The organism is Arthrobacter sp. TJ-217 (assembly GCF_058269255.1).
This window is the reverse complement of the sequence record NZ_JBZCNJ010000003.1, coordinates 339,899-396,787: the sequence shown is the minus strand read 5'-3', so window position 1 is coordinate 396,787 and position 56,889 is coordinate 339,899. Positions and strand designations below refer to the sequence as shown.

Below are 56,889 nucleotides of genomic sequence, written 5' to 3'. Positions count from 1 at the left end.
CCCAGACGGGCACGCCCCGAACGAAGTTCTTGGTCCCGTCGATGGGATCGATGATCCAGCGCCGCGAGCTGGCTCCCGTGTTGCCGAATTCCTCGCCCAGCACCGCGTCGCGGGGGCGGACCCTGGACAGCTGGCTCCGGATCGACTCCTCGGCGGCCTTGTCGGCGTCGGTGACGGGAGTGAGGTCGGGCTTGGTCTCGACGCGCAGATCAAGGGCCTTGAAACGCGACATCGTCTGGTCGTCGACGGAATCGGCCATGACGTGGGCAAGGCGCAGATCATCGTTGTAGCTCTGGACGAGATTCATACTCTTCAACCTATCGCCTCTGGGAGGGAACCAAAGGAAAGCGGAACGTTAACCGCCGAAGGCCACCGGCGGCGGAAGCCGCAGCGGTGACCTTCGGTTCAGCCGCGGAACGCAGCTGGAGGTTCACACCAGAAGTGGGAAACCTTAGAGAACGGTGATGTTCTCGGCCTGGGGACCCTTGGGGCCCTGAGTGGTCTCGAAGTTGACCTTCTGGTTCTCTTCGAGTGAACGGAAGCCGTTCGAGTTGATTGCCGAGAAGTGAGCGAACACGTCGGCGCCGCCGTCTTCGGGAGCGATGAATCCAAAGCCCTTTTCAGCGTTGAACCATTTCACAGTACCTGTAGCCATTTTGTAATCCTTACCTTGGGAGAGTCGCTCCGTAATCCGAAGCGCTCGTCGCGGTGTTCGTTTTCGCTCGTCAAAAAAGCTTTCGAACTCCAAAAGGAGGATTCAAGGCTTGAAATTAATGCGCAACACAACAACTGGATTCAGTCTAACAGGTCTATTGGCTGCCAAGTTCCTTCGCGTCCTGACGGGCCTCGGCGGCACCGGCGCCCAGGAGGCGCCGGAGGGAGGCAAGGCGTGCCGGGCCGGATTCGCCCGCGGCGCCGCTGGCCACCCAGGCGTCGAGCCCACAGTCCACCGCATTGGCGTCGTGCCGGCAGCCGCGGTCGCAGTCGGCGGTGCCCGGCTCAAGGTCGGGAAACGCCTGGAGGATCCGGTCGGCGTTGACGTGCGCGAGCCCGAAGGAACGGATGCCGGGGGTGTCGATGATCCAGGTGCCGGGGGCGGAATCGGCGGCCTTCAGGGCAATGGCGGAGGAGGAGGTGTGCCGGCCGCGCCCGGTGACGGCGTTCACCCCGCCGGTGGCGCGCGTCGAGCCGGTGAGGGCGTTGACCATTGTCGATTTCCCGACGCCGGAGTGGCCAAGGAGCACGCTGACCTGCCCGTCGAGTTCGTCGCGGAGTTTGTTTACGGCGGACTGGGAGAGCCGGGCCGAGGCGCCGTCGTCGGAGGTGGCGTCGATTCCCTCGACGTCGTCGGCCGTCCGGCTGATGATGACTCGCAGGTCGAGATGGTCGTAGTTGGCCAGGAGCGCAGCCGGATCGCGGAGGTCAGCCTTGGTGACGCAGAGCAGGGGGCGGATGCCGGCGTCGTACGCGGCAACCAGCGCCCTGTCGATGAAGCCGGTGCGCGGCTCCGGGTTTGCCGCTGCCACAACAATGACGAGCTGGTCGGCGTTGGCAACGACGACGCGCTCCACCGGGTCGGTGTCGTCGGCGCTGCGCCGCAGCACGGTGCGCCGCTCCTCAACGCGGATGAGGCGGGCGAGCGAGTCGGGGCCGCCGCTGACGTCCCCAACGAGGCCCACGAGGTCACCGGCTACGACGGCACTGTTGCGCAGCTCCCGGGCGCGTGCCGCGACGACGAGGCGCTCATCCCTGGTGTCTTCGTCCACGACCGCCGTGTAGCGCCCCCGGTCGACCGTGACGATGCGTCCGGTCACGGCGTCTTCATAGGCCGGACGGTTTTTCGTGCGCGGGCGCGAGCCCTTCTTGTTGGGGCGGATCCGGACGTCGGACTCATCCCAGGCGCGGCCTCCGCGCCGGTTGACGGCCTCAGACACCCGAGGGTTCCCCGCTGCCGGCGGTAGCCACCATCCGCGCCCAGAGCTCGGGGAACTCCGGCAGGGTCTTCGCGGTCGTGCCGATGTTCTCGACCAGGACGCCGTCGACGGCGAGCCCGAGGATTGCCCCCGCCGTCGCCATGCGGTGGTCGTCGTAGGTCGAGAAAACCCCGCCGTGCAGGGGCGCCGGGGTGATCCGCAGCCCGTCGGAGGTTTCGACTGCGTCTCCGCCCAGGGCGTTGATTTCGCGCACCAGCGCCGCGAGGCGGTCGGTTTCGTGCCCGCGAAGGTGGGCGATCCCGGTGAGGGTCGACGGCGAATCAGCAAGCGCGCAGAGGGCGGCGACGGTTGGCGCAAGTTCGCTCGTGTCGGCGAAGTGCCCCCCGGTGATCCCCGCCCCGCCGGTCACCGTCAGGACGCCGCCGGCGAGGCTGACCGACGCGCCCATGCGTTGCAGGATTGAACGCCACGCATCCCCGACCTGCGTTGTGTCGGCCGGCCAGTGGGGGATGCGAACGGTCCCGCCGGTCACCAGGGCCGCCGCGAGGAACGGGCCGGCGTTCGAGAGGTCGGGTTCGACAGTGATATCGAAGGCACCGACCCGACCGGGCCGCACCCGCCAGTGGTTGGCCACGGAGTCGTCGACCTCAACGCCGACGCTGCGCAGCACGCGCACGGTCATCGAGATGTGGTCGAGGCTTGGCACCGGACCGCCGACGTGTTCGAGGTGAAGCCCGGAGGTGAAGCTTGAACCGGCAAGCAGCAGGGACGATACGAATTGTGACGAGGCCCCTGCGTCGACCCTGAGATGTCCGCCCTGCACCTCGCCCGTCCCGCGCACGGTGAAGGGCAGCGAACCGGTGCCGCCGTCTTCGACGGCGACGCCGAGCTGGCGCAGCGCGTCGATCATCACCGCCATGGGGCGGCGGCGCGCGTGCGGGTCGCCGTCGAAGGCCGCGGTCCCTGACTGCAAAGCCGCAAGGGGAGGAACGAAACGCATCACGGTGCCGGCCAGGCCGCAGTCGATGCTGCGGTCCGCGGAGGCCCGCACCAGCGGCTCCACATGCAGGTCGGGCCCGAAGCCGCCGTCCCCCGGCACCTCGGTGATCCGGGCGCCGAGCGCCCGGAGGGCCTCGATCATCAGGGCCGAGTCCCGGGAGTGAAGCGGAGCCCTCAGCGTGGAGGGACCGTCGGCGAGCGCCGCGAGGACCAGATACCGGTTTGTCAGCGACTTCGATCCCGGAACATCAACGACGGCGTTCACGGGTGCGGCGGGCCGGGGAGCCGGCCAGGAGGAGTTTGCAGCGGCCGGGGCGGATTCCCCGAGGCGGATTCCGGTCATTGAGGCTAGGAACCCACAACTTCCGCCGCGGTCTTGCGTACCACCTTGTCGGCCTTCTTCAGCTGCTTCCGGGCGTCCTTGCTCAGGCCTGCCGCGTTCCGCCGTGCGTCGGCCGCGAAGTGTTCGGCGCGCCAGGCGAGGCCGGGGCGGCCGTTCGTGTCGACCGAAGCGAGCAGTGCGGCGCCGATAAGGGTCAGGTTCCGGAGCAGCTGGCTCCTGCGCTCCTTGCGCGCCGTCGGCGTTGTGGAATCCGCGGAACGGAAGTCGACAACCGTGTTCACTGTTGCCGATAGCGCGAGGAGGGTGGCCGCGGTGCGCGAGAACCGCCCAATGCTCAGCATCAGGCCCGCGCCGATCTGCGTTGCCCCGAGAACCTGGGCCACGAGCTTCGGGTTGCTGGTCAGCGGCGCGGCCGAAGGCACTGCCTTGCTTACCTTGCGGAGGAGGGGCTCGAGCTGCACAGCGGCTGCACCCGCGCTTCGAACCCGGTCCACACCCGAGAATGCGAAGCTGCTGGCGATCAGTGGGCGGGCGAAAACACGGACAAGGGTCACAATTGCCTCCTGGTTGCCGGCGCTGGAACGCCGGTGTTCGTGGATATTCGGAACTTACGAAGCACGCTGGGTCTAGTTTTGCACTTTTGGTCCTGCTGTGCGATCCGCATAAGAATCAGGGCGCCGAATTGGCAGGCTCCGGAATAAGATACCGGCGCGTCAGGTTGGAGTTGTTGTAGGAATACAGGAGAGGTTGACATTGAGCACATCAGCACCCGTCGTTGCGCCGCTTGCCGACGACTTCCAGTTGGAGGTCACGCCGGCCGTCCGTGCGCGCAAAGACACGCGCGGTGGCGGACGCGTAGACTTCTCTTCGATGAATACAACAGCCCCGACGGGCAGCAGCCAGACCGACGATGACCAGTTTGACGTCTCCGAGGAATCAGAAGCCGACCGCAAGGCGCGCTTCGAGCGCGACGCGCTGCAGTACGTCGATCAGCTCTATTCAGCAGCGATGCGCATGGCCCGCAATCCCAGCGATGCTGAGGACCTCGTCCAGGAGGCCTACACGAAGGCGTTCTCGGCGTTCCACCAGTACAAGCCGGGAACAAACCTCAAGGCGTGGCTCTACCGCATCCTCACCAACACGTACATCAATCTTTACCGGAAGCGTCAGCGCGAGCCGCTGCAGTCCCATTCCGACACGATCGAGGACTGGCAGCTGGCGAAGGCCGCGGAGCACACGTCGTCGGGACTTCGCTCGGCCGAGGCCGAGGCGCTGGACCACCTGCCCGATTCCGATGTCAAGAACGCGCTGCAGTCCATTCCCGAGGAATTCCGCCTCGCAGTGTACTTCTCCGATGTCGAAGGCTTTGCCTACAAGGAAATTTCAGAAATTATGAACACGCCCATCGGGACAGTCATGTCCCGACTGCACCGCGGACGCAAGATGCTGCGCGATCTCCTCTCGGAGTACGCGCTCGAACGGGGCCTAGGCACCCCCGCGGCCGTCTCCGGCGCAGGCGCGGGCACTAAGCAGGAGAGTGGAAAATGAGCGACTGCGAAAGCCTGGGCGATTGCCCCGACTCCCGGATTGAACGGCTCTACGAATACCTCGACGGCGCGCTGTCGCACCAGGACCTCGTGGAGATCAAGGAGCACCTCGACGGGTGCCCGGAATGCGCGAAGGAACACGACCTTGAGTGCGTCATCCGATCCGTCGTGAAGCGCTCATGCAAGGAGGTTGCGCCAACGTCCCTCAAGGACAGCATCCTCAACCGCATCAGCCAGCTGAAGACGGTGGATCACTGACGCGTCGCGGTGCCGCCGGGTGACGCCCATGGGCAGTGCCCGTCGAATGGCGGACTAATGAGCAAGAAAAATACCCCCGGGCGAATGCCCGGGGGTATTTTCATGCTCTACGGCGCACCTCAGGTGTTGGGACGCTTGCCGTGGTTTGCGCCTCCGCGCTTGCGGTCGCGGCGCTTGCGTGCTCGCTTGCTCATGAGTGCCTCCTTCGTTATGCCTTCAGAACTGCAGTCCAGTCTCCCACATCCGGCGGGCGCGGCCTAAACGGGCGGGCGGCAGCGGGCGGGGTCCTAGGATGGTCGCACAGCCGTAGCCAAAGGAGCCAGAATGCGTGCCGCCTATGCCCGCGAGATATCCCCGGAGAACCCGCTCGACGGGCTGGTCGTCGGAAACCTCGAACCTTCCGCCCCTCCCGAGGGTTTCCGCCGCGTCACGGTGCGGGCTTCCTCGCTGAACCGCCACGACCTGTGGTCGCTGCAGGGGGTCGGGCTACCCGCCGACCGGCTTCCCATGGTGCTGGGCTGCGACGCCGCGGGGATCGACGACGAAGGACGCGGCGTGATCGTGCACGGGGTCCTTTCCTCCCCGGACTGGCGCGGCGACGAGACGCTTGACCCACGGCGGTCCCTGCTCTCGGAGCGCTATCCGGGAACAATGGCCGATTACGTGTGGGTCCCGGAGCGCAACCTGGTGCCCAAGCCCGACGAGCTGACCTTCGAGGAGGCTGCGTGCCTTCCCACGGCGTGGCTCACCGCGTACCGCATGCTGTTCACCGTCTCTCCGGCCGCGCCGGGGTCGACGATCCTCATTCAGGGCGCCGGGGGTGGTGTTTCGACGGCACTGATCCTCCTTGCCGCAGCCGCGGGATTCCGGGTCTGGGTGACGAGCAGGAGCGCGGACAAGCGCGAACGCGCCCGCGGGCTCGGCGCCGCCGAAGCCTTTGACGCCGGGGAGCGCCTGCCCGAGCGGGTCGACGTCGTTTTCGATTCGGTGGGGGAGGCGACCTGGGCCCACTCGCTCAAGGCTCTGCGGCCCGGCGGCACGCTGGTGACCTGCGGTGCGACGAGCGGGCCGGCGCCGTCCGCTGACCTGAACCGGGTGTTCTTCCTGCAGCTGCGGGTCCTCGGATCAACGATGGGAACCCGCGATGAACTGGTGCGCCTCACCCGGTTCCTCGTGGCAACGGGGGTGCGCCCGCTGATCGACGCGGTGTACGACTTCGACGACGCACGGGAGGGATTTGCCCGGATGGCAGGCGGTGACGTGTTCGGCAAGATCGTCTTCCGCCACTAGCCCGGCCTGCGGGTTCCGGAAGCCGCCGCCGGAACGGATCGGGCGCTGTTCCGCCCCGGACCGACATCATCTTGACCGGGCAGCTCCGGAACCGACGCCGCCGGCGCCGCAGGGGGCGGCGCCGGCGGGAACAGGGGGACCCTTCGGTCAGCCCAGGGTCGCCTCGGCGGGGTTCCAGTCCTCGGGAAGGGCCGGGACCTGAGCCGCGGAGCTTTCGACGCCGACGAAGGCTCCGGTATCGATCGACTCGCTGATGGAGGCCATCGTGTCCAGCACATGGTAGGCCAGTTCGCCCTGCGCCCGATGCGGGATGCCGGAACGCAGCGCCCGTGCCATCTCAAGCACCCCGACGCCCCGGCCGGCCGTGGATCCGGTCACCGGAAGCGTCTTCCAGTCGTCGGAGCCCCGGGCCAGGATGCGCAGTTCGCCGTCGAAGAAGTTCGGGTCGGGGAGCGCCAGCGTCGCCTCGGAGCCGGTGATCTCGAAGAAGCCCATCCGGGTCAGGGGAGAGTCGAAGCTGAAGACACTGTGCGACGAGGTGCCGTTGCGGAACTGGGCGAGGGCGCTGACATGGGTGGGAACCGTGACGGGGAACTGCTCTCCTGCCCTGGTCCCCGACCCAACGGTGCGGACCTCGCGGGCCCGGGATCCCACCGCGGCGACCTTGGCCACAGGTCCGAAGGTCTGGATCAGGGCGGTGAGGTAGTACGGTCCCATATCGAACAGGGGTCCGGCGCCCTCTCCGAAGAGGAAGTCCGGGTTCGGGTGCCAGACGTCGGGCCCGGCGTACTGCATCACGGTCTGGCCCGTCAGCGGAACCCCGATGTCTCCGTTTTCGATCGCCCGCCGGGCCGACTGCAGCCCGGCGCCGAGGAATGTGTCGGGGGCACAGCCAAGCCGCACTCCCGCCGCTTCGGCGGTGCGCAGCAGGGCCAGCCCGCTCTCCCTGTCGAGGGAGAACGGCTTCTCGCTCCACACGTGCTTGCCGGCTCGGACCGCCGCCGTGGCCACCTCGACGTGGGCGGCCGGCGTCGTGAGGTTGACGATGATCTCGACGTCCGGGTGATTAAGGGCCGCATCCACTCCTCCCCACGCGTCGATGCGGTATTCGGCCGCCCGCGCCGATGCCGCCGCTTCCGAGAGGTCGGCAATGACGTGGACCGCGAGGTCCGGGAACGCCGTCAGGTTGTCTAGGTACTGGGTGCTGATGTTGCCGGCGCCGATGATTCCCACGCCGACCGGGCCGGTGCGGTTCATGCGCGCACCGTGTCCTGGCGGAGGAAGGCAAGGCTCTGGGTAATGCCGTCGAAGATGTCGCCGGCGTAGTCGTCGAACTCCACGACGCCCACCTCGAGGGACCCGGCCGCGGCGAGGACCTCGCGCACCGGAATGCTGCCCTGGCCGGCGGGGACCTGCGCCATGGTGTCGGTGGTGGCGGGTCCGTCCTTGATGTGAAGGAAGCGGACCCTGTCGCCGAGGCGGCGCAGCAGTTGGGCGGGGTCCTGCCCGCCGACCGCGGCCCAGTAGGCGTCGACTTCGAGGACGACCCCGGTGTTAAGGCGCGCCGCGAGGTATTCGAGGGCCGTGGTCCCTTCGATCATCGATTCCAGCTCCCAGGCGTGGTTGTGGTAACCCACCCGGATCCCGAGGTCCGCCCCCCTGGCCGCTGCAGCGTTGAGCTGCGCGGCGGTGTCCTCGATCGCCGCGGCGTCCTGCCAGCGCTCCGGCGGGACGAGGGGCTCGATGACCGTGCCGATGCCGAGGCCCGCGGCGGCGGCGAAGATCTCGTCCTGGTCGGCGCTCAGCAGGGGTGCATGCCCGGAGGGCGCGGTGAGGGAGTGCTCCTGCAGCGCCCGCCCTAGCTCCTCGGCCCGCGCGGCGAAGTTGTACGGTTCGACGTGGCCGAAGCCGGCCCGCGCCACTTTGGCGATGGTGCCCGGCAGGTCCGCCTCTAGGGCGGCCCGGACGGTGTAGAGCTGTACTGAATGAAGCATTGCTTGTCCTTTTCACGAAGGGATTGGATAAGTGCCGTCCGGCCGGTGCGCGGGCGGGTGGCCCGTGCGGTTACTTGATGCCGGTGCCGGCGACGCCCTGGATGAAGTAGCGCTGCAGGGCGACGAACAGCAGGATGATGGGCGTGATGATCAGCACCGCCCCGGCAAGCAGCAGCCCGTAGTCGGTGGCGTGCTGGCCCGTCGAGAACAGCGCCAGGGCCACCGGCAGGGTGTATTTCTCCTCGCTCTGGGCAGCGACGAGCGGCCAGAGGAAGTTGTTCCAGGAGCTGAGGAAGGTCAGGATCCCCAGGGTTGCAAGGGGCGGCCCGCACAGCGGCATCACGATCCGGGTGAAGGTGCGGAACTCCCCGGCGCCGTCGATGCGGGCCGCCTCGAGCAGCGACTGGGGAATCCCGAGCATGAACTGGCGCATGAGGAACACCCCCAGCGGTGAGACAAGGAACGGCAGGATCAGCCCGGGATAGGTGTTGACCAGGTCGAGCTTGCTGACCATCACGAACAGGGGGACGAAGGTCACGACGCCGGGCACCATCAGGGTCACCATCACCACTAGGAACAGCAGGCGCTTGCCCGGAAACTCCATCTTCGCCAGTGCGTAGCCGACCATCGAGCAGAAGAGCAGATTGCCCAGGACGGTCACCACGGCAACGATGAGGCTGTTCACGAAGAACTGCCCGATGCCGTGGTCGGTGAACCAGGTGGTGTAGTTGGTGAGGATCGGCTCCTTTGGCCACCAGGTGAGGGGACGGCGGAGCAGCTCCCCCTGGGTCTTGAAGGACCCAAGCAGCATCCAGATGAACGGGAGGAGGGTTGCGGCGGCGGCCGCGACGAGGGCGGCGTAGGTCAGGGCCCTGACGCCGCGACCGCGGGCCGGGCGGCGGGAGGGCGTCTTCTCCCGTGGCGCCGCCGCCTCGGGGGGTGCGTACTTCAGCTCTGTCATGGGGAACCTGTCAGTCCTTGGATCGCAGGGCGCGGAATTGGACCATGCTCAGGAGCACTATCGCCACGAAGAGCACGTAACTCGCCGCCGAGGCAAGCCCGTACTGCCCGAACCCGAATTGGTTGTAGGTGTAGTAGCTGACGGAGTAGGTCGAATCGAGGGGGCCTCCGCTGGTCATGACGAAGGGCTCTTCGAAGAACTGGAGGTAGCCGACGGAAAGCAGTACGGCGCCAAGCAGCAGGGTGGGCCGAAGCATCGGAACCGTGATCGAGAAGAACCGCTGGACGGCGTTGGCGCCGTCGACCTCCGCAGCCTCGAGCATCTCCCGCGGGATGGTCTGCAGGCCCGCGAGGAAGATGATCATCAGCGTGCCCATGTTGCGCCACACCGCCATGAGGATCATCGAGGGCATCGCCCAGGTGGTGCTGTTCAGCCAGTCGGGAGCGGTGCCCCCGAAGGTTTCGAGCATCGTGTTGAGCAGCCCGTCCGGCTGGAGGATGAACCGCCAGAGGACGGCAACTGCCACAATGCTTGTCACGACCGGGGTGAAGAACGCCGTGCGGAACAGTGTCCGCAGCCGCCCGATTCCGCTGTTGAGCGCCACGGCCAGGGCAAGGGCCACCGCCATGGTCAGCGGGATTCCCACGACCACGAAGTAGCCGGTGTTGATCATGGAGCGCCGGAACCGGGGGTCCTCGAACAGGCTCGTGTACTGCTCAAGGCCCACGAACTCCACGGTCAGCGGGTCCTGGACATCGCGGCTGGTGAAGTCGGTGAAGGACATCACGAACGAGGAAACAAGCGGCATCAGCATGAACGCGGTGAAGATCAGCACGAAAGGCAGGGCGAAGAGCCAGGCGACAACACCGTTCCTGCGCTCGCGGGCCCGCCGGCCGGAACCCCGGGGGGTGCCGGCCAGCGGGAGTGCAGCGACGGCCACTGTCAGTCGCCTGTTCCGAGCGAGTCGGCGGTGGACTGGAGGGTCTTCATGGCCTCCGCCGGGTCCTTTCCGGCCTTGACGATCTGCTCGAGCTCGGTATCGGCGGCTGCCGATACCTTGGTCCACGTCGCCACGGCGGGCGGGGAGTTCGTGTCCTTGAGCTGCTCACCGAATTCGGCGAGCTTCGGGTCGTCGGCGAGCTCGGGGGCGTCCCAGGCCTCCGCCACGGCGGGCAGGTCGCCCGTCGCCCGGTTCCACTTCACCTGGGTCTCCGGCAGGCTGAGCCACTGGACGAGCTTCCACGCCGCGTCGCGGTTCTCGGTGTCCTTGAACACCACAAGGTTCCCGCCGCCGGTGAACGATGTTGAGCTTTCCTTCGCCGGCACCGTGGCCACCGCGTACTTCTCGGCGAACCCCTCGCCGCCCACTGCCGCGAGCTGGCCGATCATCGACGGGCCCGCGAAGAGCATCGGGGTGCTGCCGTTCACGAAGGCGGCTTCAGCGGCGCCGGCCTCGGTGGCGGCGTTCTCATCGGCGATGCCTTCGGTGAAGAAGCTCTGGTAGTACTCAAGCGCCTCGACCATCTCCGGGGTGTCGAAGGTCCATTTGGTGTTTTCCTCGTTGAGCAGTTCAGCGCCGTTGGACCAGGGGAACAGCAGCATCGACTGGAATGCGTCGGCTCCGCCGGCGGGCAGGCCCACTCCGTAATCTGCGCCGGCCTTGTCCTGCATTGCCTTGGCCAGGGCCTTGAAGTCGTCCCAGTTGTCGGGGAACTCCTCGTAGCCGGCCTTTTCGGCGAGGTCGGTGCGGTAGTAGACCATCCGGGTGTCCACGTACCAGGGCACACCGAACTTCTCGCCGTCGATCTCCGTTGACTGGACGGAGCCCGGGAAGAAGGCTTCGGTGTCGATCTCCTTCGGAGCGGCGTCGAAGGCATAGGCGAAATCGCCCATCCAGGTTGTGCCCATGTGGGCGATGTCGGGTGCGCTGCCGCCCGCAATGGCCGTCTGGTATTTGTTGTGGGCCGCATCCCAGGGCAGGGCAGTGACCTCGACCTTGACGTCCGGGTTGGCGGCTTCGAACTCCTTGAGCAGTTCCGGAAGCGCTTCTGCCTCGGCCGCCTGTGCCCACATGGTGAGGGTTCCCGTGGCGGGGCCGTCGGTGATGGCGGCGGCCTCACCTGCCTCGGACTTGCCCTCGTCGCGGCCGCAGCCGGTCATCACCATCGCAGCGGCAAGCCCGAGGGCCGCCGCTTTTCGAACATTCACTCGGATCATCATTGTTCCTTTCATGAATTATTTCGTCCGCCCAACGTCCACCGGCGGCAGGAAAAGAACATGCCCCCATAGCTTGAACTCGCGAAGTGCCTGGGCCGTCTATGCGCTTAGAAATGCCCGCAGCCCTCAGTTAAGCGCATAGGCACTGGCTTGGCAAGAGGTTGGGCAGGAGGCAGGGTGGTGCCGGACGGGAGGGATGCCGTCTTTTCCGGGGCACCGGGGAGCAGGGCGGATCAGCTGCGGGCGGATGCCCTCTCCGGCGTCCGGGAAGGGTGGGCCTGGCTCATGCCGGGGGGCAGCCGCAGCTTTCACGCAGGACCACCTGGACGGGCAGCTGCCTGCTCTGCGGGGGAAGGGTGGGGTCCTCGAAACCGTCGATGAGGATGGCGGCGGCCGTGCGTCCTATCTGTTCCATCGGCTGGCGCACAGTGGTCAGCTGCGGGCGTTGAAGGCGGCCTGCAACAATGCCGTCGAACCCGGTGACTGCCACCTGGCCGGGCACGTCAATGCCTGCCCGGATCAGGGCATCGATGAGCGGCAGTGCGTATTCGTCGTGCGCGCAGACGATTCCGTCGGGCAGCGGCCCGTCCGCCACGAGGGCCGCGGCGAGGTCGTCCGCCGATGCCGGCGCGCCGTCGCCCTCGGTCACCGGCCGGGCCGGAACGGGCAGGCCCGCCTCCGCCAGGGCGGCCTGGAAGCCCCGGAACCGGGGCTGGAAATCGGACCACGGGTCCTTGGGGCCGGCGAACTGCAGGTTGCGGAGGCCGTGCGCGGAGATCAGGTGGGTGGTGAGGGCGTGCATCCCTGCGGCGTTGTCGACGGTCACATGGTGGAGGCTGTCGTTGTGGGAAGGCTCGGAGAGCTCGACCACCGGGATGCGCTGGGAGATCAGCGACAGCACCTCCTCGGGGACGGTCCGTGGAAAGACGGCAAGGCCGTCCACCTGCCCCGCGATGTCGGCGATCGCGGTCTCACCTGTTGTCCGGTTGCCGCCGCTGACCATCAGCGTGTAGCCGCGCCGCCAGCATTCCAGGGCGACTCCGCGCTGCACCTCGTCGACGTAGAGGGGGAAGAGGCGGTAATCGGCGTTCGGGTCGGTGCCGAGGTCCCCGCCGGAGCGTGTTTCTCCGCCACCGGCCCTCGACGGATCGTCCAGGAAGTAGAAGTCGAACGAATAGATGCCCAGGGCCCCGGTCCGGCCCCGGGCCAGTCCGCGTGCGCTGCCGCTGGGCAGGTAGTTCAGGGCCTGCGCCGCTGCCAGCACTGCCTCCCGCGTCGACTGCCGCACCCGGTGCGGCTGGCGGAACGTGAAGGACACGGTGGCGATCGAAACGCCGGCTCGCTCCGCTACGTCATAGACGGTAGGCCCCTTAACCACGTGTACTCCGCTCGCGAATTGTGCTGTGCGCTCAGCATACGTGGCGGCGCGCGGGGGCGCCTCCCGGCCCTGGGAGGCAGTCTTCTGGCGTCACTTCAGTCCCCGGTGGCGGTTTCCCGGCGGCGCGAGCTCGTGCCCGGCCGCCGGGGGCTGGGCTACCCGGCGGCGCCCGCTGCGAGGATCGCGTTCCGCTGCTCCCTGCGCGATGCCTGCTCGGTCGGGTCGGGCACCGGAGCGGCAGCAAGGAGGCGGCGGGTATAGGGATCGCGTGGATACTTCAGCACCTGCTCGGTTGTGCCTTGCTCCACCAGCCGCCCCTTGTTGAGCACAGCGATGTGGCTCGCCAGCAGTTCCACGACGGCGAGGTCATGGCTGACGAAAAGGCAGGCGAAGCCATGCTCCCGCTGCAGGTTCTGGAGCAGCTCAAGGACCTTGGCCTGCACCGAAACGTCAAGCGCCGAGGTCGGCTCGTCGGCCACCAGCAGGGAGGGTCGGAGGGAGAGTGCCCGCGCAATACCGACCCGCTGGCGCTGGCCGCCCGAAAGCTCATGTGGGTAGCGGTTCCTGAACGCGACGGGCAGCTGCACATCTTCAAGCAACGCTGTCACCCGCCGGTCGAGGTCCGCGCGGGAGAGCTTCTCGTGGAGGAACAGCGGTTCGCCGATGCTGTCCCCGATGGAGAGGCGCGGGTTGAGCGAGGCCGCCGGATCCTGGAACACGATGGCGAACTTCTTGCGCAGGGGCAGGATCTGGCGGGCTGTCAGCGTGGTGATGTCAGTTCCAGCAATCTTCACGCTGCCCCCGCTGGTCTTGATCAGTCCGGTGACCGCACGGGCGATCGTCGACTTTCCCGAGCCCGATTCACCCACCAGTCCCATGACCTCGCCCGGGAGAATGGTGAAGGTTACGTCGTGGACGGCTTTGAAGGGGGCCTGCCGGAAACGTCCCGGGTATTCAATGTCGACACCGTTGAGTTCGAGTGCCGGCACGGTTCCGGCCTGAACGTGCTGTTGCCGGTGTGCCAGGGCGCGTTCGGCGTAGCCCTCGTGGATCCGGATGCTGCCGTCAACAACCTCGACGTCGGAGAGGACCCCTCCGACCTGTGAGCCGAGGTAGGGGACGGCGTCGAGCAGTTGCCGCGTGTAGGCCTCCTTCGGCGCGATGAACAGCTGCTGGGACGGAGCGGCCTCGACGATTCGGCCACGCTCCATCACGACGATGTGGTCGGCGAGGTCCGCCACCACCCCCATGTCGTGGGTGATGAGCAGGATGGCGCTGTTGAGCCGTTTATTGAGCCGGCGCAGGAGCTCGAGGACCTCCGCCTGCACCGTGACGTCAAGCGCCGTCGTCGGTTCGTCAGCGATCAGGAGGATCGGATCATTGGCCAGGGCGATGGCGATCATGGCGCGCTGGCGCTGCCCGCCCGAGAACTGGTGCGGATACGAGTCGTATCGCCGTTCAGGCTCGGGAATCTCCACCATGCGCAGCAGCTCGATTGCCCGTTCCTTCGCCACGGCCGGTGAGGCTTCGGTGTGCTGCTCGACCGCCTCACGGATCTGCTCTCCGACCGTCAGCACGGGGTTCAGGGCCGTCATCGGCTCCTGGAAGATCATGGCGACGTCATTGCCCCGGATCCTGCGCAACGCCGACTGCGGAGCGCCGATGAGTTCCTTGCCGAGCAGCTTGGCGCTGCCCTTCGACCGGCCGTTGCGGGGAAGCAGCCCCAGCAGCGCCATGGAGGACATGCTCTTGCCCGAGCCGGACTCGCCGACGATGGCGAGGATCTCACCGGGATGGATGTCGTAGGAGACCTCCTCGGCGGCCATGACCCATTCATTGTCGACGTTGAAGTCGACGCCGAGTCCGCGGACCGAAAGGATGGGCCCGGTTGTAGGGAAGCCCGAATCATCCGAGAGAATTCCTGTGTGCTGGGCTGTCATTGCTTGATCCTTGTCTGCTTGGGATCGAAGGCGTCACGCAGGCCGTCTCCGATGAAGTTCACAGCGAGGGCGATGCCGACGATGAAGGCACCGGGCCACAGGAACAGCCATGGCCGCACCGTCAGCGCCGAGCGGTTGTCATTGATGGCCTTGCCGAGGGAAGTGTCGGGGGCAACGACGCCCAGTCCCAGGTAGCTCAGGGCGGTCTCGAGCAGGATTGCCCCGGAGATTGCGAGTGTCGCGAAGACGATGATCACCCCGACGGTGTTCGGCAGGATGTGCCGGAAGATGATGCGCGCGGAGCTCGCACCGACGGATTTCGCCGATTCGACGAACTCCTTTTCGCGCAGCGAGAGGAATTCACCGCGCACGATCCGTGCCAGCCCCGTCCACGAGACGAGGCCGAGGAAAACGCCGAACGGTATGATGCCGAACCGGGCGACGATGCCCGCCATGACCGCGGCGATAACGACGATGGGGATGGTGATGACGACGTCGGTGATACGCATCAGGACCGCCTCGGTCCAGCCGCGGAAGTAACCTGCGATGGCTCCGACGACCGTGCCGACAATCGTGGCAACCAGGCCCACGGTCAGGGCAATGATGAGGGAGGTCTGGATACCGCGCATCGTCAGCGCGAAGTAGTCCCGGCCCAGCACGTCCTGCCCGAAGGGGTGCTCACCGAGGCTGAACGGCCATAGCGTGAGCGTCGGCTTTCCCTCGTTGAAGCGGGCGCCAAGGAAGTCGTAGTCCTTGTTCCACCAGCCGGGGATGCCGGCCACACCGATGGAGCTGAAGGACAGCAGGACGATCAGGGTCAGCAGTGCGATGCCGGCCAGGGCGCCCTTGTGGCGGAAGAATCGCTCGCGAACCAGGCGCCCCTGGCTCTTCGCTTCGGTTGTACGGATCCGATCGGTCTGCTCCCGCGTTGGCCTTCCGCGGGCGATGTCGGTGTCCTGGCTTTGGAGCGTCATTTCGGAAAGTTCAACCTGCGACCGGGAATCCCCCGGCTCGATGTCATGTCTGCTCATGATTCGGTTCCTAGCTGAGGGTGATGCGCGGGTCGAGGAAGGCGTAGGCGATGTCGGCGAGCATGTTGAACAGCACCGCAGCGGTTCCCACGACGAGGAAGAAGGCCATCACTGGACCCGGATCGACGGCGTGGACGCCGTCGACGAACATCTTGCCCATTCCGTTCCAGCCGAAGACCTGTTCGGTGATGACCGCCCCTCCCAGCACCCCGGCGAAGTCGAACGCCATGAGGGTGGTGATGGGGATCATTGCATTGCGGAAGGCGTGCTTGACCAGCACCGTCCTCTCGCTCAGCCCCTTGGCCCGTGCCGTGCGGATGTAGTCCTGGTTCATGACATCGAGCTGGCTCGCCCGCGTGTAACGGGTGTAGGTGGCGAAGGAGATCAACGTGATCGCGATGGTGGGCAGGATCAGGTGCAGCGCGTAATCGAGGTTGGTCTCCCAGAATGTGCCGTTGAGGTTCGGGGACTGTGAACCGGTCGTAGGAATGGGCCGGCCGCCGGCCTTCGAGGAGAGGGTGGGGTAGGCCTGGAGGAGACGGTCAAGGAAGATCAGCAGCCCGATACTGAGGGCAATGACGGCGGAGATCCGTGCCGCACGTGCCTTGTAAGGACCGCCCACGAGTCCGCCTGCGACGTAGGCGACGACCGCGATAAGCCCAAGGAGCGCGATCACCAGCAGCCAGCCGGGCTCTTCCAGCAGGGGTATGGAGATGAGGTAGCCGGCGTAGCCGATTGCAGCGGCCGTTAGTGCCGCGTTGAGGATGCGCCGGTGCCGGAACCCGGCAAGCAGGGCGGTCCACAGAAGAGCGATGGCCCCGGCGGAGATCAGCATCCCGATGGGTCCCAGGCCCGGGGTGAGGAACCAGCCGGTGACGAGCAGCAGCCACAGGGCAACGGCGGTGGCTCCGGCGGCGATGCCGAAGACCGCGAACCGGCGTTTCCTGTCGCCGCCGACGACGACCGCCCAGATGACGCCCGCCACCACACCGATCAGGAGGATCGTCAGGTAGGAGAACTGCGGATTCGCAAGCCAGGTGTTGAGGTCGATTGCCAGGTACTGCTTGAGCAGTGTGGACAGCCAAAACAGCGGCAGGGAGAACAGGACGAAGGAAATGAAGGTGATCGAGTAGTCGAACGTACTGTACTGGCGGATCGCTGTGACGATTCCAACGATGACCCCGAGCACGAGGGCAAGGACCGTGGCCACGAGGACGAGGCGGAAAGTTGAACCAATGGCGCTCTCGAGCTGGGGGAGCACCGCGTTCCCGGCGCGGTCGGTGCCGAGGGTGCATTCAACCCCGCCCGGCACCAGGCAGTGCCCGAGGTCCTGGAGCCAGAGGTAGTAGCGCATCAGTGGGGGCTGGTCGAGGTTCATGGCCTCGGTGCGGGCTGCGATGGTGGCCTTCTTGGCGGAGCCCGAGGCTTCACCCAGATCCCCGAGCGGATCCCCTGAGGAGATCGTGAGGAAAAACATCAGCGTTGTCGCCGCAGCCATGATGAAGAACGAGATGACCAAACGTTTTGCTATGAAAAAGAACACTGGGGGGCTCCTAGGAACGGTATACAAACGAGCCGGGTTCGGTCAGAAGGGCGGGCAGATCCGAAAGATCTGCCCGCCCCATCTGCACCTCCCCGCGTCAGCGGGTTAGTTCTTCTTCGTCCACTCGTACGCGTTCCAGGTCAGACCTGTCTGCGTCGGGTTGATCTTAACGCCCTCGACCTTCGAGTTCCAGGCACCGATTCCCGGGTTGGCGTAGAGCACTACGTTGTACTGGGTCTCAGCGAGCCGCTGCTCGAGCTCGGTCTTCATCTCGACGACCTTTTCGGGGTCCGTGTTGGTGACGATTTCCTTCCAGATGCTGTCGACCTTCTTGTCGGTGTAGCCGCCGAAGTTCTGCTCGCCGCCGGAGACGTAGATTGATTCGGCGGAGGCGACGAGGCCCGATCCGGCCCAGCCGAACAGCACAGCATCCCAGGAGCCGGGCTCGGAAAGCTTTGCGGACCATTCTTCCTCGGGCTGGGGAATGATTTCGAAGCCGGCCTTATCGCAGGAGGCCTTGATCAGGGAGACCATATCGGCGCGCAGCTGGCTGGTTGAGGAGTACATGAGGCTGACCTTGATGGGTTCGGTCTTGCCTGCCTTGGCCAGCAGCGCCTTGGCGCCCTCGATGTCGAGCTCGGCGTTTTCGGTTGCCGCAGGGGCTCCCTTGAGCACGGTGTCGTAGTCGGGCTGGGCCGGCTGGTATTCGCGCAGGTCCATCACCTGGCCCTCGGGCTCGATGGGCTTCACGAACTTCTCCACCATGTCCTCGCGCGGGACGCACTTCGCAAGAGCCTGGCGCACCTCAAGGTCCTCGAAGACGGCGCCGGGGCGCTGATCGAGGTCGATGTGCGAGAAGGTCAAGGTTTCGCCGGTTTCGACGGTGACCGTCTCGCCGATCTGCTCGAGAGCGGTCTTCGTGTCGACCGTGGGGCTCGAGGGGTCGATGACGTCGACGTCGCCGTTCTGGAGGGCCTGGACGGCTTCTTCATCGACGACCGTCTTGTAGACAATCGTTTCCGTCTTGCCTGCGCGCTTCTCGCCCCAGTACTTGTCGTTCTTCACGAGGGTCAGCGTGCCGTTGACCGCGTTGTCGAGTTTGTAGGGGCCGGAGGCCGGGATCAATGCGGCGTCGGGCAGCTTGGGAAGGTCGGCTTCATAGTTCCAGCCGGTGTTCCAGAACTCCGCGACAGGCTTCAGCGCCTCGATGTCGGTGGCACGGATGGCCTCGATGAGCTCAGCGCCGTCGCCTTCGGGGGACATGCCGCCCTGCTCGGCGGCGACGTGGGCGGGCAGGAAGTTGTCGACGAGGGACTCCCAGTCGGCATACGGCTCCGTGTAGACGAGCTCGAACTCCTTGTCTCCGGCTTCCCCCTCGGGCATTTCGATCTGGGCCCAACCGTTAGTCGAGGCAGCCTGGAAAAGGTCGGTCTCGGCCCCGGTGTCCGGGTCCTTTTCTCCGCTCGGGTGCTTGCCCGAGAAGGCAGCCCAGGTGAGCATGACGTCGTCGAAGTCGATGGGCGTTCCGTCCGAGAACACTGCATCCTCGTTGATGGTGTACTTGACGGTCAGCGGGTCATCGCTGGTCTTTTCGTAGGTGCCGAACTCCTCGTTGCGTTCAAGCTCGCCATCAGCGTTGAAAGCCGCGAACCCGCTGTGAACGAGGTTGTCCACGTAGGTGTTGTAGACACTGTTGGCGTTGGCGGTATCGCTGTTATAGGCATCGGGTGTCTGGCTGATCGCCACGTTGATGGTGGTCGCGAGGTTTTCCTCCTCCCCGCCCTCGGAAGGGGTGGCGGTGCCGCCGGCCGATCCACAGGCGCTGAGCATGAGCGCTCCAATGGAAAGAGCCGCAAGCGTGGCTGTGCGCTTATTACGCATTCGTTTTCCTTACTGTGCTAGGGGAGCACGGGGTGGAGTAGCCCCGTTTCAGTGGATTGCTCCAGTGACAGCGATCACACTTCGGCCAGCATAGCTAAGGTTTGTTGCCTCGGACACCCAGTAAGTAAGTAATAACTGATTCGTTACACTCCGGAAATATTGCGGGGGTCCGGTTGATACAGAAAGTAACAATTGAGTTCGCAGAAAATCACCCCTGTCACAGCTCAAAAGGGGATTTTCTGCGAACTCGACGGGTGAGGGGGAGCGGGCGGTGCCCGGCGGGTGCTAGGCCGCAGGGATCTCCAGCCACTGGAACCAGCCGCGGTGAAGCACCAGCCAGGCCATGAGTCCGTAGCCCGCCTGGCCCGGAGTGCCGCCGTTGGCCGCGAGGTCGTTGCGCCACTGGTCGTGGGAGAGCAGCGGGGTGAAGGTGTCGACGTAGACGTGCTTGCGCCGGGTGGTGACGTCGGCGAAGGCAGCCGAAAGGTCGGCCAGGCGGCGGTTGCGCTCGGGGTCAAGACCCGGGGGAGGGCCGACGACGAGTACCTTGACGCTCATCTGGGCAGCGCCGTCAAGGATGTTCGCCAGATTCAGCCGGCTGCGCGCCGTCGACAGTTCGAGGTCGAGGTCCCTGTCGGAAAGTCCGATGACGAGGCGGTTCTCGAACCCGTCGTCGAAACGGCGTCCCGTCTCCTGGAGCCACCGGTTGGCGAGGGACTCGGTGCCCTCGCGCGGCGCCGCGAGGCTGTAGGCCTCGACCGAAACATTATCGGGGGCGGTGCGGGCCATGACGCGTCCAAGCCAGCCGAGGGCGCGCGGATCTCCCAGTCCTGCGAGAAGTTCGTCGCCCACTGCGGCTAGCCGGATTCTGCGTTGTTCCACTGGTTCCCTCGGATTGCTGATCGATCGGTGCGCGGCTTCCGGGCGGCTGCTCGGAGGCGCTTTCTACTTAAATGCGTTGGGTGGGACCGCTCGGCCCCACCCAACATCATACGGACAGCCCGATTACTTTCTTCCGAAAGCCTTCCGGATCAGGATTTCCTGCTCCACCGCGTGGTGCTTCGCCGAGCCGGTGGCCGTCGAGGCGGAGGCCGGGCGTGATGCGAGCTCAATCCGGCGGTCGAGGTGCTGCGGCAGGTTGAGGCCGATGAAGGGCCAGGGGCCCTGGTTGGCCGGCTCGTCCTGGGCCCAGACAACCTCGGCGTTCGGGTAGGCGCCGAGGGTATCGCGGATCGCGTCGAGGGGCAGCGGGTAGAGCTGCTCGACCCGCACGATTGCCGTCTTCGTGTCCTCGGCCTTCTGCCGTGCGGCAACCAGGTCGTAGTAGAGGCGTCCCGAAACCAGGATGACGCGCTCCACGTCGTTCCCCGGCGTTGCGAGCGTGTCGGGGATGACCGGCTGGAAGCTGCCCTGCGTGAAGTCCTCCACCGAGCTCGCGGCGGCCTTGAGGCGCAGCAGCTGCTTGGGCGTGAAGATGATCAGCGGCTTGCGCGGCCTGCGGTAGGCGTGCTGGCGCAGCAGGTGGAAGTGCGAGGCGGCGCTGCTGGGGTTCGCAACGACCATGTTCTCCTCGGCGCACATCTGCAGGAAGCGCTCGATACGTGCCGAGGAGTGGTCCGGACCCTGGCCTTCGTAGCCGTGCGGCAGCATCAACACGAGCGAGGACCGCTGGCCCCACTTCTGCTCCGCCGAGCTGATGAACTCGTCGATGACTGTCTGGGCGCCGTTGACGAAGTCGCCGAACTGGGCCTCCCAGATCACGAGGGCGTCGGGGCGTTCGACGGAGTAGCCGTATTCGAAGCCCATTGCCGCGTATTCGGACAGCAGCGAGTCGTAGATCCAGAACTTGGCCTGGTTCTCACTGAGGCCGTCGAGCGGGAGCCATTCGGCGCCGGTGGCCCGGTCGTGGAAGACAGCGTGGCGCTGGACGAAGGTGCCGCGCCGGGTGTCCTGGCCGGCCAGCCGCACCGGGATGCCCTCCATCAGCAGGGATCCGAGGGCCGCGATCTCGCCGAAGCCCCAGTCGATCCCGCCTTCGCGCGACATCTGCTCGCGGCGCTCCAGGAGCGTCTTGAGCTTGGGGTGGACGGTGAATCCCTCGGGGGCGCTCAGGTGGGCCTTGCCGATGTGGGCGAGGGTTTCGGCGGTGATCGCCGTCGAAACCGGTGCGTCGGCGCCGGTGTCGGACTGCTGGGCCGACGGGCGCTCGATGTTCGAAACGGCCGCCGGGTCCTGCGTGACGACGGGGATGGGCGAGGTCTGCGCCGCATGGGTTTCCGCGAAGACGCGCTCAAGGCGCTCCTGGTAGTCGCGCAGGGCCTGCTCGGCTTCTTCCTGCGTGATGTCGCCGCGGCCGATCAGGGCCTCGGTGTACAGCTTGCGGACCGAGCGCTTGGCCTCGATGAGGTTGTACATGATCGGCTGGGTCATCGAGGGATCGTCTCCCTCGTTGTGCCCGCGGCGACGGTAGCACACCATGTCGATGACGACGTCCTTGTTGAACCGCTGGCGGAACTGGTAGGCGAGCTGCGCCACCCGCACAACGGCCTCGGGGTCGTCACCGTTGACGTGGAAGATCGGCGCCTGGACCATCTTCGCGACGTCCGTCGAGTAGACGGAGGAGCGCGACGACGTCGGGGAGGTGGTGAAGCCGACCTGGTTGTTCACGATGACGTGGATGGTGCCACCGGTGCGGTAGCCGCGCAGCTGGGACAGGTTGAGCGTTTCGGCAACTACTCCCTGGCCCGCGAACGCCGCGTCGCCGTGGATCAGGATCGGCAGGACGGGGAAGGAGTCCCCCTGGTCGAGGCGGTCCTGCTTGGCCCGCACGATGCCCTCGAGGATCGGGTCGACGGCCTCAAGGTGGGACGGGTTGGCCGCGAGGTAGACGCGCGTCTGGTTTCCGGCGTCGGAGGTGAACGTGCCCTCGGTGCCGAGGTGGTACTTCACGTCGCCGGAGCCCTGAACCGAGCGGGGATCCTGGGTGCCCTCGAACTCGCGGAAGACCTGGGCGTAGGTCTTGCCGGCGATGTTGGTGAGCACGTTGAGGCGCCCGCGGTGGGCCATGCCCACGGCGACCTCGTCGAGCCCGTCATCGGCTGCCCCGGAGATGATCGCATCGAGCAGCGGGATGAGCGACTCGCCGCCCTCGAGGGAGAACCGCTTCTGGCCGACGAACTTGGTCTGCAGGAAGGTCTCGAACGCCTCGGCGGAGTTCAGCTTGTGCAGGATGCGCAGCTGCTCTTCGCGGCTCGGCTTGGAGTAGGGGTGCTCGAGCTCATCCTGGAACCACTGGCGCTCCACCGGGTCCTGGATGTGCATGTACTCGATGCCGGTGGTGCGGCAGTAGGCATCGCGCAGCACCCCGAGCATGTCTCGGAACCTGAGCATCGGCTTGCCGCCGAACCCGCCCGTCGGCCACTCCCTGTCGAGGTCCCACAGGGTGAGGCCGTGGGTGCGCACGTCGAGGTCGGCGTGCTTGCGCTGCACGTACTCGAGCGGGTTGGTGTCGGCCATGAGGTGCCCGCGCACGCGGTAGGCGTGGATGAGCTGCTGGATCCGGGCGACCTTGTTGATCTCGTCCATCGGATCGACCTGGATGTCCGCGCTCCAGCGCACGGGCTCGTACGGAATGCGCAGCGACTCGAAGATCTCGTCGTAGAAGCCCTGCTCGCCCAACAGGAGCTGGTGGATGATCCGCAGGAACTCTCCGCTGCCGGCGCCCTGGATGACGCGGTGGTCGTAGGTGGAGGTCAGGGTGATGGTCTTCGAGATGGCGTGCTGGGCCAGGGTCTTCTCACTGGCACCCTGGAACGCCGCCGGGTACTCGAGGGCGCCGGCACCGATGATGCACGCCTGGCCCTTCGAGAGGCGGGGCACCGAATGCACGGTGCCGATGCCGCCGGGATTGGTCAGCGAGACGGTCGTGCCGGCGTAGTCGTCGGCTCCGAGCTTGCCGCCGCGGGCCTTCTTGACGAGTTCCTCATAGGCGCGCCAGAACTCCGAGAAGTTCATGTTCTCGGCCTTCTTGATGTTCGGCACGACGAGCAGCCGCGAGCCGTCGGGCTTGGGCATGTCGATGGCGAGCCCGAAGTTGACATGCGCGGGCTGCACCGCGGAGGGCTTGCCGTCGATGATGTCGTAGTACACGTTCTGCGAGGGGAACTGCGCCAGCGCCCTCACGATTGCATAGCCGATGATGTGGGTGAAGGAGACCTTGCCGCCGCGGGCCCGGGCGAGGTGGTTGTTGATGACGACGCGGTTGTCGATGAGCAGCTTCGCGGGGATGGCGCGCACGCTTGTCGCAGTGGGGACGGTGAGGCTCGCGTCCATGTTCGTGGCGATGGCCTTGGCGGGACCGCGAAGGACTCTCACCGTGTCCTCGTCCATCTCCGTGTTGCGGGCCGACTCCGGCAGCTGGGCGGGGATCGGGGTGGCCGCCGGCTTGTCGGATTTGGCCTCCGGCTTCTTCTCGGCCGCGGGGGCCGGTTCCTTCGCAACGGGTGCCTTGCCCGATTCCTGCGTCGCTGCAGGGGATTCCCCTGAGGCCTTCGGAGCGTTCTCCTCGGTCTTTACGACCGGGAGCTCGCGCGTGGCGGGGCTGGCTGCGGGGGCCGGAGGCGCGGCCGGTTCGGTGCGTGCGGCGGACCGGCGGCCGTTCTCCTTGGGCTGGTCTTCCTTGGGCTGGTTCTCGGCATCGAAGGAATCAAAGAGTTCCCACCACTTCTTATCGACCGAGTTCCGATCCTTTTGGAACTGCTCGTAAAGTTCGTCAACGAGCCACTCATTTCCGCCGAATTCTTCAGGTAGACGGTGGCTGGTTTGTTCTGACACTTGGTATACGCCTCTTCCGTAAATTGCCCTGAGCGCGGTGATGTCGAGTTCGGCCGTGCTGAACCTGCAGTCGGACCCTTCACCAGTCTAGTAACACGAGCAAGGAACAGGCCAATCACCGCGCCCGCGATTCGGCCGCGCCGCGGGGAGGACCTAGAATCTGTAGGTAACCGACTCCGGGAGTAAAAATGCGTTTCATCAACCAGCCCAGCACGGATCTGACGTATTCGGATGTGTTCCTTGTGCCCTCGGCCTCGGAGGTGATTTCCCGTTTTGATGTGGACCTTGCCAGCGGGGATGGGACCGGGTCAACGATTCCGCTGGTGGTGGCGAACATGACGGCGGTGGCCGGGCGGCGGATGGCCGAGACCGTTGCCCGCCGCGGCGGGCTCACGGTGCTGCCCCAGGATGTTCCGGTGGAGGTCATCGCCGATGTCACCTCCTGGGTCAAGGGCCGGCACACGGTGTTTGAGACCCCGCTCAAGCTCGGGCCCGGGAACACGGTCCTTGATGCCCTGCACCTGATCGACAAGCGCGCCCACGGCGCGGTGGTCGTGGTCGACGGCGCCGGGCGCTGTGTGGGTCTGGTGCGGGCCTCGGACTGCGAGGGTGTTGACCGCTTCGCGTCCCTGGAGTCGGTGATGCGGCTGAACCCGACTCCGATCGACGCGGCCCGGTTCGACGCCGACCCCGCGAACGGCCTGCAGGGGGCCTTTGAGGAACTCGAGGCCGCCGGGATCCCGCTGGCGCCGGTGACCCGCGGCGGGATCCTGGAGGGGGTCATGACCCGGGCCGGTGCGCTGCGCTCGACCATCTACGCCCCGGCCGTTGACGCCCAGGGCAGGCTGCGGGTGGCCGCGGCCGTGGGCATCAACGGCGACGTCGAGGCCAAGGCCGCGGCCCTGCTCGGGGCCGGGGTCGATGTCCTGGTCGTTGACACCGCCCACGGGCACCAGCGCAAGATGCTCGATGCCCTCAAGATCGTGCGCAGCCTCAACCCGCAGGTCCCCGTCGTGGCCGGGAACGTCGTCAGCGCCGCCGGGGTGCGGGACCTGGTCGAGGCCGGGGCGGACATCGTGAAGGTCGGCGTGGGTCCGGGGGCCATGTGCACCACGCGGATGATGACCGCCGTGGGCCGGCCCCAGTTCTCCGCCGTCCACGAGGCCGCCGCGGCCGCCCGGGAGCTCGGCGCCCACGTCTGGGCCGACGGCGGGGTGCGCTACCCGCGCGATGTCGCCCTGGCCCTTGCCGCAGGGGCCAGCCAGGTCATGATCGGGTCCTGGTTCGCCGGGACCTACGAGAGCCCCGGGGACCTGCACTCCGACGGCGACGGGCGCCGGTACAAGGAAAGCTTCGGCATGGCCTCGGCCCGGGCGGTGCAGAACCGCACCCAGGCCGAGGACGTCTTCGCCCGGGCCCGCAAGGGATTGTTCGAGGAGGGCATCTCCACCTCCAAGATGTACCTCGACCCCCAGCGCCCCGGCGTGGAGGACCTGCTCGATATGATCACCGCCGGGCTGCGCAGCTCCATGACCTACGCCGGAGCCCGCTCCCTGACCGAGTTCCACGACCGCGCCGTCGTGGGCATCCAGTCCGCCGCCGGATACGAAGAAGGCCGCCCCGTCCAGCAAAGCTGGTAGCCGGCCGGACAGCCTTGTTTCCCGGAAGGCGGCCTCAAGGGTAAACTGATGGCCTTATGGACAGCTCCTCTAGGGGCCGGCCAGCGAACCCCCGGTTGACGAAGCACTTCTCGTCAACCGGGCGGCGTTCGCTCAGCGCCGGCGTATCCCGTTCTTTTGCCCATCATTCCGTTCGAGCTGCCCTGGCCGTCACCGTGCCACATGAGGCACATGACGACGCCGCCGACGACCGCTCCGGCGCAGCGCTATCGGAGCCCTCCAGACCGGGCTTGCCCGGTAATGCCGAACCGCCCCTCACCCAGCGGGCGGTGAAGCGCTCATGGAGTGGCTCTATCTAGGCGCCGGGATCCTGCTGATCCTTGGAACCGGATTCTTCGTGGCCGTTGAGTTCGCCCTTGTGGCGCTCGACCAGACCTACGTCCAGCGCGCCGTGGAGCAGGGCGACCGGAAGGCAGAGCCCCTGCTGCGCTGCCTGCGCTCGCTTTCCACCCAGCTCTCCAGCTGCCAGCTGGGCATCACCTTGACCACGCTGCTGACCGGGTACGTCATGGAGCCCTCGGTCGGCCGGCTCCTCGAGGCGCCGTTGGCAATGCTCGGGCTTCCCGGTCCGGCGACCGCCTCGGTCTCGCTCATCGTGGCGATGATCCTGGCGACCCTGCTCTCGATGCTCTTTGGCGAGCTTGTGCCGAAGAACCTCTCGATCGCCCTTCCCTTCCGCGTGGGCAAGGCGCTGGCGCGGCCACAGCTGATGTTCACTGCCGTCTTCAAGCCGGCGATCATCGTGCTCAACGGGTTCTCCAACCGCGTCCTCAACATCTTCGGCCTCGAGGCGAAGGAGGAGATCTCCGGTGCCCGCACCCCAGCCGAGCTCTCGTCACTGGTGCGCCGGTCGGCCGAAATGGGAACACTGGATCAGGGCACCGCGAACTTCCTGGCCCGGACGTTCAGCTTTTCCGAACGCACGGCTGCCGACGTCATGACCCCGCGCATCCGCATGGAAACCATCGACTCCGACCAGACCGTCGCCGACGTCGTCGAAGCGGCGCGCCGCACCGGGTACTCCCGCTTTCCGCTCATCGGTGAATCCGCCGACGACATCCGCGGCGTCGTGCACGTCAAGAAGGCCGTCGCCGTGCCGCGCGAACGCCGCGCAGGCCTGCCCGCCGGAACCATCATGACCGAGGTGCTCCGGGTGCCCGAGACGGTGCACCTTGACTCGCTGCTCCGCGAACTGCGCGAGGCGAACCTCCAGCTGGCCGTCGTGCTCGACGAGTACGGCGGAACGGCAGGAGTCGCGACCCTCGAGGACCTCGTCGAAGAGATTGTCGGCGAAGTGGCGGACGAGCACGACAAGCTCAAGCCTGGGGTGCTCCAGAGCGCCTCGGGGGACTGGTACTTCCCGGGCATGATGCGCCCCGATGAGGTCACCGACCACATTCCCGGACTTGTCGTACCCGACGAGCCCGGCTACGAGACAGTTGGCGGTTTCATGATGTCCGAACTGGGCCGCATTGCGGTGCCCGGCGACCGCGTCGAGGTTACGAACGGAGTACTCGAGGTGGAGCGCATGGACGGGCGCAGGATCGACCGCGTGCGCTTCATCCCGGCGCCCACAACGGACGGCGCCGACACCGACGTCCGGACCGGATCGCATGCGGCAACGGACGGAGCGGCACAATGAGCGACTGGGCGGGAATCCTCTGGCTGGTGCTGCTGCTGATCGGCAACGCGTTCTTCGTCGCCTCCGAATTCGCAGTCATCTCTGCGCGGCGCAGCCAGATCGAACCCCTGGCGGACGCCGGATCGAAACGGGCGCAGACAACCCTGTGGGCGATGGAGCACGTGTCCCTCATGCTGGCATGCGCCCAGCTGGGCATCACCGTGTGTTCCCTGCTGATCCTCCAGGTTGCCGAACCTGCGATCCACCACCTGCTGGTGGTGCCGTTCGAGGCGGTCGGCATCGCGCCGGGCCTCGCCGACGGAATGGCCTTCGGCGTGGCCCTGCTCCTCGTCACCTTCCTCCACGTGACCTTCGGGGAGATGGTGCCCAAGAACATCTCGGTCTCGGCCGCAGACAAGGCGGCCCTGCTCCTTGCGCTTCCCCTGGTGATGATCGCCCGGGCGGTGAACCCGATCATCGCATCGCTCAACTGGGCGGCGAACCACATCCTCCGCGCCCTCCGCGTCGAGCCGAAGGACGAGGTCTCCTCGACCTACACGCTCGAGGAGGTGCAGTCGATCGTCGAGGAGTCGACAAAGAGCGGACTCGTCGACGACGGTTCGGGGCTGATCACCGGCGCGCTTGAGTTCTCCGGCCAGACCGCGGAAACCACGATGGTGCCCCTCCACGAGTTGGTCACCGTCCGCACCGACGCGACGCCCGAGGAGTTCGAGAGGGCGGTTGGACGCACCGGCTTCTCCCGATTCGTCCTCGTCGACGAGAACGACAACCTCACCGGGTACATGCACCTCAAGGACATCATGTCTATTCCGCAGGCGATGTACCGCAAGCCCATCACCGAGAACAAGGTGAGGACCCTTGCCAACCTCAACCTCTCGGACGAGATCGAAGACGCCCTGACGGTGATGCAGAAAACCGGCTCCCACCTTGCCCGTGTGCTCGGGCCCAACGGGGAAACACAGGGCGTCCTCTTCCTCGAGGACGTGATCGAGCAGCTCGTCGGAGAAATCCGGGACGCCACCCAGAGCCAGGGCGCCCGCCGCTCCGGCGAGGGGATGACCGAGCGCAGCGGGAACTTCATGCAGTGAGCCCGTTCTGCGAATGATTCGCGTTAGGTTAGACTGATTCCGCTAACGTAAACGTTTCTCATTAGATCGAGGCAAGCATGTTCCGGGCACCTTTCCGCCGTCCACTTGGCCTGGCATCGCTGGCCGCCGCCGCCCTGCTCACCGCGGGATGCGGCGGCGACGCCGGTGCCGGTTCGCCGGCAGGCACGGCTGACTCCGGCGGGCTCCAGGTTGTGACAAGCACCAACGTGTACGGCAACATCGTCGAACTCATTGGTGGCGACGCCGTTGAGGTCACCGCGGTCGTTGACAGCCTCAGCCAGGACCCCCACTCCTACGAGCCGACAGTGCAGGACAAGCTCGCCGTGTCGAAGGCGGACCTGGTCATCGAGAACGGGGGCGGCTACGACCCGTTCCTGTCCCGGCTGGCCGAGGAGACCGGCCTCGACGCCGGGCGGATCCTCAGTGCCGTCGAAGTGGCGGGCATCGAGGGCCTCTCCCACGAGGACCATGCCGAGGAGCACGGCGATGACCATGCCGAAGGGCACGCGGGGGAGGGCGGCGCCGGCAACGAACACGTCTGGTACCACCTCGGAGCAATGCGCACCCTGGCCGCGGCTGTCAGCAGCGAACTCGGCGCCCTCGACGAGGCACACGCGGCGGACTTCGAGGAACGCGCCCTGACGCTCTCCAAGGAACTGGACGCCATCGAGGAGAAGCTCGGCGATGCCGTCGCCGCAGGCGGGCGCGGCGACGTCGCCGTCACCGAGCCCGTTCCCGGTTACCTTCTCGAGGCGGCCGGTCTCACCGACGTCACCCCCGCCCATTACGCCGAGGCGGTCGAAGAGGGAAGCGACGTCTCGATCGGGGTGCTCAACGACATGAAAAAGCTTGTGGCATCGGACACCGTGAAGTTCCTGGCCTACAACGAACAGACCGAGGGCAGCCAGACCCAGGCGGTGCGCGATGCCGCGGAGAAGGCCGGGGTCCCGGTCGTCAATTTCACTGAAACCCTCCCCGTCGGGGAGGATTATGTCTCATGGATGAGCGCGAACGCCGACAGCATCGTGAAAGCGCTCAACGCCAGGTGAGCAGCGCCGCCCCCGGGCGGTCCGGCCACGCGCCGCCCCCCGCTGCCGGTGCGGTGGTGAGCCTGCGCGGTGCGAGCCTTTCCTTCGGCCACCGCACGCTCTGGAGCGGCCTCGACCTCGACATCCATCCGGGAGAGTTCTTCGCTGTCCTCGGACCCAACGGTTCAGGGAAGACAAGCTTCCTCAAAGTGCTCCTCGGACTCCAGCCGCTCGACTCGGGCACGGCACTGATCAACGGAGCACGCATCCAGCGCGGCAGCCGCGCCATCGGGTACGTGCCCCAGCAAAAATCCTTCGCGCCCGAGACGCCGCTTCGCGGACGCGACCTGGTGGGCCTCGGCATCGACGGCCACCGCTGGGGCGTGCGCCTGAAGGGAAGGAGCTACCGCGACCGGGTCGACGAGCTGCTCGGCGAGGTGGGCTCGACCTCCTACGCCGATGCGCCGGTGGGACGGCTCTCCGGGGGAGAGCAGCAGCGCCTGCGGATCGCCCAGGCCCTGGCGAGCGATCCCCGCGTCCTGCTCTGCGATGAGCCGCTGCTCTCCCTTGACCTGCACCACCAGCAGGCGGTCAGCAGCCTGATCAACAGGCAGTCCCATGAAAAGAACAGCGCCGTTGTGTTCGTCACCCACGAGATCAACCCCATCATCGAGTACGTCGACCGTGTGCTGTACCTGGCCGGGGGCAGGTTCCGCATCGGATCGCCCCAGGAAGTCATGACGAGCGAGGTGCTTTCCGACCTTTACGGCAGCCCCGTTGAGGTCCTTCACCATAACGGCCGGATCGTCGTCGTTGGCCTTCCGGACGCCACCGCCCACCACCGGGCCGGAGGGCTCTGAGCATGGATTTCCAGGATGTCATCGACGCGGTGTTCACGTTCGACAATTACCGGGAACTGCTCCCGCTGGTGCGCAACTCCATCTGGGCCGGTGCGGTGCTCGGCCTGCTTGGCGGGTTGATCGGGACCTTCGTCATGATGCGCGACCTGGCGTTCGCGGTTCACGGCATAGCCGAGTTGTCCTTCGCCGGAGCGGCGTTCGCCCTGTTGATCGGCGCGAACGTGGTCTTCGGCTCCCTCATCGGATCGGTCGCCGCTGCCCTGGTTCTCGGGCTGATGGGTATCCGGGCGCGCGACCGGAACTCGATCATCGGAGTTGTAATGCCCTTCGGGCTTGGGCTCGGCATCCTTTTCCTTGCCCTCTACGAGGGAAGGGCCGCCAACAAATTCGGGCTGCTCACCGGGCAGATCGTTTCGGTGGACAGCGTGCAGCTGAACCTGCTGGTGCTCTGCGCCCTGGCCGTCCTGATCGTTCTTGCCGCCATCTGGCGGCCGCTGACCTTCGCCAGCGCCGATCCGGACCTCGCCGAAGCCCGGGGTGTTCCGGTGCGCGGGCTGTCGATCGTCTTCATGGTGCTTCTCGGAGTCTCGGTGGCACTGTCGATCCAGGTGGTGGGGGCGCTGCTGGTGCTCGCACTGCTGATCACCCCGGCGGCCGCGGCCCTGAAAGTGACATCGACACCGGGCCTCGTGGTGGTGCTCAGCATCGCCTTCGCCACCGCCTCGGTGGTCGGCGGCATCCTCCTCGCCCTGGGCGGAAGGATCCCCATCAGTCCGTACGTGACGACGATTTCCTTCGCCATCTACCTGGTGTGCAGGGCGGTCGGCGGGCGCCGGAGCAGTCCGCGGCCCGTCCCTGCGCAGGGTCCTGCCGCCTGAGGGCCCGAGCGGGAAGATCACCCGCGCCGCGGTCCGAGGACCCAGGGTGCAGGCAGGCTCTGCACCCGCGATAGGTGCCGCGTTCCGCTCTAGCTCCGGGCCGCCTTCGCCGCGGTGCAATCCGGGCACAGGCCGTAGATCTCGACGGTGTGGGCAACCTCGCTGAAGCCGTGCGCCGCGGCGGTCCGTCCGGCCCACTGCTCCACCGCCGGTGCCTCGATCTCCACCGCCCTGCCGCAGTTGCGGCATAGCAGGTGGTGGTGGTGGTGTTCGACGGCGCACCTGCGGTACACGGCCTCGCCGTCGCCGCTGCGCAGGACGTCCACCATGCCGTCGTCGGCCATGGACTGGAGGACGCGGTAGACGGTGGCAAGGGAAACCGATTCACCCCGGTCCTGGAGGACCCGGTGCAGGTCCTGGGTGCTGACGAAGTCATCGAGTTCGTCGAGGGCTGCGCTGACAGCGCGGCGCTGGCGCGTCATGCGTTGCTCGGAGCCCCGGCGCATTGACTGCTCCGCTTCGGACGTCATGGGGATCCCTTTCGGAGCAGGTGGTGGAAAGGCGGCGGCCTGGCGGCCGGCACGCGGGCAATCCGCGCATCGGGCGGCGAATTAAGCCTAAACCCTGATCAAGATTATCAGTCGGCTGAGGGGTATTCTGTGCGCTATGAAGCTGACCAAGTACACCCACGCCTGTGTCCGACTTGAGAAAGACGGACACGTCCTGGTGATCGACCCCGGCTCGTTCTCCGAAGTGGAGGAGGCTCTGAACGGCGCAGGCGCGGTGCTTGTCACCCATGAACACGCCGACCACCTCGACCGCGACCGGGTGTCAGCGGCCCTGGCCGCCAACGGAGCCCTCGAACTGTGGGCACCGGCTCAGCTCGCCGAACAACTGCGCTCTTCGCTCGGGAACGCCGCCGCCAGGATTCACGACGCCGAACCCGGCACCGGTTTCACCGCGGCCGGGTTCGAGGTGCGCACCTTCGGCGGCCAACACGCACTGATCCACCCGCACATCCCGGTCATCGCCAATATCGGGTACGTCGTTGACGGCGAGCTCTATCATCCCGGGGACTCATTCATCGTTCCCCACGGCGTGGCGGTGCGGACCCTCCTGGTGCCGATCCACGCCCCCTGGTCGAAAACCGCCGAGGTGATCGACTTCGTCACCTCGGTGCGGGCGGCCCGGGCTTATCCGATTCACGATGCGCTGCTCAACGAGGCAGGGCTCGGCCTTGTCGAAAACCATGTCGGCCGGCTCGGCGCCCAGTATGGAACGGAGTACAAGCACCTGACGCCGGGTGAAACGGTGGAGCTTTGAACGCGTGATGGTGATTTCCGGATTTAGCTAGTCTATCGAGAAGTAAGCAAGGCTGCTATTGTCGGGGAAGGGCCGAGGGACCGGCCCTTTGCCTTATGCGGATTGGACTCTCGTGCGCGACAGTGGAAACGCCCCAGGAAGCCTTGAACCTCTCGTCCGTGCCGTGGCAGGCGGCAGCCGGGCCGCGTTCAGCGAACTCTATGGGCGGACTGCCCCAAGGGTGTACGCGCTCGCACTGCGGATGACGGAGCGGCAGGATGCCGCGGCGGAGATTGTCGAGCAGGTTTATCTCAAGGCGTGGGCTTCGGCCGGAAGCTACGGCCCGCGGGTCGGAACACCAATGACCTGGCTCCTCTCCCTCACCCATCTGTGTGCCGTCCAGAGCAGCCGCACCGCTGCGGCGCAAGGCGCACCGGCCGGGGCCGTACCGGCCCACGCCGAGGTCCCGTCGGCCGGACCGGAGCGCGGAGAGGCGGGCACATCTTATGCGCTGCCTCAGGGGCAGGATGAAGCCCTCCTGCTCGCCTACTACGGTGGGCTGACCTGCGGCGAAGTCGCCGAAAAGCTCAGTGTTGCAGTGCCGACGGCGGTCTCAAGGATCCAGACCGCAGTCGGCCGCCTCACCAGTTCCGATTCCGCATCAGCTGCCGCGCCGGGCGCAATCGCCGTACCTGGCACGATCACCGTTCCGGCCGCCGGAACCATGGGATAGCGCGGCGCCAGCCCCATCTTTCCGCGCGGCCCCTTCGCAGGGCATCCCTTCCTTCCCTGCAGGAAGTCCGCGGCGCTCTTCTTCTGAACACCACCTCAAGAGCCCGCCGGGCGGCCGGTGAACCCGGAAGGGTCTCTTCCCCTTGGTCCAGTTGGCTTCAATGCCGAGGTCCGGGCTGCCCAGCAGGACGGCCGTGATCTTTTCTCCTCCCGGGCCACCCCTTGACGTATACCCCTGGGGGGTATAGCTTACTGGTGTTGCAGGAGGCAGTTCATCCGCGTACCGAAGGTACCGCCACGGATCGGGCTCCTCTCGTTCCCGGCGGCACACCCGCCGGTGGCACTACATCCGCCGGATACGCCGCAGCGGCGAAGGCAGGCCGCCAGGTGTCCAGATCCTGGCAAGGCGCGGCACCGTCGAGGTGCCTGGAGGAGAAGACAATGAAAAACCGCGAACGGCAGGCCGCAGACCTCGAGCCCGCAGCCCGGGGGAGCGCCGCCCATGACCACGGGCAGCCCGTGCCCCAAGCGCACGCCCATTCCACCCGTCCCGGGCAGGAGCACCCGGGGAACCGTCAGATGGCCGATGATGACCATCAGGTCCACTCCTCCGGTCAGCACGCCGGGCATTCGACCGCCATGTTCCGCGACCGGTTCTGGCTCAGCCTGGCCCTCGCCGTGCCGGTGGTGGGATTCAGCCCCATGTTCGCCATGCTCCTTGGCTACATGCCGCCCGTATTCCCGGGGTCGGCATGGATCCCGCCGGTCCTCGGAACCGCAATATTCATCTACGGAGGAACTCCCTTCCTGAAGGGCGGCCTGGCGGAACTGAAGTCCCGGCAACCCGGGATGATGCTGCTTATCGCCATGGCCATCACCGTCGCGTTCGGCGCGTCGTGGGTCACCACCCTGGGAATCGGGGGCTTCGATCTCGACTTCTGGTGGGAACTCGCCCTGCTGATCGTCATCATGCTCCTCGGCCACTGGATGGAAATGCGCGCCCTCGGTTCGGCCGCCGGCGCCCTCGATGCCCTGGCCGCGCTGCTCCCCGACGAAGCCGAGAAAGTTGCCGGAACCGGGATCCAAACCGTCCCGGTGGCGTCCCTTTCCGCGGGCGACGTCGTGCTTGTGCGTTCGGGCGCGCGGGTTCCGGCTGACGGCGAGGTCATCGACGGTGCCGCGGAATTCGATGAGTCGATGATCACCGGTGAATCCCGCGCAGTCCTCCGCCGTGCCGGGGACACCGTTGTGGCAGGAACGGTGGCCACCGACAACGCCGTGCGGGTGAGGGTCACCGCCGTCGGCCCGGACACCACGCTGGCGGGGATCCAACGGCTCGTCGCCGAGGCGCAGGCCTCCTCCTCGAAGGCCCAGGCGCTGGCCGACCGCGCCGCTGCCCTGCTGTTCTACTTCGCCCTGGGCGCCGGGATCCTGACGTTTGTCGCCTGGCTGGCCCTGGGCAGCCCGGACGACGCCGTCACCCGGACGGTGACCGTCCTGGTCATCGCCTGCCCGCACGCACTGGGCCTTGCCATCCCCCTGGTGATCGCCATCTCCACCGAACGCGCCGCGCGGGCCGGGGTGCTGATCAAGGACAGGCTGGCCCTGGAGCGGATGCGCACCATCGACGTCGTCCTCTTCGACAAGACCGGAACCCTTACCGAGGGACGCCACGCAGTCACCGCCGTTGCCGCCGCGGCGGGAACGGACACGGCGCAGCTGCTCGCCCTGGCGGCGGCCGCGGAGGCCGACAGCGAACACCCGGTGGCCCGCGCAATCGTCGCCGCGGCCGCCGAGGATCCCGCCGCCGCCCAATTCGCCTACCGGGGAACGGGCTTCTCATCGATGACCGGGCGCGGCGTGAGGGCTGTCGTCGACGGATCGGAGATCTCCGTCGGGGGACCGAACCTGCTGCGGGAGCTTTCCCTGCAAACACCGCCGGACATCGCGGAAACGGTGCGGGCTTGGACCAGCAGGGGCGCAGCGGTGCTGCACGTGGTACGCGGCCGCACCGTCATCGGTGCGCTCCGGCTTGAGGACCGCATCCGCGATGAATCACGCATCGCGGTGAAGGCGCTGAAGGAACGGGGGGTGAAGGTCGCAATGATCACCGGCGATGCCCGGCAGGTCGCGGACGGCGTCGCCGGTGAGCTGGGCATCGATGAGGTCTTCGCCGAGGTCCTCCCGCAGGACAAGGACACCAAGGTCGCGGAGCTGCAGGCGCGCGGACTGAAGGTCGCTATGGTCGGTGACGGCGTGAATGACGCCCCTGCCCTGGCCCGTGCCGAGGTTGGCATCGCCATCGGTGCGGGCACCGATGTCGCAATCGAGTCGGCGGGCGTTGTCCTCGCCGGGAACGATCCCCGCAGTGTGCTGTCGGCGGTCGACCTGTCGCGGGCGAGCTACCGCAAGATGATCCAGAACCTCGTCTGGGCCACCGGCTACAACATCCTCGCCGTCCCCCTCGCGGCGGGAGTGCTCGCCTTCGCCGGGATCCTTCTCTCCCCGGCGGCCGGTGCTGTACTCATGAGCGTCTCGACGATCGTCGTGGCATTGAACGCGCAGCTGCTGCGCCGGATCAACCTCGCACCCGAACGCTTCGGGCGCTGACCGGCAGGGAGGGCGGGAGCACAGGACGGTTCACTCCGTCCACCCGCCCCCTTGCGGTCCCGCAAGGGTTCCACGGAGTGCGGCGCCGTGGTTAAAGTCGCCCTGTAAGGATGCATGAGCGAGATTGGGGGCTGTAATGGCTGGCACGTTCGAGATATTCCGGGATGATCAGGAGCAGTTTCGGTTCCGGCTCACCGGCGACGACGGGACCACGCTCGTTACCAGCGAGGCCTACGAGGATAAAGAGACGACTGTCGCCGGGATCCACGGAATCCGCGACTGCGCATCGATGGCATTGATCACCGACCTCACGTGACCCATGGGTGCCGTCGGCACCAGAGTTGCCGGGAACGCGGCGCGGGTAAGGGACTTTCGCCCCTTACCCGCCTTGCCGATCACCGGCGACTCTGGAAGAGCGGAAGTTGTGCAGGCGTCACCTAAGGGGACAAGCAGTGAAGACAAAATTAAACGGTGGCGAGAGCACGGGCCGAGAGGGCCGGTTGTCAGTTGGGGAAAGCACGCGGGGAAGTCGCCTTGAGATCCAACGTGCGCGAAGGAAGGCGATGGACGAACACCCCTCGAACTGGGCGGCCAGAAGGCTGCGGGTGTTGGTCCGTCTTGATTCTGAGCTGCAGTCGGCACGGATCCATGTTCAGGGGACCGTGACACCCGAAAACCTGCAGGCGCTCTATGTCGTCGCGCGGAGGACCAACGCCCTGCTCGGGGGAACCGCCATCACTATTGACCTCACCGCAGCGCGGGCCGAGGACGAGGCGTTGGACCGGCTCCGTACCAGCGTGAGCGAGGGGCGTCTACCCGCCTCGATCGATCCCTTTGAGCAGGATTGTTTCCTGAACCTTCTCGAACCCGCCCCGCAATAGCCAGGGCGGTGTGGCCGTACCTTGCCGCCGCGCCGAGGGCGGAGAATAATCCTGCCTAGATGGCCGGGTACATGGCGAACGGGAGCCGGTGGAGCCAATGGCAGTCAACGAAGTAAACCGCGTCGTTGTCGGAGTTGATGGGTCAACAGCCTCAATCGAAGCGCTGCGCCTTGCGGCGCGCATCGCACCGGGGCTCGGATCGGCTATCGAAGCTGTTGCAGTGTGGGACTATCCGGCCGAATATGCAGGATACGTGCCGCTGGGAAGCGACAACTTCGACGAAGTCACCCAGAAGCGGCTTGAAAAGACCCTGAGGGAAGCCTTCGGAGAGGACCTTCCGCCGAACCTGAGCACATCGGTTCTCTTCGGGCGCCCTTCGAAGGTGCTCGTCAAGGCGGGCGCGGACGCGGCAATGCTGATTGTGGGCCGGCGCGGCCACGGGGGATTCCGGGGGTTGCTGCTTGGATCGGTCAGCGCGGCCTGCGTTTCGCATGCCGCATGCCCGGTGCTCGTTGTACACGAAGGCACCGAGGGAAAATAGCCCGTCAGGCGGTCCCCACTCGCCGCCCCGTCACGCTGATGGGGCGGATTCCGACGAACCGCTGCCGGAGACCGCCGGCCCATGGTTCCTCGCTGGCCCTGCCCCACAGCGCTGTCAGCAGCGCCTCGTCGCTGACGGGAACGGCGGAACCCTGGGCAAGCACCGTCCACCCGGCCATCTCGGCGGTCCGGAGCTCGTCGACCTGGAATGCCGCCTTCTCCAGTGGGCCCCTGCCGATATCGCCATCCTCGGAAGTCCGGAAATAGATCCCCTGCTCATGGACAAGATAATTGACAGGGAAAATATAGATTGAGCCTTCCCGGGAGAATCCAATCCGTCCTGTGGTCTGCGTCATCAGCAGCGCCCAGCACTCATCGGCGGACAGCTCCGTCGAAGCGTGAAGGGTTCCGGGCATCTCCCAGAATTCGTTGTCCGTTGAACTCATTATTTTTCCTCCGCGGCGGTGGTAGGGGAAGTCTGAATTCCAGACTAAACCCCCGACGGGGCCATTCACCCCGATATGATGGGATCCGTACCCGCCCCGGCCCTTTTTGATCCTCGGACCCGGAAAGTGCCGGAAGTCGACGTATTGGATGTAGCTGTATGGGCAGTTTTCAGGATCGGCCGAACGGTTCGTCCGGTGCGCCGCTGCCGCCCCGTATTGGAGAGGCGATCCCACTGCGCCAGGAGGACCTGCGGAGCCTTCTGGCAGGCTTCGCGGCGATCACCGAGGACCTCGGCCTTGAGGGCGTCCTGGAGCGCGTCATCTCCTCAGCCTGTAAACTCGTCCAGGCCCGGTACGGAGCCCTCGGCGTCATCGGGGCCGACAACTTCCTCAGTCATTTCATCACCGTGGGGCTCGAGGACGACGAGGTCCGTCGCATCGGTTCGCTGCCGGTCGGGCACGGCGTGCTGGGACAGCTCATCACCGATCCCCGCCCGCTCCGGCTGACCGATCTCCGGCAGCATCCCGCCGCCTACGGTTTCCCCGACCACCACCCGCAGATGGGCTCGTTCCTCGGCGTGCCCATCCGGGTCAAGAACTCAACGTTCGGCAATCTGTACCTCACCGAGAAACGCGGGGGCGGTGACTTCACGCCGGCCGATGAGGAGCTTGTGAAGGCCCTTGCCGCAGCGGCCGGTGCCGCCATCGAGAACGCAAGCCTCTTCGATGAGTCCCGTCGGCGCAGCAGGTGGCTCGAAGCCGGAATGGACACCGTGCGCGAGTTGGTCGGCACAACGGAGGATCCGGGCCTTGACGGCCTTGATCTGGTCGCGGGCAGGGCGGCCGACGTCGCCGGGGCGGACCTCGCGCTGGTCGCCGTGCAGGGAATCTCCGGCAACGCCCTGTTCTGCGCCGCCGCGGCCGGCCCCTCCGCCGCCCACGTCGCCGGGCAGGAGCTGGCGGTGACGGACGAGGTGCTGAGCCTGCTCGACGGCACGGGACCGGCCCTGCTGGCCGGGGTGGCGCGGGTTTTCGCGCCCACCTCCGGGCTTCTCCTCGAGTACTTCGATTCAACGCTTGCGGTGCGCCTCTCGGACAGCGAAGGGGAGCCGCGCATCCTGATCCTCCTGCGCTCCCGCGGCTCGGCACCTTTCACTGCCGGCGACGCCACGATGAGCACCATCTACTCCTCGCACGTCGCCCTTGCCCTCGAGCTCGTCAAGGCACACCGGCTTCGGGAACAGCAGGCCGTCTTCGGGGACCGCGACCGGATCGCGCGGGACCTCCACGACCTCGTCATCCAGCGCCTCTTCGCGGCCGGACTGAGAATCCAGGGCCTGCGGCGGTTCGTCACCGATCCCGGACCCCTCCAACGCATCGACGAGGTGACCGGAGAGCTCGATGAGACGATCCGGGAGCTCCGTGACACCATCTACTCCCTCAGGAGTGTTCCCCAGGCGGGCACGAGCCTGAGTGCCCGCATCCTCAAGCTTGTCGAGGAGTGTGCAACAATCCTGCCCTTCAACCCGGTGGTGCAGCTGTCCGGCCCCGTCGACACCGCCGTCGCGGAGGACATCGCCGACCACCTCATGGCGGTGATCTCCGAAGGACTGAGCAACGCCGTCCGGCATGCCGGCGCCTCTTCGATCGGCATCTCCGTCGACGTCCTTCCCTCGGAGGTCCACCTGAGCATCACCGACGACGGCCGCGGGATCGCCCCGGGGGCCAAACGCAGCGGAATGAACAACATGCAGCGGCGGGCGGAGCTGTGCGACGGCCACTTCCGGGTGCACAGCGTGGCCGGGCGCGGCACCCGCCTCGACTGGATAGTCCCCGCCCAGCGCGATCTGGGGTAGCCCGGTCAGGGTTGGGGGGAGTTCCTGCCGGTCGCAATGAAAACCGCGGCCTGGGTCCTTCGCTGGAAGCCGAGCTTCGCGAGCATCGAGGAGACGTAATTCTTCACCGTTTTCTCGGCGAGGAACATCGTCTGTCCGATCTCCTTATTGGTCAGGCCCTCGCCGATGTACTGGAGCACCTTCTTTTCCTGGGCGGTGAGCGAATCGAGCCGTGCATCCTCCTGTCCAGCCCGCCCGAGCCCGGCGATAATATCCGCCCGGACGGCGGGATCGAAGAGAGATTTGCCTGAAGCCGCGTGGCGGATCTTCACGATCAGGTCGGTGCTCAGCACTTCCTTCAGGACATACCCGGCCGCACCCGCGAGCACCGCCCCGCGCACCGCCTGATCATCGTCATAGCTGGTCAGGATCAGGCACTGGAGCGAGCTGTCGGCCGACCGGACGTTCCTGCACACCTCGATCCCGGTGCCGTCCGGCAGCCGCGCATCGAGTATCGAGACATCGGGTGCGAGCGCGGGAATCCGGCGGGAAGCGTCTTCCGCCGACGCCGACTCGCCGACGACGATGAATCCCTCGCCCTCGAGGAGGTCCCTCAATCCACGCCGCACGAGTTCGTGGTCATCAACGATGAAAACTGTTGCCGCTTGACGCCCGGCTTCGGGCGCGCGTGCCACCTCAGGACCGCTCACTTCCGCCTCCCTTGGGTGCGTGACCGTCTTTCCTCGGCGTCCTGCCAAACGTCTTCCCCAAAGGCGTCCCCATGAACGTCTTCCCCCCATGATCCAGCGTCGAGGGCACATTTGTCAGGGCCGAAAGTCCGTGCCGTCCGGCTTCGTGGATTCCCCGTCCGGTCTTCCGCGCATTGACGCGGTGCTGGACAATCGATTGATCGGCGGGTATGGACAAGGGAGGACTAAAGACCCTTACCGCAGGGCGCGGTGCAAACGAGGCTGGGAAGACCAGGAGCAGCGGCACGCGAGGACCCGCATGCCGGGTGCCACGGCGTATGAGGAGGCAGGCATGGTCGCAGGTTCCGATCCGGGGGTACGCGTGCCGGAAGCAGGTCCCCGGTGAGCTCCGGGAAGAAGCCGGTCGTTGTTGGATATGACGGTTCCGAGGAGGCCACGAAGGCGGTGGCCTGGGCCGCTCGCCGCGCGCTGCACAGCGGGAGCAAACTCCTTGTCGTCCACTGCTGGATCTGGCCGCTGTTCACGCATGACCTCGGGCCGGTGGACGGCGTCGAGGGCAGCGGGCTGAAGAACGCTGCCTTGGCGGCGCTTGAGGAGGGCCGGAAGGCGGCTCTGGCCGCGGCTCCGGGCGTTGAGGTTGAGGCCCGTCTTGAGACGGGTTACCCTGCGGCGATTCTGACGCGCCTGTCGGCCGACGCCTCGATGGTTGTCACAGGAAGCCGCGGGCTGGGCGGTTTTCTCGGGCTCCTCGTGGGATCGGTGAGTCTCCACCTCGCGTCCTCGGCCGGCTGCCCCGTGGCGGTGATCCGCGGTGCCGAGTCCGGCGGCGACTCAGTGCTCGCCGCCGTCGACGGTTCGGCCTCGAGCCGGGAGGCACTCCTCCTCGCCTGTCAGCTCGCCACTGAGGAAGGAATCGACCTGCAGCTGGTCCATGTGAGTCAGGATCTCCCTGCACTGCGGTTCCACCGCCACCAGGCCACGCCCGGCGGCGAAACGTTGCTTCAGGATGCGGCGGCGCTGGCCCGCGAACGGGCCCCGGACCTGAATGTGAAGGAAACGCAGCTTGGCGGACGCTCCGTCGCCGGCAAGCTCGTTGCCCTCGCTGCGGATGCGGCGTGCCTCGTCCTCGGCGCCCGGGGCGCTGACGGCCTCGCTGTGCGCCTGGGGTCCACCGTGCATGCCGTGCTCCACCATTCGAAGGCGAACGTGATCATCTGGCGGCCCTACGAGGCGGTGCCCGCCGCAGGCAAGCGGACCGAGTCCGGGGCGTGAGCCTGCCGCGGATGCCGCCGGTGGGGGCAGGGCAGCGTCTTGTCGTGGGGACCGCCCACAGAAAAGGGGAGGCCCGGTACGGCCTCCCCTTTTCATCCGCCCAAGTGGAAGGGATTAGACGCGGTTCGCAGCGCGCTTCTTGCCAAGCACGAGCGCCAGGGCGATCATGCCGATCCCGAGGAGAAGGTGCAGCCAGTTGTCGGCCGCGTTCAGCGGAACGAAGTTACCGGCCGACTCCTGGTCGATGACCAGTCCGTAGATCCACAGCACGAGGTAGATGATTCCACCGACGAGCAGGAAGGAGCGGGCCCCCGAAATGCTGCGCGACATAGCCACACCGGCTGCCCCGAAGAGCAGGTGGACGACGTTGTGGAGCACGGAAACCTGGAAAAGTCCGAGCAACATGGCACCCGAGTGGTGTCCGGCAACGGCCAACTGGTCATACTGGGAAGTAATCCCCGGAACGAAGCCGAGGATGCCGACAAGAAGGAAGACGATTCCGACCGCGAGTGCGGCCTTCTGCACGGCGGTCTTTTCCCCCGACCGGGTAGGCGCCTGCGAATGCTGTGATGTTGCCATTGTTTTCTCCTGATGGTGCGTGATGAAAGTTATGCCGTCCGGATTGCGTTAATCCGGGCACATGGCATATTCGCCGCACCTCCCGCCGCGGATGGGGAGAAATAGGAAACCGCCTATGAAACTGCGACAAGTCGGTTCGGGAGGGTTCGACATTGAGTGATCTCATCGATTTCCTCCTTGCACGCATCGCCGACGATGAAGAGAATGTGCACTCGTGGTGGCACGTCCAATCGGTGCCGGTGCTCGACCGTGCCCTCGCCGAATGCGAGGCCAAGCGCCTGATGGTGGCGCACTACCAGCGCGTTGACTGGGCGAAGGTGCCGGCAGACCAGCAGGACTACATGGGGGTGTTCCTCCGGCTCATGGCCCTGCCGTATGCCGGCCATCCTGAATACCGGAGGGAGTGGCGCCCGTAGGCCCCGAGCGCCGCCGGCGGCTTCACTCCGACCAGCGCCCGGTCGCGAAGAACCCGTCGAGGACCTCCTGGTAGGGAGCCGGATCGAGTCCGTGTCCGGCGAGCCACTCCCCGTCCTCGTAGGAGCGCGCGTAGCGGTCCCCGGAATCGCACATGATGGAGACGATGCTTCCCGCGCGTCCCTCCGCGGCAAGGGACGCGGCGAGCTGCCATACCCCCCAGAGATTCGTCCCGGTCGATGGTCCCGCATGGACACCGGTGAGCTTGCGCAGGTGCCGTGCGGCGGCAATGGACGCAGCATCGGGGACCTGGATCATCGCATCGATCACGCCGGGAATGAAGCTTGGCTCGCGGCGCGGGCGCCCGATTCCCTCGATGCGCGAGGGCAGCCCCGTGGCCGGTGCCGTCGGATCCTTCCACGCGGGATAGAACGCCGAATTTTCCGGGTCGACAACCGCAAGCCGCGTGGGATGGCGGTTGTACCTGATGTACCTGCCGATCGTTGCGCTGGTTCCTCCGGTTCCCGCGCCAACAACGACCCATTCGGGCACCGGGTGCGGTTCGAGTGCGAGCTGGCCGAAGATCGACTCGGCGATGTTGTTGTTGCCCCGCCAGTCGGTTGCACGTTCGGCGTAGGTGAACTGGTCAAGGTAGTGGCCGCCGGTCTCGCCGGCGATCCGCTCGGCCGCTGCGTACACCTCTGAGGCGTGGTCGACGAAACGGCAGGTGCCGCCGTACTGCTTGATCAACGCGATCTTCTCAGGGCTGGTGGTGCCCGTCATCACGGAGATGAACGGCAGGCCGAGCAGGCGCGCGAAGTATGCCTCCGATACGGCGGTGGAGCCGCTTGAGGCCTCGACTATCGTCGTTCCCTCGGTGATCCAGCCGTTGACGAGTCCGAACAGGAAGAGCGAGCGCGCAAGCCTGTGCTTCAGGCTGCCCGTCGCGTGCGTCGACTCGTCCTTGAGGTAGACCTGCACCCCCCACCGGCTGGGCAGGGGAACGGAGATGAGATGCGTATCGGCGGACCTGTTGTTCTCCGCCTCAATGCGGCGGATTGCCTCCTCGGTCCAGGCGCGGCCGGATGAGGCCGGGTAGGTGATCATTCCCCAAGCGTACAAGTGGACTGGAATACCTTCGGAGCCTGTGGTGGACTGGCGTGCATCGGGACCGGCGCGGCGTCGGTTCCACCTCTACAAGGAGATCTTGATGAAGACCCTGATGGACGTGCAGACGCTGCGGGACCGGATGACCTCCGGCCTGCAGACCGTTCTGCTTGATGTCCGCTGGTCCCTGGGCGATCCCCACGGCCGCGAACATTACCGCTCGGCGCATATCCCCGGCGCCTTGTACGTGGATCTTGAGGAACGGCTGTGCGCCCCAGGCGCGCCGGAGCTGGGCAGGCACCCGCTGCCCGATGCGCTGGCGCTCCAGGAGTCGGCACAGCAGTGGGGCATCAACAGCACCGACGACGTCGTCGTTGCCTACGATGACTCAGGCAACATGGCCGCCGCCCGGCTGTGGTGGCTGCTCCGGGACGCGGGGCTGGAAGCGGTCCACCTCCTCGACGGCGGGCTTGCCGCATGGCAGGCCGCGGGGTTCGAGGTGGAGGGCGGAGAGGAACAGCACTGCCTCGGCTCGGTCGAGCTGGGCACCGGCGCCATGCCCGTGATCGGCATCGACGCCGTCGCCGAGCTGCCGGCGCACGGGGTGCTCCTCGACGCCCGCGCCGTGGAGCGCTACCGGGGGGAGCATGAGCCGGTTGATCCGAAGGCCGGACACATCCCCGGCGCGCGCAGCGCGCCGACCACCGAAAATCTCCGGGGCAACAAGACCTTCCGCACCGCAGGGGAGCTCCGGGAGAGGTTTCGCCGGCTCGGTGTGACGGAGGCCGGGCGCGTGGCTGTGTACTGCGGCTCGGGCATCACGGCCGCCCACGAGATTGCCGCGCTGGAGATCGCCGGATTCTCGGCGGCACTCTATCCCGGGTCGTGGTCCCAGTGGTCCGCGCGTTCCGATCTTCCGGTGGCCACCGGAGGCTGAGCCTGCACCGCCCTGCTGCTGCCCCGGGTGGCCTCCGCCCGGGGCAGCAGGTAGCGTCGAGCCCATGACCCCAGGACGTCCCTCGCCCCCGCCGCTGCGGACGGCTCTGCAGCCTCAAGGACCAGCGCATCCCCCACCCCAAGGAGACCGTGTGAGCACCCTGTTTACCCGCATCATCGAAGGCGAAATCCCCGGCCGCTTCGTCTGGAAGGACGACGACGTCGTCGCCTTCCTGACGATTGCGCCGATCACGCAGGGACACACCCTTGTGGTTCCCCGCCGTGAGATTGCGCAGTGGCTCGACGCCGACCCCTCGGCGCTCGCACGGGTGATGGAGGTGGCCCAGACGATCGGCAGGGCCCAGCAGGAGGCGTTCGGCGCCAAGCGGGTCGGGGTGTTGATCGAAGGGTACGAGGTTCCGCACCTTCACGTGCACGTCTGGCCCACGCAGAGCGCCGCCGACTTCGACGTGCACCGCGTCGACAACAACCCCGATCCCCAGCTCATGGACGCCGCCGCCGAAGACCTGCGTGCAGCCCTGCGCGCGGCGGGGCACGCAGCTAACGTCCCCGCCTAGGCGGCCCGGGCGGCCAGGGCCTCGTTCAGTGCTGCCCGGATCCGCTTCTCCGACACCGAGTAGGCCGTCCCGAGCTCCTGGGCGAACAGGCTGATGCGCAGCTCTTCGAGCATCCACCGGACCTTCCGGAGGCCCGGCGGAACCCTCCGGCCTCCGGGCGCCAGCGCGGCGACTGCCTCGTCGTATTCGTCCTCGAGGCGCTGGACGGCGGCGGTGCCGGCGTTGTCCCGGGCAATGTTGACCGCCAGCTTCTCGAGGCGCAGTTCGATGCCGCGCAGGTACCGGGGCAGCTGGCTCAGCTGGGAGTATCCGGTCGCCGCGACGAATCCCGGATAGATCAGCTGCTCGAGCTGGCTCCGGATGTCGTTCAGTGCGGTGATCAGGGCAAGGCTTGTTGTGCCCTTGAGCTGCTTTGTGATCCTGCGGTGGCTTGAGAGGACCGTTTCGACGGTGGCGGTGACCGTGAACACCGTGTCGATCAGTTCGGCGCGGACATGTTCGTAGAGCGTGTTGAAGTCGCCTTCGGTCCAGGGGAGCTGCTCCGGGACGAGCTTGTCGATGGCCGCGAGGGTGCAGTCCTCGATCAGCCCCGCCACGCTGCCATGGGGGTTCTGGCTGAACGTCAGCTTTTCGGTGTTGCTCAGGTGCTCGAGGACATACTTGGCGGGGCTCGGCACCCGCAGGGCAAGCAGGCGGATCACCCCGGCGCGCATCGCCTCGGCCTGCTCGGCGGGGTTGGCGAACACGCGAAGGCCAACCGCACGGGTCTCGTCGACGAGGGCCGGGTATCCCGTGACCCGGTGCCCCGAGACGCTCCGGGAGACTTCCCGCGGGATTGCCCCGAAGGTCCAGGAGACGGCGCCGGTCACCTCGGCGATGCCCGGTCCGCCGGCATCCGTTGCGCCTGTTGGCACTCCGGGCACCGGTGCTGGGGATGTGGGCGTGGAGGCGGCTGCGCTGCCGCGGCCCGCCGTGCGCTGTTTGGACGCAGCGCCCGGACGCCCGCTGGGCCGGGTGCTTGACGGCGTTGCGCCTAGGGAGGCGGCGATGGCCCGGCTGACGGCGGGGGCGAGGGAATCCTTGAGGGCGTCGAGGTCCGGTCCTTCACCGAGGATGCCCCCGGAGTCGACCACCTGGAAGTTCATCAGCAGGTGCGGCGGGAGCACCGACCAGTTCCAGGAGCCCGGCGGAATGATGTGCCCCTTGAGGCGGCGGAGGACCAGTTCGAGGGAGGGTTCGAGCTCGTCGCGTGCCGGGTCGAAGTCCGCCTCAAGGGCCGCAACGGCGGAGCGGGCGACGTCGGGGGCCGGCACGAAGTTCTTGCGCACCGGTTTGGGCAGCGACTTGATCAGCGCCGTGACAAGTTCCTCACGCAGCCCGGGAATCTGCCACCGGAACGGTCCGGCCTCCAGTTGGTTGAGGAACAGCAGGGGGATGTGGACGGTGACGCCGTCGGCCGCGCCGGGGGCGCCGGGGGAGAACTCATAGCTCAGCGGAAGTTCGAAGCCGTTCTGGCGCCAGATGGTCGGGAACGCCGACTCGTCGAGCCCGTCGGCGTCCTCGTTGAGGAGCTCCCGCGGGTCGAAGTCAAGGAGCTCCGGCGTGGCCCGGCGCGCCTGTTTCCACCAGGAGTCGAAGTGGCGTTCGGAGACGACGTCAGCCCCGATCCGCGCATCGTAGAACTCGAAGAGCGTTTCGTCGTCGACGCGGAGGTCCCTGCGGCGCAGCCGGTTCTCGAGCTCTTCAATCTCCGCGAGCCGCTCGCGGTTGCGCGCGAAGAACTTGTGGTGGGTCTTCCAGTCGCCCTCCACGAGCGCATGGCGGATGAACAGCTCGCGGGCGAGTTCCTTGTCGATCCGGCCGTAGTTGATCCGTCGCTGCGGCACGATCGGCACCCCGTAGAGGGTCACCTTCTCATAGGCCATTACCGAGCCCTGGCGGCTTGACCAGTGCGGTTCGCTGTAGCTGCGTTTGACGAGGTGCGGGGCCACCTCCTCGGCCCAGAGCGGGTCGAACCGGGCGGCGACCCGCGCCCACAGCCGCGAGGTTTCGACGAGTTCCGCGGCCATCACCCAGTCGGGGGACTTCTTGAACAGTGCCGAGCCGGGGAAGACCGCGAAGCGTGTGCCGCGGGCGCCGGCGTACTCCCGCTTGCGCTGGTCGTAGAGGCCGATGTGGCTGAGCAGCCCGGAGAGCAGGCTGATGTGGATCGCGTCGCTGTTGCCCACGGGGTCCACGGGGCCCGCCTGCAGGGTGATGCCGAGCGGTTTGGCCAGTTGGCGCAGCTGGGCGAACAGGTCCTGCCACTCGCGCACGCGCAGGTAGTTGATGAACTCGTTGCGGCACAGCTTGCGGAACTGGGTTGAGGACAGCTCCTTCTGCTGCTCCTCGAGGTACCGCCACAGGTTCAGGTACCCGGTGAAATCCGAGTTCTCGTCGAGGAAGCGCTTGTGCTTCTCGGTGGCGCTCTGCAGCTTGGCGGGCTGGTCGGCGGAGGGCCGTTCCCGGGGGTCCTGGATGGTCAGTGCCGCAGCGAGGACCATCACCTCCTTCGCGCACCCCCGGCCTCCGGCCTCGACGATCATGCGCCCGAGGCGGGGGTCGACGGGCAGCTGCGCCAGCTTGCGGCCGACGGGGGACAGGCCGCCGTCGTTGTTCAACGCGCCAAGTTCACGCAGCAGCGCCACGCCGTCGGTGATGGCCTTTGCATCGGGCGGCTCGACGAAGGGGAACTCGGCGATGTCGCGCGGGCTCTTCGTGACGCCCATGGCGGTCATCTGCAGGATCACCGCGGCAAGGCTGGTCCGCAGGATCTCCGGCTCGGTGAACGGGCGCCGGGACTCAAAGTCCTCTTCGGAGTAAAGGCGGATGGCGATGCCGTCCGAGACGCGTCCCGAGCGCCCGGAGCGCTGGTTGGCCGAGGCCTGGGAAACGCGTTCGATGGGCAGCCGCTGCACCTTGGTGCGGTGGGAGTACCGGGAGATGCGGGCGGTTCCGGTGTCGATCACGTACTTGATGCCCGGGACCGTCAGCGAGGTTTCGGCGACGTTCGTGGCCAGCACGATGCGCCGGTTGGAGCCGCCGGCGCTGAACACGCGGTGCTGTTCCTGAAGGGACAGCCGGGCGAAAAGTGGAAGCACCTCAGTGCCCCGCAGGCGCTGGGTGTTCTGGATCCGTGCCCGGAGGGCGTCGGCCGCGTCGCGGATTTCGCGCTCGCCGGAGAAGAAGACGAGGATGTCGCCCGGTGCCTCCCGGGACAGTTCCTCGACGGCGTCGCAAACGGCGTCGACCGGGTCGCGCGCCTCCTCGAGCTCGTCGTCGGAGTCGTTGTCGCCGACGGGCTGGTCGAGGGGACGGTAGCGGATCTCAACAGGGAAGGTGCGGCCCGAGACCTCGATGATGGGCGCCGGGGCGCTGCTCTTGACGGCGGCGTCGGCGACGAAGTGCGCGGCGAAGCGCTCCGGGTCGATGGTGGCCGAGGTGATGATCACCTTCAGGTCCGGGCGCTGCGGGAGGATGCGCTTCAGGTAGCCGAGGATGAAGTCGATGTTGAGGCTGCGCTCGTGGGCCTCGTCGATGATGATCGTGCTGTAGCGGCGCAGCAGCCGGTCGTGCTGGATCTCCGCCAGCAGGATGCCGTCGGTCATGATCTTGATCTTGGTGCTGCGGCCCACCTGGCCGGTGAAGCGGACCTGGTAGCCCACCTCCTCGCCGAGGTTCACGTCGAGTTCCTCGGCGATGCGTTCGGCAACCGTACGGGCGGCAAGCCTGCGGGGCTGGGTGTGCCCGATCAGCCCGTGCTCGGCGAGTCCGAGCTCAAGGCACATCTTGGGAATCTGGGTGGTCTTTCCCGAGCCGGTCTCCCCGGCGATGATCGTGACCTGGTTCGCGGCGATGGCCGCCATGATGTCCGCCCGGCGCCCTGAGACGGGGAGGTCGGCGGGGTAGGAGATTGTCAGTGTCATAGTTGCGGTTAAGTCTAGTGGTCCGCAGGCCGGGGCCATTCAAAAACGGGCCCGCCCACTCACCCGGCCTGATCGGTGGGCATCTCCGGACATGCCCACCGGCCGCGGCCCGTCAGTGGGCAGGACCGCGGGCCGTCCCCCATCAAGGGGCAGGATCAGCCTCTGCCGGACTTGAAGCCCGGTCCAGGCGGGCCGCCAGCTCCTGTGCCCGGAGCCGCATCGACTCGGGCGCGAGCACCTCGAATTCGATGTTCATCGCCGCGAGGTGCACCAGCGGGTAATCGAGGGAGTCGAATCCGGCGCGGAGGATCGTCGAGTCGGGGCCGTCGGGCTCGAGCTCGGCGGTGTCGGCCGGCAGCCGCTGTTCCACCTCCGCAACGCCGGCGGAGAGGCGGATCACCGCCTCGTAGGTGTAGGGGGACCGGGTGATTGACTGCTGGACGTATTTCGCGAGGTCCGCGGCCGGGAGCGGCCGCGGGGCGAACCGGCCCCGCGGGGAGGGGATGCTGCGGCACCGGTCGACGCGGAAGGTCCGCCAGTCTTCGCGGTCGCTGTCCCAGGCCACAAGGTACCAGCGCCGGCCCGTGTCGACGAGGCGGTACGGCTCGACGATGCGCCGCGACGAAACGCCGTCGTGCCGGTCATATCGGAAGGACACACTGCGGCGCTCGGTGATCGCCGCAGAAAGGGCCGTGAGCACTGCCGGATCGACGGGGGTGCTCGCCGCGGCCATCCGCGTCACGGCCGAGCGCAGGCCGGCGAACTTCGGCCGGAGCCGGGCGGGCAGCACCTGTTCGAGTTTCGTCAGGGCACGCACCGATGCTTCGCCCACCCCGGACACAGGGCTTGCCGTCACCGCGGTCAGGCCGATCGCAACCGCCAGCGCTTCGTCGTCGTCGAGCAGCAGCGGGGGGAGCTGGGCGCCGGCCCCGAGCTGGTAGCCCCCGGCAATGCCCGGCGAGGCGGAAATGGGGTAACCGAGGGTGCGCAGCTTGCCAATGTCGCGGCGCACCGTCCGTTCGGTCACTTCAAGGCGCTGGGCAAGGGCGGGGCCGGTCCATTCCCTGCGCAGCTGGAGCAGGGACAACAGGTGCAGAAGGCGGGCCGAGGTCTCCAACATGGCTTCAACCTACCTCCCACCCCGGACAAAAGCTGTCCGCATCGCTTCCTACCCTTGGAGTGACCCGCCGGTCCGGCATCCCAGGAGGAAACGATGAGCGCCACCCTTAATGTCCTGTTGTACCTTCCCCAGGGAATGGCCGACTGGGAGGTCGGCTACGCTGCCGCCGAACTGGCCGGTGGCCAGTTCCTGCGTCCGGAGCCAACGGTACGGCTGAGCACAGCCTCGGCCGATGGCCGACCGGTCCGCACGATGGGCGGCATGACGGTGACGCCGGACCAGGCGCTCGCCGACGTCTCAGCAGACCAGGTCGATGCCCTGCTCCTTCCCGGCGGAACCGGCTGGGCTGACCGTGGTGCGAACACGGCTGTGCTCGACCTCGCCGCTCAGCTCAAGGACGACGGCGCTCCCGTCGCGGCGATCTGCGGCGCCGTCGACGCGCTCGCCGGAGCGGGACTTCTCAACGACGTCGCCCACACAGCGAACACCGCCGAAGGACTTGCCGAACTTCCCGGCTACGCAGGCTCGGCGCTCTATCGGGAGGACCTCGCAGTGAGCGACGGCAGGGTGGTGACGGCCGGATCGTGGGCTCCCGTGGAGTTCGCGGCCGAGATCTTCAGGACGCTCGACGTCATGGATTCCGAGACCGTTGCGAACTGGATGCTTTTTTGGGGCAAGCGCGACGTGCGGGGGATCTACAAGCTGATGGAGGGATCGGCGCAATGATCCTCGCCAACGAACTCGCGGAACAGCTCTCGTGGCACTGGAAGAACCAGGCGCGGCCGCGGCTCGAGGGACTCAGTGACGGGGAGTACTTCTGGGAACCCGTTGCCGGCTGCTGGAGCGTGCGGCCGCGCGGGGAGGCGGCGGCGCCGGTCAACGCAGGTTCCGGCCGGTTTGTCATCGAGTATGCGGTTCCCGCGCCGGTGCCGCCGCCGGTCACCACCATCGCCTGGCGGCTGTGCCATGTGATCGTCGGCGTGCTGGGGGAGCGGGTCGGCTCCCATTTCGGCGGCGAGCCGATCACCTACCGCAGCTTCGACTACCCGGGAACGGCCGACGCCGCCCTGGAACGCCTCGACGGACTTTACGGGCAATGGATCGGAGCCGTCTCGGCGCTTGACGATGAAGCGCTGGCCCGCCCCGTTGGCCCGGCCGAGGGGCCGTTCGCAGCCTCACCCATGCTGGCCCTTGTGCTCCACATCAACCGGGAGATGATCCACCACCTCGCCGAAGTGGCCCTGCTGCGCGATCTCTACCGCGACGGCTTCGCCCCGGAGCGCAGCTGACCGCCCCTTTAAACGGAAACCGCCGCCGGCCCAAGGGCCGGCGGCGGTGCGCGCCGATGATCTTTCGACCTGGCTTGTTGTGCCCTCGATAGGATTCGAACCTACGACCTTCTGCTCCGGAGGCAGACGCTCTATCCCCTGAGCTACGAAGGCATGGGACGGATTTTCTCCGTCGCCGTTAGGGACTTAATGAGCTTAGCAGGTGGAATCAGTTCAGTGGAAACGCTGCGCTGACCGGTGCCTTTCCGCACCGCAGCACCCCGCCCGAGGGCCGGTTCGCAGTGTCAGTACCCCTCCATCAGTAACCCACATCAGTAACCCAGGAACGCGTCGGTTGAGACCTTGCCGCCGCCCGCCCCGCGGACCGCTGACTTGAAGGAGGAGAGGAACCGCGGAGAGCCGGAGGCGTAGATCTTCCGCGCCCGCAGGTCAGGCACCTCGGCGCCCAGCGCTTCAGCGGTCGGGCGTCCCGTTCCCGCGTACCGCCAGCGCGGCGGAAGGCCGCCCGCGGGCTGCCGGTCGGCGAAGAGCACAACCGGGACGCCAAGCGCCTCAAGTTCGGCCAGGTAGGCGATCTCCTCGGCACTGGTCACCGTATAGACGAGCACGATGTCCCGCTCCTCGGAGCGCGCCGCAAGGTCCCGCAGCTGGCTCATGAACGGTGTGATGCCGATTCCCCCGGCCGCGAGCAGCAGCGGAACACCCGGATTCCGCGGCAGCCGGAAGTCGCCCCCAACCACAGTGCCCCGGACCGCGGCCCCCTGCCTCAGCCCGAGCAGCGTCTTTTTGAAGCTGCTGCCAGGTGTTGAGACGCGCAGCCCGAGACTCAGCTCTCCGGTGTCCTGTGGCGCCGAGGTGATGCTGAAGACCCGCCGCGACCCGCGGAGGTCGGTGCGTTCGTGCGGCAGGTCGAGCTCGACGTACTGCCCCGCCCTGAACCGCACGGGGTGGGCAGGACGGAAGGAGAGTTCGGTGCTGGTGGGGGTCAGGGGGCGGCTTGAGGTGAAGGAGAGGCGGATGCCCCGGCGCTGCCCGAGCAGGAAGGCCACTGCGTTGCCGATGACGAGCGCGAACTCTGGTCCAAGCAGGACCGGGCCGATGCTGATCTGGGCGGCGAAGAGCACCGCGACGATCACGGCGATGAGCAGCTGCTGCCAGCGCAGCGGCGGCAGGGTCAACGGCTCGGAGAGCATGAACCCGGCGAGGAAGAGCACCGGGTAGGAGGTGAGGACCAGGGAGGCTCCCTCAAGCGGGGAAACCCCGCCGGACACCAGCCCGGCGACGAGGAGCACGGTGGCCAGGCCGATGAAGACGGCACCCAGCAGCAGCTTCCGCGTCCGGTACAGCAGCACCGCGGCCCCCGCGGCGACGAGGGGGAGCAGGTACGGGTTGGCAACCCACCAGCCGGCCGCCGAGACGCCGAACAGCGTGGCGGTGACCGCTCCGGCCGCGGCCGGGTTGAGGATGTGGCGGCCCCGCACGGCGATGAGGTATTTCGACGCCGCTGCCGCCAGCCCCGCCACGGCCACCCCGCCAAGGCCCTCGGCGGTCGCCGCGGGGAACATCACGAAGTAAAGGATCAGCCCGGTGATGATCGATGATTCGTTGTGCGGACGGCTGCGCAGCATCAGGGCCATGACGCGTGTGCCGCCCCACGAGGAAAGCACTGCAACACCGAGGGTTCCGCCAAGCTCGGCCGGAGTGAAGGCAAGGAGCCCGGCCGCGGAAAGGGCAAGCGAGACGGCTGCGAGAACGATCAGCAGCAGAAGGGTCAGCCGGTACATGGTGAAGCGGCCAAGAATCCGGTCGATTCTGCTCAGCATGAGAACAACGCTCCGATCAGGGAAGGAGAACAGCGGGCGCGTCCGTCGGAGAAGACCTGGACGTAGTCGAAGGTGAACTCGGCGGCAAGGACCTCGGGTTCGGCGAGGAACAGTGCGGTGGCGAGGGCATCGGCGGTCATCGCGTCGCAGGCGAGGGCCCACGTCGCAACCACTGTATCCACGCACCGGCCGGTGGCGGCGTCAACGACATGGTGGAGCCCGTCCGCCCAGGTCCTTCGGTTCGATGCCGAGGCGCACAGCGCCCGGTCCTTCAGCTCGAGCACCCCGACAGCCCGGGTGGGATCGTAGGGGTGCTCGAGGCCCACCCGCAGGGGCTTCCCGCCGCGGTGGAGCATGTCGCCGCTTGCGTCCACAACGAACTCGTCGTGTCCCTGGGCCGCAAGCAGGCCGGCAACCAGGTCAACGAGCTGCCCCTTGCCCGCCGCGCCGACGTCGAGGAGAACCGGCTCGTGCGCCGTGATCAACGTTCCCTCCCAGCCGAGGGCACCTGGCCACGCCCGTGCCGGCGCCGCGGGGCCCTTTGGAACGAAGCTGTAGCCGGCGTCGTACCCGAGATGGGAGAGGACCTCCCCGGCCAGCGGGGAGAGCGATCCTCCGGTGAGGCGGTACAGCGTCCGGAAGAGGCGGCCCAGCGGCTCGCCGTGGTCCGGCAGTTCGAGGCGGCCCCCGGACGCCGCGAGGGCGGCGACGCCCGAGTCGGTGCGGAAGCGCGAATACAGCGCGTCGTAGTCTTCGACCAGGCGGCCGATTGCCTCCCTGAGCCGGGGCTCAACGGGATGCGCGGTGTCCACCTGCCAGGACGTTCCAATCGCCTCGAAGCTGAAACTGCTCGTTTCCGACACCATGGCGGTGCGCTAGAGGCGCGCCTCACCCTTGATCTTGTCGGCGGCCTGCGCGAATCCGCCGCTGGTCAGGGACGACCCGGCAACCTTGTCGACCGCCAGGTCGTCGAGCTTCTTGCCAACGATCTGGTCCTCGATGCCGCCGCTGAACCGCGCCTGGTAGAGCTTCGCCGTTGGATTGCTCGGCATGGGCTCGGTTGCGACGGCGGTGACCACATCCTTCTCAAGGGTCAGGGTCACACCTATCTCCTCGGTTCCTCCGGGGGAGACATAGGAACCGACCGAGGTGTATTCGCCGTCCTTATACATCTGTTCCGCGGCAGCGGCGTCCGTCGATTCCCCGCCGGACGACGGCGCGGTGGAGGGAGCGGTGTCCGCAGGTGCAGTGCTCGAAGGCGCAGCATCCGCGCCGGCCGCCTCCTGGGGCTCGCTGCCGGCGCATCCTGCGGCGCCGAGCAGTGTCACCGCCGCGAGCGCGGCCAGAACCGGCCGCGATCCCCGCGCGGAAGGGCGGGCCGGGGCCGGCCCTGCTGAAGAGTCGGTCGTGGTGCGTCCGGCATTTTCGATTTTCACGATTGCTTCTCCTCAGGTTGGCGCCGGTGTCCCCGTTGGGTGCCGGAAAACGCGCCCCACGTCGAGCTACCCGATGGTGCGGCTGATATGAATACCTTGAATACTACGTAGCTGACTGGTATTCGTTGCAAGGTGGCCGACGGATGGTGAAGCACCGCCGGCACATTCACTCCTGCCGCGGCCGTCACACAAAACGGCTCGCGCCCCGGCTCGCCGTTATGCTGGACACGTGACTCCTGAAGAGCTTTCCGCCGCCATATCCGCTTGCCTGAAGAACGCCGTTGCCGACGGCGAATTCGACATCGAGCTGCCCACCGAGGTGCGCGTTGAGCGGCCGAAGAACCGCGAGCACGGCGACTGGGCAACAAACATCGCCCTTCAACTGTCGAAGCAGGCGGGAATGAACCCGCGGCAGTTCGCCCAGATCCTCAGTTCCCGCCTCGAGGGCATCGAGGGTGTCCGCTCCGTGGAGATCGCCGGACCTGGCTTCCTCAACATCCGCCTCGACGCCGGGGCCGCGGGCGGGCTCGCCCGCACCATCGTCGAAGCGGGCAAGGCCTACGGGACCAATTCGACCCTCGCCGGGCGGAAGATCAACCTGGAATTCGTCTCCGCCAACCCGACCGGGCCGATCCACATCGGCGGCACCCGGTGGGCCGCAGTGGGAGACGCCCTGGCCCGCATCCTGCAGTCGCAGGGCGCCGACGTCACCCGCGAGTACTACTTCAACGACCACGGCGCACAGATCGACCGCTTCGCCCGCTCCCTCTACGCGAGCGCAATGGGCCAGCCCGCGCCGGAGAACGGATACGGCGGACAGTACATTATCGACATCGCCCAGCGGGTGCTCGCCAAGGACCACTCGATCCCCTCCCTGCCGGAGGACGAGGCGCTCGAGCAGTTCCGCGCCATCGGCGTCGACCTCATGTTCACCGACATCAAGAAGTCACTCCACGACTTCGGCGTCGACTTCGACGTGTACTTCCACGAGCGCTCCCTCTTCGAGAACAACTTCGTCGAGGGACTGCTCGACCAGCTGAAAAACTCGGGCAACCTGTTCTTCGAGGACGGCGCCTGGTGGCTGAAGTCGACCGACTTCGGGGACGACCGCGACCGCGTCGTGATCCGCTCGGACGGAACCCCTGCCTATATTGCCGGCGACATCGGCTATATGGTCAACAAGCGCCAGCGGGGCTTCGACCTGAACATCATCATGCTCGGCGCCGACCACCACGGCTACGTGGCCCGGCTCAAGGCGGCAGCCGCGGCGCTGGGGGACGACCCCGACACCATCGAAGTCATGATCGGCCAGCTCGTGAACCTCGTGAAGGAGGGCAAGCCGGTGCGCATGTCCAAGCGGTACGGCACCGTCGTCACGCTCGAGGACCTCGTGGAGGCCGTCGGTGTCGACGCCGCCCGCTACACGCTTGCGCGTTTCTCGGCGGACTCGAACATCGATATTGACCTCGACCTCCTGACCAAGCGGAGCAACGAGAACCCCGTGTTCTATGTGCAGTACGCCCACGCCCGCACCCACGCCGTCGAACGCAATGCGGTCTCGGCCGGCGTCGACACCAGCAGCTTCGACGCCGCGTCGCTCGCCCACCCCACCGAAGGAGAGCTTCTCGCCGCGCTGGGGCAGTTTCCCGGCGTGACGGCGCAGGCCGCGGCGTTCCGTGAACCGCACCGGATCGCCAGGCACCTCGAAGTCATCGCCGGAACCTACCACCGCTGGTACGACGCCTGCCGCATCTCACCGGTGGGCGAGGAACCCGTGGGCGAGGTGCACCGGAGCCGGCTCTGGCTCAATAACGCGACGCAGCAGGTGCTCGCCAACGGGCTCGGGCTGCTCGGCGTCTCGGCACCGGAGAGGATGTAGCGATGGCGCAGGCATCCCCGCTCGCCCCCGGCTGGCTGACCGTCCCCCGGGATTCGCACACCCTGGAGCGCAAGCTCTGGGCAACGGATG

General features: G+C 67.0%; 52 protein-coding genes and 1 tRNA gene (2 of these 53 only partly in view). 24 read left to right on the top strand and 29 right to left on the bottom strand.

The genetic code is table 11. The annotated features are described in order from the left end of the window. The 5 genes from hisN to AC4D2R_RS07665 form a co-directional block, all read right to left on the bottom strand. Window positions 1-307, bottom strand: the 5' end (the start) of a protein-coding gene (gene hisN / locus AC4D2R_RS07685) for a histidinol-phosphatase (protein ID WP_490899764.1). Its footprint begins 503 nt before the window's first position; 307 of the gene's 810 nt are visible here — the first part of the coding sequence; it begins with the start codon at window positions 305-307; the stop codon falls past the left edge of the window. A 144-nt stretch (window positions 308-451) separates the two neighbouring features. Further along, the gene (locus tag AC4D2R_RS07680) at window positions 452-655 is read right to left on the bottom strand and encodes a cold-shock protein (RefSeq protein WP_026532371.1); all 204 of its coding nucleotides are present in this window, start codon (window positions 653-655) and stop codon (window positions 452-454) included. A 154-nt stretch (window positions 656-809) separates the two neighbouring features. Next, entirely contained in the window at window positions 810-1,934 is a 1,125-nt protein-coding gene (rsgA, locus tag AC4D2R_RS07675) for a ribosome small subunit-dependent GTPase A (protein ID WP_490899765.1), read from the bottom strand. Continuing rightward, window positions 1,927-3,276, bottom strand: coding sequence for a 3-phosphoshikimate 1-carboxyvinyltransferase (aroA, locus tag AC4D2R_RS07670; protein WP_490938965.1), 1,350 nt, complete (start codon window positions 3,274-3,276; stop codon window positions 1,927-1,929). The genes rsgA and aroA overlap by 8 nt, the downstream gene beginning before the upstream one ends. Before the next feature lie 5 nt (window positions 3,277-3,281). Next, window positions 3,282-3,830, bottom strand: coding sequence for a DoxX family protein (locus AC4D2R_RS07665; protein WP_490899767.1), 549 nt, complete (start codon window positions 3,828-3,830; stop codon window positions 3,282-3,284). 199 nt (window positions 3,831-4,029) lie between these two features. Here AC4D2R_RS07665 and AC4D2R_RS07660 point away from each other — a divergent pair, with 199 nt between their 5' ends. Beyond that, window positions 4,030-4,824, top strand: coding sequence for a sigma-70 family RNA polymerase sigma factor (locus tag AC4D2R_RS07660; RefSeq protein WP_490899768.1), 795 nt, complete (start codon window positions 4,030-4,032; stop codon window positions 4,822-4,824). After that, window positions 4,821-5,081, top strand: coding sequence for a mycothiol system anti-sigma-R factor (gene rsrA / locus AC4D2R_RS07655; protein WP_490899769.1), 261 nt, complete (start codon window positions 4,821-4,823; stop codon window positions 5,079-5,081). Before AC4D2R_RS07660 ends, rsrA begins: the two co-directional genes overlap by 4 nt. 119 nt (window positions 5,082-5,200) lie before the next feature. On the opposite strand, the gene AC4D2R_RS07650 is transcribed toward rsrA, so the two are convergent. Then, window positions 5,201-5,275 carry a 50S ribosomal protein bL37 gene (locus tag AC4D2R_RS07650; RefSeq protein WP_369299106.1) on the bottom strand — a complete coding sequence of 25 codons (75 nt, stop codon included), beginning with the start codon at window positions 5,273-5,275 and terminating at the stop codon, window positions 5,201-5,203. A 130-nt stretch (window positions 5,276-5,405) separates the two neighbouring features. Between AC4D2R_RS07650 and AC4D2R_RS07645 the strand changes: the two genes are divergently transcribed. Beyond that, a complete protein-coding gene (locus tag AC4D2R_RS07645) occupies window positions 5,406-6,371 on the top strand; it encodes a zinc-binding dehydrogenase (protein ID WP_490899770.1) in 966 nt (321 codons plus the stop codon). A 147-nt stretch (window positions 6,372-6,518) separates the two neighbouring features. Here AC4D2R_RS07645 and AC4D2R_RS07640 read toward each other — a convergent pair whose 3' ends face one another. The 12 genes from AC4D2R_RS07640 to AC4D2R_RS07585 all read right to left on the bottom strand — a co-directional run bounded on the left by AC4D2R_RS07640 (window position 6,519) and on the right by AC4D2R_RS07585 (window position 24,149). Next, entirely contained in the window at window positions 6,519-7,628 is a 1,110-nt protein-coding gene (locus tag AC4D2R_RS07640; RefSeq protein ID WP_490938963.1) for a Gfo/Idh/MocA family protein, read from the bottom strand. Further along, on the bottom strand, window positions 7,625-8,365 hold the full coding sequence (locus tag AC4D2R_RS07635) for a sugar phosphate isomerase/epimerase family protein (protein ID WP_490938961.1): 741 nt from the start codon (window positions 8,363-8,365) through the stop codon (window positions 7,625-7,627). The genes AC4D2R_RS07640 and AC4D2R_RS07635 overlap by 4 nt, the downstream gene beginning before the upstream one ends. Before the next feature lie 70 nt (window positions 8,366-8,435). Further along, the gene (locus tag AC4D2R_RS07630) at window positions 8,436-9,326 is read right to left on the bottom strand and encodes a carbohydrate ABC transporter permease (protein ID WP_490899773.1); all 891 of its coding nucleotides are present in this window, start codon (window positions 9,324-9,326) and stop codon (window positions 8,436-8,438) included. A gap of 10 nt (window positions 9,327-9,336) precedes the next feature. Continuing rightward, on the bottom strand, window positions 9,337-10,266 hold the full coding sequence (locus AC4D2R_RS07625) for a carbohydrate ABC transporter permease (RefSeq protein WP_490938959.1): 930 nt from the start codon (window positions 10,264-10,266) through the stop codon (window positions 9,337-9,339). A 2-nt stretch (window positions 10,267-10,268) separates the two neighbouring features. Continuing rightward, complete coding sequence (locus AC4D2R_RS07620; protein WP_490938957.1) at window positions 10,269-11,546, bottom strand: sugar ABC transporter substrate-binding protein; 1,278 nt, start codon at window positions 11,544-11,546, stop codon at window positions 10,269-10,271. A 280-nt stretch (window positions 11,547-11,826) separates the two neighbouring features. After that, on the bottom strand, window positions 11,827-12,921 hold the full coding sequence (locus AC4D2R_RS07615) for a LacI family DNA-binding transcriptional regulator (protein ID WP_490938955.1): 1,095 nt from the start codon (window positions 12,919-12,921) through the stop codon (window positions 11,827-11,829). Between the two features lie 155 nt (window positions 12,922-13,076). Further along, window positions 13,077-14,861: a dipeptide ABC transporter ATP-binding protein gene (locus tag AC4D2R_RS07610; RefSeq protein WP_490899777.1), complete on the bottom strand. Its 1,785-nt coding sequence runs from the start codon at window positions 14,859-14,861 to the stop codon at window positions 13,077-13,079. Further along, window positions 14,858-15,892 carry an ABC transporter permease gene (locus AC4D2R_RS07605; protein WP_490899778.1) on the bottom strand — a complete coding sequence of 345 codons (1,035 nt, stop codon included), beginning with the start codon at window positions 15,890-15,892 and terminating at the stop codon, window positions 14,858-14,860. Before AC4D2R_RS07605 ends, AC4D2R_RS07610 begins: the two co-directional genes overlap by 4 nt. A gap of 10 nt (window positions 15,893-15,902) precedes the next feature. Further along, window positions 15,903-17,435 carry an ABC transporter permease gene (locus AC4D2R_RS07600; protein ID WP_490899779.1) on the bottom strand — a complete coding sequence of 511 codons (1,533 nt, stop codon included), beginning with the start codon at window positions 17,433-17,435 and terminating at the stop codon, window positions 15,903-15,905. A gap of 105 nt (window positions 17,436-17,540) precedes the next feature. After that, the gene (locus AC4D2R_RS07595) at window positions 17,541-19,316 is read right to left on the bottom strand and encodes an ABC transporter family substrate-binding protein (RefSeq protein WP_490938953.1); all 1,776 of its coding nucleotides are present in this window, start codon (window positions 19,314-19,316) and stop codon (window positions 17,541-17,543) included. 285 nt (window positions 19,317-19,601) lie between these two features. Continuing rightward, window positions 19,602-20,198 (bottom strand): GDSL-type esterase/lipase family protein, encoded by a 597-nt coding sequence (locus AC4D2R_RS07590; RefSeq protein ID WP_490899781.1) that lies wholly within the window; start codon window positions 20,196-20,198, stop codon window positions 19,602-19,604. A 123-nt stretch (window positions 20,199-20,321) separates the two neighbouring features. Further along, the gene (locus tag AC4D2R_RS07585) at window positions 20,322-24,149 is read right to left on the bottom strand and encodes a multifunctional oxoglutarate decarboxylase/oxoglutarate dehydrogenase thiamine pyrophosphate-binding subunit/dihydrolipoyllysine-residue succinyltransferase subunit (RefSeq protein ID WP_490938952.1); all 3,828 of its coding nucleotides are present in this window, start codon (window positions 24,147-24,149) and stop codon (window positions 20,322-20,324) included. Window positions 24,150-24,337: 188 nt separating this feature from the next. On the opposite strand from AC4D2R_RS07585, the gene guaB1 reads away from it, so the two are divergent. The 6 genes from guaB1 to AC4D2R_RS07555 all read left to right on the top strand — a co-directional run bounded on the left by guaB1 (window position 24,338) and on the right by AC4D2R_RS07555 (window position 31,345). Further along, entirely contained in the window at window positions 24,338-25,789 is a 1,452-nt protein-coding gene (gene guaB1, locus AC4D2R_RS07580) for a GMP reductase (protein ID WP_490938950.1), read from the top strand. Between the two features lie 319 nt (window positions 25,790-26,108). Then, the gene (locus tag AC4D2R_RS07575) at window positions 26,109-27,470 is read left to right on the top strand and encodes a hemolysin family protein (RefSeq protein ID WP_490899786.1); all 1,362 of its coding nucleotides are present in this window, start codon (window positions 26,109-26,111) and stop codon (window positions 27,468-27,470) included. Continuing rightward, complete coding sequence (locus AC4D2R_RS07570; protein ID WP_490899788.1) at window positions 27,467-28,558, top strand: hemolysin family protein; 1,092 nt, start codon at window positions 27,467-27,469, stop codon at window positions 28,556-28,558. Before AC4D2R_RS07575 ends, AC4D2R_RS07570 begins: the two co-directional genes overlap by 4 nt. 77 nt (window positions 28,559-28,635) lie before the next feature. Then, a complete protein-coding gene (locus tag AC4D2R_RS07565; RefSeq protein ID WP_490938948.1) occupies window positions 28,636-29,628 on the top strand; it encodes a metal ABC transporter solute-binding protein, Zn/Mn family in 993 nt (330 codons plus the stop codon). 56 nt (window positions 29,629-29,684) lie between these two features. After that, window positions 29,685-30,467 (top strand): metal ABC transporter ATP-binding protein, encoded by a 783-nt coding sequence (locus AC4D2R_RS07560; protein ID WP_490939078.1) that lies wholly within the window; start codon window positions 29,685-29,687, stop codon window positions 30,465-30,467. 2 nt (window positions 30,468-30,469) lie between these two features. Beyond that, a complete protein-coding gene (locus AC4D2R_RS07555; protein WP_490938946.1) occupies window positions 30,470-31,345 on the top strand; it encodes a metal ABC transporter permease in 876 nt (291 codons plus the stop codon). 89 nt (window positions 31,346-31,434) lie between these two features. Here the strand turns inward: AC4D2R_RS07555 and AC4D2R_RS07550 are convergent, their stop codons facing one another. Next, window positions 31,435-31,875 carry a Fur family transcriptional regulator gene (locus tag AC4D2R_RS07550; RefSeq protein ID WP_490899793.1) on the bottom strand — a complete coding sequence of 147 codons (441 nt, stop codon included), beginning with the start codon at window positions 31,873-31,875 and terminating at the stop codon, window positions 31,435-31,437. Between the two features lie 136 nt (window positions 31,876-32,011). On the opposite strand from AC4D2R_RS07550, the gene AC4D2R_RS07545 reads away from it, so the two are divergent. The 6 genes from AC4D2R_RS07545 to AC4D2R_RS07520 all read left to right on the top strand — a co-directional run bounded on the left by AC4D2R_RS07545 (window position 32,012) and on the right by AC4D2R_RS07520 (window position 37,411). Next, complete coding sequence (locus AC4D2R_RS07545) at window positions 32,012-32,668, top strand: MBL fold metallo-hydrolase (protein ID WP_490938943.1); 657 nt, start codon at window positions 32,012-32,014, stop codon at window positions 32,666-32,668. 112 nt (window positions 32,669-32,780) lie between these two features. Next, complete coding sequence (locus AC4D2R_RS07540) at window positions 32,781-33,380, top strand: sigma factor (RefSeq protein ID WP_490899796.1); 600 nt, start codon at window positions 32,781-32,783, stop codon at window positions 33,378-33,380. A gap of 440 nt (window positions 33,381-33,820) precedes the next feature. Continuing rightward, the gene (locus tag AC4D2R_RS07535) at window positions 33,821-35,989 is read left to right on the top strand and encodes a copper-translocating P-type ATPase (RefSeq protein ID WP_490938941.1); all 2,169 of its coding nucleotides are present in this window, start codon (window positions 33,821-33,823) and stop codon (window positions 35,987-35,989) included. A 136-nt stretch (window positions 35,990-36,125) separates the two neighbouring features. After that, on the top strand, window positions 36,126-36,305 hold the full coding sequence (locus AC4D2R_RS07530) for a YegP family protein (protein ID WP_490899800.1): 180 nt from the start codon (window positions 36,126-36,128) through the stop codon (window positions 36,303-36,305). Window positions 36,306-36,552: 247 nt separating this feature from the next. Beyond that, a complete protein-coding gene (locus AC4D2R_RS07525; protein WP_490899802.1) occupies window positions 36,553-36,870 on the top strand; it encodes a hypothetical protein in 318 nt (105 codons plus the stop codon). Window positions 36,871-36,967: 97 nt separating this feature from the next. After that, the gene (locus AC4D2R_RS07520) at window positions 36,968-37,411 is read left to right on the top strand and encodes a universal stress protein (protein WP_490899803.1); all 444 of its coding nucleotides are present in this window, start codon (window positions 36,968-36,970) and stop codon (window positions 37,409-37,411) included. A gap of 4 nt (window positions 37,412-37,415) precedes the next feature. Here AC4D2R_RS07520 and AC4D2R_RS07515 read toward each other — a convergent pair whose 3' ends face one another. Then, window positions 37,416-37,856: a pyridoxamine 5'-phosphate oxidase family protein gene (locus AC4D2R_RS07515; protein WP_490938939.1), complete on the bottom strand. Its 441-nt coding sequence runs from the start codon at window positions 37,854-37,856 to the stop codon at window positions 37,416-37,418. Between the two features lie 158 nt (window positions 37,857-38,014). Here AC4D2R_RS07515 and AC4D2R_RS07510 point away from each other — a divergent pair, with 158 nt between their 5' ends. Then, entirely contained in the window at window positions 38,015-39,712 is a 1,698-nt protein-coding gene (locus AC4D2R_RS07510; RefSeq protein WP_490899805.1) for a GAF domain-containing sensor histidine kinase, read from the top strand. A gap of 5 nt (window positions 39,713-39,717) precedes the next feature. Here the strand turns inward: AC4D2R_RS07510 and AC4D2R_RS07505 are convergent, their stop codons facing one another. Beyond that, window positions 39,718-40,401, bottom strand: coding sequence for a response regulator (locus AC4D2R_RS07505; protein ID WP_490899806.1), 684 nt, complete (start codon window positions 40,399-40,401; stop codon window positions 39,718-39,720). Between the two features lie 381 nt (window positions 40,402-40,782). On the opposite strand from AC4D2R_RS07505, the gene AC4D2R_RS07500 reads away from it, so the two are divergent. Further along, window positions 40,783-41,673, top strand: a complete 891-nt coding sequence (locus AC4D2R_RS07500; RefSeq protein WP_490938937.1) for a universal stress protein — start codon at window positions 40,783-40,785, stop codon at window positions 41,671-41,673. Window positions 41,674-41,787: 114 nt separating this feature from the next. Here AC4D2R_RS07500 and AC4D2R_RS07495 read toward each other — a convergent pair whose 3' ends face one another. Then, window positions 41,788-42,252 carry a DUF4383 domain-containing protein gene (locus AC4D2R_RS07495; RefSeq protein ID WP_490899808.1) on the bottom strand — a complete coding sequence of 155 codons (465 nt, stop codon included), beginning with the start codon at window positions 42,250-42,252 and terminating at the stop codon, window positions 41,788-41,790. A gap of 152 nt (window positions 42,253-42,404) precedes the next feature. Here AC4D2R_RS07495 and AC4D2R_RS07490 point away from each other — a divergent pair, with 152 nt between their 5' ends. Continuing rightward, on the top strand, window positions 42,405-42,668 hold the full coding sequence (locus AC4D2R_RS07490; protein WP_490899809.1) for a DUF6221 family protein: 264 nt from the start codon (window positions 42,405-42,407) through the stop codon (window positions 42,666-42,668). A 22-nt stretch (window positions 42,669-42,690) separates the two neighbouring features. Here AC4D2R_RS07490 and AC4D2R_RS07485 read toward each other — a convergent pair whose 3' ends face one another. Continuing rightward, window positions 42,691-43,773 carry a PLP-dependent cysteine synthase family protein gene (locus AC4D2R_RS07485; protein WP_490899810.1) on the bottom strand — a complete coding sequence of 361 codons (1,083 nt, stop codon included), beginning with the start codon at window positions 43,771-43,773 and terminating at the stop codon, window positions 42,691-42,693. Window positions 43,774-43,876: 103 nt separating this feature from the next. Between AC4D2R_RS07485 and AC4D2R_RS07480 the strand changes: the two genes are divergently transcribed. After that, entirely contained in the window at window positions 43,877-44,710 is an 834-nt protein-coding gene (locus AC4D2R_RS07480; RefSeq protein WP_490938935.1) for a sulfurtransferase, read from the top strand. Between the two features lie 151 nt (window positions 44,711-44,861). Continuing rightward, the gene (locus AC4D2R_RS07475) at window positions 44,862-45,287 is read left to right on the top strand and encodes an HIT family protein (protein ID WP_490899812.1); all 426 of its coding nucleotides are present in this window, start codon (window positions 44,862-44,864) and stop codon (window positions 45,285-45,287) included. Here the strand turns inward: AC4D2R_RS07475 and hrpA are convergent. Both hrpA and AC4D2R_RS07465 read right to left on the bottom strand, forming a co-directional pair. Next, window positions 45,284-49,252, bottom strand: a complete 3,969-nt coding sequence (gene hrpA, locus AC4D2R_RS07470; protein WP_490938933.1) for an ATP-dependent RNA helicase HrpA — start codon at window positions 49,250-49,252, stop codon at window positions 45,284-45,286. The genes AC4D2R_RS07475 and hrpA overlap by 4 nt on opposite strands. Window positions 49,253-49,394: 142 nt before the next feature. After that, a complete protein-coding gene (locus tag AC4D2R_RS07465) occupies window positions 49,395-50,372 on the bottom strand; it encodes a helix-turn-helix transcriptional regulator (protein WP_490899814.1) in 978 nt (325 codons plus the stop codon). A 93-nt stretch (window positions 50,373-50,465) separates the two neighbouring features. On the opposite strand from AC4D2R_RS07465, the gene AC4D2R_RS07460 reads away from it, so the two are divergent. Together AC4D2R_RS07460 and AC4D2R_RS07455 are read left to right on the top strand one after the other, a co-directional pair. Next, window positions 50,466-51,098 carry a DJ-1/PfpI family protein gene (locus tag AC4D2R_RS07460; RefSeq protein ID WP_490938931.1) on the top strand — a complete coding sequence of 211 codons (633 nt, stop codon included), beginning with the start codon at window positions 50,466-50,468 and terminating at the stop codon, window positions 51,096-51,098. Continuing rightward, the gene (locus AC4D2R_RS07455; protein ID WP_490938929.1) at window positions 51,095-51,661 is read left to right on the top strand and encodes a DinB family protein; all 567 of its coding nucleotides are present in this window, start codon (window positions 51,095-51,097) and stop codon (window positions 51,659-51,661) included. Before AC4D2R_RS07460 ends, AC4D2R_RS07455 begins: the two co-directional genes overlap by 4 nt. Before the next feature lie 80 nt (window positions 51,662-51,741). Here the strand turns inward: AC4D2R_RS07455 and AC4D2R_RS07450 are convergent. From AC4D2R_RS07450 to AC4D2R_RS07435, 4 genes are all read right to left on the bottom strand, one after another. Continuing rightward, a tRNA-Arg gene (locus AC4D2R_RS07450) sits at window positions 51,742-51,814 on the bottom strand. 158 nt (window positions 51,815-51,972) lie between these two features. Further along, window positions 51,973-53,484 (bottom strand): FAD-dependent oxidoreductase, encoded by a 1,512-nt coding sequence (locus tag AC4D2R_RS07445; protein ID WP_490938927.1) that lies wholly within the window; start codon window positions 53,482-53,484, stop codon window positions 51,973-51,975. After that, window positions 53,478-54,350, bottom strand: coding sequence for an FAD:protein FMN transferase (locus tag AC4D2R_RS07440; protein WP_490938925.1), 873 nt, complete (start codon window positions 54,348-54,350; stop codon window positions 53,478-53,480). Before AC4D2R_RS07440 ends, AC4D2R_RS07445 begins: the two co-directional genes overlap by 7 nt. A gap of 9 nt (window positions 54,351-54,359) precedes the next feature. Continuing rightward, window positions 54,360-54,920 (bottom strand): hypothetical protein, encoded by a 561-nt coding sequence (locus AC4D2R_RS07435; protein WP_490938923.1) that lies wholly within the window; start codon window positions 54,918-54,920, stop codon window positions 54,360-54,362. A gap of 229 nt (window positions 54,921-55,149) precedes the next feature. Here AC4D2R_RS07435 and argS point away from each other — a divergent pair, with 229 nt between their 5' ends. Together argS and lysA are read left to right on the top strand one after the other, a co-directional pair. Continuing rightward, complete coding sequence (argS, locus tag AC4D2R_RS07430) at window positions 55,150-56,799, top strand: arginine--tRNA ligase (protein ID WP_490938921.1); 1,650 nt, start codon at window positions 55,150-55,152, stop codon at window positions 56,797-56,799. 2 nt (window positions 56,800-56,801) lie between these two features. Continuing rightward, window positions 56,802-56,889, top strand: partial view of a diaminopimelate decarboxylase gene (gene lysA, locus AC4D2R_RS07425; protein WP_490938919.1) — the start only. It continues 1,418 nt past the right edge of the window; 88 of the gene's 1,506 nt are visible here — the first part of the coding sequence; the start codon lies at window positions 56,802-56,804; its stop codon lies off the right edge, out of view.

Coding starts and splice junctions, on each gene's coding strand:
- AC4D2R_RS07680 (WP_026532371.1), bottom strand. CDS start 655: ATGGCTACAGGTACTGTGAAATGGTTCAACGCTGAAAAGGGCTTTGGA.
- aroA (WP_490938965.1), bottom strand. CDS start 3,276: ATGACCGGAATCCGCCTCGGGGAATCCGCCCCGGCCGCTGCAAACTCC.
- rsrA (WP_490899769.1), top strand. CDS start 4,821: ATGAGCGACTGCGAAAGCCTGGGCGATTGCCCCGACTCCCGGATTGAA.
- AC4D2R_RS07645 (WP_490899770.1), top strand. CDS start 5,406: ATGCGTGCCGCCTATGCCCGCGAGATATCCCCGGAGAACCCGCTCGAC.
- AC4D2R_RS07640 (WP_490938963.1), bottom strand. CDS start 7,628: ATGAACCGCACCGGCCCGGTCGGCGTGGGAATCATCGGCGCCGGCAAC.
- AC4D2R_RS07635 (WP_490938961.1), bottom strand. CDS start 8,365: ATGCTTCATTCAGTACAGCTCTACACCGTCCGGGCCGCCCTAGAGGCG.
- AC4D2R_RS07630 (WP_490899773.1), bottom strand. CDS start 9,326: ATGACAGAGCTGAAGTACGCACCCCCCGAGGCGGCGGCGCCACGGGAG.
- AC4D2R_RS07620 (WP_490938957.1), bottom strand. CDS start 11,546: ATGATGATCCGAGTGAATGTTCGAAAAGCGGCGGCCCTCGGGCTTGCC.
- AC4D2R_RS07610 (WP_490899777.1), bottom strand. CDS start 14,861: ATGACAGCCCAGCACACAGGAATTCTCTCGGATGATTCGGGCTTCCCT.
- AC4D2R_RS07605 (WP_490899778.1), bottom strand. CDS start 15,892: ATGAGCAGACATGACATCGAGCCGGGGGATTCCCGGTCGCAGGTTGAA.
- AC4D2R_RS07595 (WP_490938953.1), bottom strand. CDS start 19,316: ATGCGTAATAAGCGCACAGCCACGCTTGCGGCTCTTTCCATTGGAGCG.
- guaB1 (WP_490938950.1), top strand. CDS start 24,338: ATGCGTTTCATCAACCAGCCCAGCACGGATCTGACGTATTCGGATGTG.
- AC4D2R_RS07575 (WP_490899786.1), top strand. CDS start 26,109: ATGGAGTGGCTCTATCTAGGCGCCGGGATCCTGCTGATCCTTGGAACC.
- AC4D2R_RS07570 (WP_490899788.1), top strand. CDS start 27,467: ATGAGCGACTGGGCGGGAATCCTCTGGCTGGTGCTGCTGCTGATCGGC.
- AC4D2R_RS07565 (WP_490938948.1), top strand. CDS start 28,636: ATGTTCCGGGCACCTTTCCGCCGTCCACTTGGCCTGGCATCGCTGGCC.
- AC4D2R_RS07555 (WP_490938946.1), top strand. CDS start 30,470: ATGGATTTCCAGGATGTCATCGACGCGGTGTTCACGTTCGACAATTAC.
- AC4D2R_RS07550 (WP_490899793.1), bottom strand. CDS start 31,875: ATGACGTCCGAAGCGGAGCAGTCAATGCGCCGGGGCTCCGAGCAACGC.
- AC4D2R_RS07545 (WP_490938943.1), top strand. CDS start 32,012: ATGAAGCTGACCAAGTACACCCACGCCTGTGTCCGACTTGAGAAAGAC.
- AC4D2R_RS07535 (WP_490938941.1), top strand. CDS start 33,821: ATGAAAAACCGCGAACGGCAGGCCGCAGACCTCGAGCCCGCAGCCCGG.
- AC4D2R_RS07530 (WP_490899800.1), top strand. CDS start 36,126: ATGGCTGGCACGTTCGAGATATTCCGGGATGATCAGGAGCAGTTTCGG.
- AC4D2R_RS07525 (WP_490899802.1), top strand. CDS start 36,553: ATGGACGAACACCCCTCGAACTGGGCGGCCAGAAGGCTGCGGGTGTTG.
- AC4D2R_RS07520 (WP_490899803.1), top strand. CDS start 36,968: ATGGCAGTCAACGAAGTAAACCGCGTCGTTGTCGGAGTTGATGGGTCA.
- AC4D2R_RS07515 (WP_490938939.1), bottom strand. CDS start 37,856: ATGAGTTCAACGGACAACGAATTCTGGGAGATGCCCGGAACCCTTCAC.
- AC4D2R_RS07510 (WP_490899805.1), top strand. CDS start 38,015: ATGGGCAGTTTTCAGGATCGGCCGAACGGTTCGTCCGGTGCGCCGCTG.
- AC4D2R_RS07495 (WP_490899808.1), bottom strand. CDS start 42,252: ATGGCAACATCACAGCATTCGCAGGCGCCTACCCGGTCGGGGGAAAAG.
- AC4D2R_RS07485 (WP_490899810.1), bottom strand. CDS start 43,773: ATGATCACCTACCCGGCCTCATCCGGCCGCGCCTGGACCGAGGAGGCA.
- AC4D2R_RS07480 (WP_490938935.1), top strand. CDS start 43,877: ATGAAGACCCTGATGGACGTGCAGACGCTGCGGGACCGGATGACCTCC.
- hrpA (WP_490938933.1), bottom strand. CDS start 49,252: ATGACACTGACAATCTCCTACCCCGCCGACCTCCCCGTCTCAGGGCGC.
- AC4D2R_RS07465 (WP_490899814.1), bottom strand. CDS start 50,372: ATGTTGGAGACCTCGGCCCGCCTTCTGCACCTGTTGTCCCTGCTCCAG.
- AC4D2R_RS07460 (WP_490938931.1), top strand. CDS start 50,466: ATGAGCGCCACCCTTAATGTCCTGTTGTACCTTCCCCAGGGAATGGCC.
- AC4D2R_RS07455 (WP_490938929.1), top strand. CDS start 51,095: ATGATCCTCGCCAACGAACTCGCGGAACAGCTCTCGTGGCACTGGAAG.
- AC4D2R_RS07445 (WP_490938927.1), bottom strand. CDS start 53,484: ATGCTGAGCAGAATCGACCGGATTCTTGGCCGCTTCACCATGTACCGG.
- AC4D2R_RS07440 (WP_490938925.1), bottom strand. CDS start 54,350: ATGGTGTCGGAAACGAGCAGTTTCAGCTTCGAGGCGATTGGAACGTCC.